At 62.7% G+C, this 56,876-nt stretch carries 53 protein-coding genes and 1 pseudogene (1 of these 54 running past the window's edge); 27 read left to right on the top strand and 27 right to left on the bottom strand.

What is annotated here, in order from left to right; translation table 11 throughout:
- Positions 1-450, top strand: partial view of a hypothetical protein gene (locus ACSVIE_RS12690; protein ID WP_442424070.1) — the 3' portion only. The gene continues 201 nt to the left of window position 1, outside the view; 450 of the gene's 651 nt are visible here — the last part of the coding sequence; the start codon falls outside the window, past its left edge; it ends in the stop codon at positions 448-450.
- Between the two features lie 595 nt (positions 451-1,045).
- Entirely contained in the window at positions 1,046-1,993 is a 948-nt protein-coding gene (locus ACSVIE_RS12685; protein ID WP_442424069.1) for a hypothetical protein, read from the top strand.
- A 231-nt stretch (positions 1,994-2,224) separates the two neighbouring features.
- Here ACSVIE_RS12685 and ACSVIE_RS12680 read toward each other — a convergent pair whose 3' ends face one another.
- Positions 2,225-2,824 carry a class I SAM-dependent methyltransferase gene (locus ACSVIE_RS12680; RefSeq protein WP_442424068.1) on the bottom strand — a complete coding sequence of 200 codons (600 nt, stop codon included), beginning with the start codon at positions 2,822-2,824 and terminating at the stop codon, positions 2,225-2,227.
- Positions 2,825-3,017: 193 nt separating this feature from the next.
- On the opposite strand from ACSVIE_RS12680, the gene ACSVIE_RS12675 reads away from it, so the two are divergent.
- On the top strand, positions 3,018-3,602 hold the full coding sequence (locus ACSVIE_RS12675; RefSeq protein WP_442424067.1) for a recombinase family protein: 585 nt from the start codon (positions 3,018-3,020) through the stop codon (positions 3,600-3,602).
- A gap of 423 nt (positions 3,603-4,025) precedes the next feature.
- Here ACSVIE_RS12675 and ACSVIE_RS12670 read toward each other — a convergent pair whose 3' ends face one another.
- From ACSVIE_RS12670 to ACSVIE_RS12655, 4 genes are all read right to left on the bottom strand, one after another.
- Positions 4,026-5,270 (bottom strand): low temperature requirement protein A, encoded by a 1,245-nt coding sequence (locus tag ACSVIE_RS12670; protein ID WP_442424066.1) that lies wholly within the window; start codon positions 5,268-5,270, stop codon positions 4,026-4,028.
- Between the two features lie 160 nt (positions 5,271-5,430).
- Complete coding sequence (locus tag ACSVIE_RS12665; RefSeq protein ID WP_442424065.1) at positions 5,431-6,750, bottom strand: ATP-binding protein; 1,320 nt, start codon at positions 6,748-6,750, stop codon at positions 5,431-5,433.
- Between the two features lie 109 nt (positions 6,751-6,859).
- Positions 6,860-7,621: an SDR family NAD(P)-dependent oxidoreductase gene (locus ACSVIE_RS12660; RefSeq protein ID WP_426004542.1), complete on the bottom strand. Its 762-nt coding sequence runs from the start codon at positions 7,619-7,621 to the stop codon at positions 6,860-6,862.
- Between the two features lie 3 nt (positions 7,622-7,624).
- Positions 7,625-8,536, bottom strand: coding sequence for a fumarylacetoacetate hydrolase family protein (locus ACSVIE_RS12655; RefSeq protein WP_426004540.1), 912 nt, complete (start codon positions 8,534-8,536; stop codon positions 7,625-7,627).
- Positions 8,537-8,682: 146 nt separating this feature from the next.
- On the opposite strand from ACSVIE_RS12655, the gene ACSVIE_RS12650 reads away from it, so the two are divergent.
- The 5 genes from ACSVIE_RS12650 to ACSVIE_RS12630 are packed head-to-tail and all read left to right on the top strand — an operon-like array spanning position 8,683 to position 13,389.
- Positions 8,683-9,987 carry an L-fuconate dehydratase gene (locus ACSVIE_RS12650; protein WP_426004539.1) on the top strand — a complete coding sequence of 435 codons (1,305 nt, stop codon included), beginning with the start codon at positions 8,683-8,685 and terminating at the stop codon, positions 9,985-9,987.
- Complete coding sequence (locus tag ACSVIE_RS12645) at positions 9,984-11,270, top strand: alpha-L-fucosidase (RefSeq protein WP_442424064.1); 1,287 nt, start codon at positions 9,984-9,986, stop codon at positions 11,268-11,270. Before ACSVIE_RS12650 ends, ACSVIE_RS12645 begins: the two co-directional genes overlap by 4 nt.
- Positions 11,263-11,577, top strand: coding sequence for an L-rhamnose mutarotase (locus tag ACSVIE_RS12640; RefSeq protein WP_426004536.1), 315 nt, complete (start codon positions 11,263-11,265; stop codon positions 11,575-11,577). The genes ACSVIE_RS12645 and ACSVIE_RS12640 overlap by 8 nt, the downstream gene beginning before the upstream one ends.
- On the top strand, positions 11,574-12,539 hold the full coding sequence (locus tag ACSVIE_RS12635) for an aldo/keto reductase (RefSeq protein ID WP_442424063.1): 966 nt from the start codon (positions 11,574-11,576) through the stop codon (positions 12,537-12,539). Before ACSVIE_RS12640 ends, ACSVIE_RS12635 begins: the two co-directional genes overlap by 4 nt.
- Positions 12,532-13,389, top strand: coding sequence for an amidohydrolase family protein (locus tag ACSVIE_RS12630; protein ID WP_442424062.1), 858 nt, complete (start codon positions 12,532-12,534; stop codon positions 13,387-13,389). Before ACSVIE_RS12635 ends, ACSVIE_RS12630 begins: the two co-directional genes overlap by 8 nt.
- On the opposite strand, the gene ACSVIE_RS12625 is transcribed toward ACSVIE_RS12630, so the two are convergent.
- The 12 genes from ACSVIE_RS12625 to ACSVIE_RS12570 form a co-directional block, all read right to left on the bottom strand.
- Complete coding sequence (locus ACSVIE_RS12625) at positions 13,386-14,057, bottom strand: FadR/GntR family transcriptional regulator (protein WP_442424061.1); 672 nt, start codon at positions 14,055-14,057, stop codon at positions 13,386-13,388. The two genes, ACSVIE_RS12630 and ACSVIE_RS12625, sit on opposite strands and share 4 nt — an antisense overlap.
- A 196-nt stretch (positions 14,058-14,253) precedes the next feature.
- Positions 14,254-15,765, bottom strand: a complete 1,512-nt coding sequence (locus ACSVIE_RS12620; RefSeq protein ID WP_426004532.1) for an amino acid permease — start codon at positions 15,763-15,765, stop codon at positions 14,254-14,256.
- Between the two features lie 142 nt (positions 15,766-15,907).
- Positions 15,908-17,323, bottom strand: a complete 1,416-nt coding sequence (gene aspA, locus ACSVIE_RS12615; protein WP_442424060.1) for an aspartate ammonia-lyase — start codon at positions 17,321-17,323, stop codon at positions 15,908-15,910.
- Between the two features lie 9 nt (positions 17,324-17,332).
- The gene (locus ACSVIE_RS12610; protein WP_442424059.1) at positions 17,333-18,382 is read right to left on the bottom strand and encodes an asparaginase; all 1,050 of its coding nucleotides are present in this window, start codon (positions 18,380-18,382) and stop codon (positions 17,333-17,335) included.
- Positions 18,379-19,107, bottom strand: a complete 729-nt coding sequence (locus tag ACSVIE_RS12605) for a FadR/GntR family transcriptional regulator (RefSeq protein ID WP_426004527.1) — start codon at positions 19,105-19,107, stop codon at positions 18,379-18,381. Before ACSVIE_RS12605 ends, ACSVIE_RS12610 begins: the two co-directional genes overlap by 4 nt.
- A gap of 81 nt (positions 19,108-19,188) precedes the next feature.
- Complete coding sequence (locus ACSVIE_RS12600; RefSeq protein ID WP_442424058.1) at positions 19,189-20,115, bottom strand: GIY-YIG nuclease family protein; 927 nt, start codon at positions 20,113-20,115, stop codon at positions 19,189-19,191.
- Positions 20,116-20,118: 3 nt separating this feature from the next.
- Positions 20,119-23,508 carry a DEAD/DEAH box helicase family protein gene (locus ACSVIE_RS12595; protein ID WP_442424057.1) on the bottom strand — a complete coding sequence of 1,130 codons (3,390 nt, stop codon included), beginning with the start codon at positions 23,506-23,508 and terminating at the stop codon, positions 20,119-20,121.
- Positions 23,509-23,598: 90 nt separating this feature from the next.
- Positions 23,599-24,852, bottom strand: coding sequence for a type II toxin-antitoxin system HipA family toxin (locus tag ACSVIE_RS12590; protein ID WP_442424056.1), 1,254 nt, complete (start codon positions 24,850-24,852; stop codon positions 23,599-23,601).
- Positions 24,853-24,875: 23 nt separating this feature from the next.
- A complete protein-coding gene (locus ACSVIE_RS12585) occupies positions 24,876-25,100 on the bottom strand; it encodes a helix-turn-helix domain-containing protein (protein WP_442424055.1) in 225 nt (74 codons plus the stop codon).
- A 122-nt stretch (positions 25,101-25,222) separates the two neighbouring features.
- Positions 25,223-26,326 (bottom strand): restriction endonuclease subunit S, encoded by a 1,104-nt coding sequence (locus ACSVIE_RS12580; RefSeq protein ID WP_442424054.1) that lies wholly within the window; start codon positions 26,324-26,326, stop codon positions 25,223-25,225.
- A gap of 68 nt (positions 26,327-26,394) precedes the next feature.
- Entirely contained in the window at positions 26,395-27,891 is a 1,497-nt protein-coding gene (locus tag ACSVIE_RS12575) for a type I restriction-modification system subunit M (RefSeq protein WP_442424053.1), read from the bottom strand.
- Between the two features lie 94 nt (positions 27,892-27,985).
- Complete coding sequence (locus ACSVIE_RS12570; RefSeq protein ID WP_442424131.1) at positions 27,986-29,242, bottom strand: thermonuclease family protein; 1,257 nt, start codon at positions 29,240-29,242, stop codon at positions 27,986-27,988.
- 63 nt (positions 29,243-29,305) lie between these two features.
- On the opposite strand from ACSVIE_RS12570, the gene ACSVIE_RS12565 reads away from it, so the two are divergent.
- Positions 29,306-29,914 carry a hypothetical protein gene (locus ACSVIE_RS12565; RefSeq protein WP_426004525.1) on the top strand — a complete coding sequence of 203 codons (609 nt, stop codon included), beginning with the start codon at positions 29,306-29,308 and terminating at the stop codon, positions 29,912-29,914.
- Positions 29,915-29,975: 61 nt separating this feature from the next.
- Positions 29,976-30,437 (top strand): DUF3817 domain-containing protein, encoded by a 462-nt coding sequence (locus ACSVIE_RS12560; protein WP_426007613.1) that lies wholly within the window; start codon positions 29,976-29,978, stop codon positions 30,435-30,437.
- Positions 30,438-30,705: 268 nt separating this feature from the next.
- Here ACSVIE_RS12560 and ACSVIE_RS12555 read toward each other — a convergent pair whose 3' ends face one another.
- The 5 genes from ACSVIE_RS12555 to ACSVIE_RS12535 form a co-directional block, all read right to left on the bottom strand.
- Complete coding sequence (locus ACSVIE_RS12555) at positions 30,706-31,599, bottom strand: hypothetical protein (RefSeq protein ID WP_442424052.1); 894 nt, start codon at positions 31,597-31,599, stop codon at positions 30,706-30,708.
- 49 nt (positions 31,600-31,648) lie between these two features.
- Positions 31,649-32,305 (bottom strand): DUF6318 family protein, encoded by a 657-nt coding sequence (locus tag ACSVIE_RS12550; RefSeq protein ID WP_442424051.1) that lies wholly within the window; start codon positions 32,303-32,305, stop codon positions 31,649-31,651.
- 101 nt (positions 32,306-32,406) lie between these two features.
- Entirely contained in the window at positions 32,407-32,772 is a 366-nt protein-coding gene (locus ACSVIE_RS12545; RefSeq protein ID WP_426004520.1) for an RNA-binding S4 domain-containing protein, read from the bottom strand.
- Positions 32,773-32,798: 26 nt separating this feature from the next.
- A complete protein-coding gene (locus tag ACSVIE_RS12540) occupies positions 32,799-33,902 on the bottom strand; it encodes a sulfite oxidase (protein WP_442424050.1) in 1,104 nt (367 codons plus the stop codon).
- 108 nt (positions 33,903-34,010) lie between these two features.
- Positions 34,011-35,045: an aldo/keto reductase gene (locus ACSVIE_RS12535; protein WP_426004517.1), complete on the bottom strand. Its 1,035-nt coding sequence runs from the start codon at positions 35,043-35,045 to the stop codon at positions 34,011-34,013.
- A 243-nt stretch (positions 35,046-35,288) separates the two neighbouring features.
- Here ACSVIE_RS12535 and ACSVIE_RS12530 point away from each other — a divergent pair, with 243 nt between their 5' ends.
- A complete protein-coding gene (locus ACSVIE_RS12530) occupies positions 35,289-35,780 on the top strand; it encodes a flavin reductase family protein (RefSeq protein WP_442424049.1) in 492 nt (163 codons plus the stop codon).
- A 20-nt stretch (positions 35,781-35,800) separates the two neighbouring features.
- Here the strand turns inward: ACSVIE_RS12530 and ACSVIE_RS12525 are convergent, their stop codons facing one another.
- Entirely contained in the window at positions 35,801-36,892 is a 1,092-nt protein-coding gene (locus ACSVIE_RS12525) for a hypothetical protein (protein ID WP_442424048.1), read from the bottom strand.
- A gap of 186 nt (positions 36,893-37,078) precedes the next feature.
- Between ACSVIE_RS12525 and ACSVIE_RS12520 the strand changes: the two genes are divergently transcribed.
- Entirely contained in the window at positions 37,079-37,483 is a 405-nt protein-coding gene (locus tag ACSVIE_RS12520; protein WP_442424047.1) for a YchJ family protein, read from the top strand.
- A gap of 17 nt (positions 37,484-37,500) precedes the next feature.
- Here ACSVIE_RS12520 and ACSVIE_RS12515 read toward each other — a convergent pair whose 3' ends face one another.
- Together ACSVIE_RS12515 and ACSVIE_RS12510 are read right to left on the bottom strand one after the other, a co-directional pair.
- Complete coding sequence (locus ACSVIE_RS12515) at positions 37,501-39,465, bottom strand: acyl-CoA dehydrogenase family protein (protein WP_442424046.1); 1,965 nt, start codon at positions 39,463-39,465, stop codon at positions 37,501-37,503.
- Between the two features lie 62 nt (positions 39,466-39,527).
- Complete coding sequence (locus tag ACSVIE_RS12510) at positions 39,528-39,830, bottom strand: hypothetical protein (RefSeq protein ID WP_426004510.1); 303 nt, start codon at positions 39,828-39,830, stop codon at positions 39,528-39,530.
- Between the two features lie 335 nt (positions 39,831-40,165).
- Between ACSVIE_RS12510 and ACSVIE_RS12505 the strand changes: the two genes are divergently transcribed.
- From ACSVIE_RS12505 to ACSVIE_RS12495, 3 genes are read left to right on the top strand one after another with little or no spacing between them, the layout of a single operon-like run.
- On the top strand, positions 40,166-41,623 hold the full coding sequence (locus tag ACSVIE_RS12505; RefSeq protein ID WP_426004509.1) for a DUF3375 family protein: 1,458 nt from the start codon (positions 40,166-40,168) through the stop codon (positions 41,621-41,623).
- Positions 41,616-42,452 carry a DUF4194 domain-containing protein gene (locus tag ACSVIE_RS12500; RefSeq protein ID WP_442424045.1) on the top strand — a complete coding sequence of 279 codons (837 nt, stop codon included), beginning with the start codon at positions 41,616-41,618 and terminating at the stop codon, positions 42,450-42,452. The genes ACSVIE_RS12505 and ACSVIE_RS12500 overlap by 8 nt, the downstream gene beginning before the upstream one ends.
- On the top strand, positions 42,449-45,895 hold the full coding sequence (locus ACSVIE_RS12495; protein ID WP_442424044.1) for an ATP-binding protein: 3,447 nt from the start codon (positions 42,449-42,451) through the stop codon (positions 45,893-45,895). Before ACSVIE_RS12500 ends, ACSVIE_RS12495 begins: the two co-directional genes overlap by 4 nt.
- Before the next feature lie 79 nt (positions 45,896-45,974).
- Here ACSVIE_RS12495 and ACSVIE_RS12490 read toward each other — a convergent pair whose 3' ends face one another.
- Positions 45,975-46,478 carry an FBP domain-containing protein gene (locus ACSVIE_RS12490; protein ID WP_426004505.1) on the bottom strand — a complete coding sequence of 168 codons (504 nt, stop codon included), beginning with the start codon at positions 46,476-46,478 and terminating at the stop codon, positions 45,975-45,977.
- A 482-nt stretch (positions 46,479-46,960) separates the two neighbouring features.
- On the opposite strand from ACSVIE_RS12490, the gene ACSVIE_RS12485 reads away from it, so the two are divergent.
- The 7 genes from ACSVIE_RS12485 (at position 46,961) to ACSVIE_RS12455 (ending at position 53,984) form a co-directional block, all read left to right on the top strand.
- Positions 46,961-48,034, top strand: coding sequence for an iron-siderophore ABC transporter substrate-binding protein (locus tag ACSVIE_RS12485; protein WP_426004504.1), 1,074 nt, complete (start codon positions 46,961-46,963; stop codon positions 48,032-48,034).
- A 5-nt stretch (positions 48,035-48,039) separates the two neighbouring features.
- Positions 48,040-49,155, top strand: coding sequence for a FecCD family ABC transporter permease (locus ACSVIE_RS12480; protein WP_426004503.1), 1,116 nt, complete (start codon positions 48,040-48,042; stop codon positions 49,153-49,155).
- A 65-nt stretch (positions 49,156-49,220) separates the two neighbouring features.
- Complete coding sequence (locus ACSVIE_RS12475) at positions 49,221-50,261, top strand: FecCD family ABC transporter permease (protein WP_442424043.1); 1,041 nt, start codon at positions 49,221-49,223, stop codon at positions 50,259-50,261.
- 1 nt (position 50,262) lies between these two features.
- Positions 50,263-51,111: an ABC transporter ATP-binding protein gene (locus ACSVIE_RS12470; RefSeq protein ID WP_426004501.1), complete on the top strand. Its 849-nt coding sequence runs from the start codon at positions 50,263-50,265 to the stop codon at positions 51,109-51,111.
- A complete protein-coding gene (locus ACSVIE_RS12465; protein ID WP_442424042.1) occupies positions 51,108-52,163 on the top strand; it encodes a siderophore-interacting protein in 1,056 nt (351 codons plus the stop codon). Before ACSVIE_RS12470 ends, ACSVIE_RS12465 begins: the two co-directional genes overlap by 4 nt.
- 169 nt (positions 52,164-52,332) lie before the next feature.
- Complete coding sequence (locus tag ACSVIE_RS12460) at positions 52,333-53,163, top strand: SGNH/GDSL hydrolase family protein (protein WP_442424041.1); 831 nt, start codon at positions 52,333-52,335, stop codon at positions 53,161-53,163.
- On the top strand, positions 53,160-53,984 hold the full coding sequence (locus ACSVIE_RS12455) for an SGNH/GDSL hydrolase family protein (protein WP_426004498.1): 825 nt from the start codon (positions 53,160-53,162) through the stop codon (positions 53,982-53,984). The genes ACSVIE_RS12460 and ACSVIE_RS12455 overlap by 4 nt, the downstream gene beginning before the upstream one ends.
- On the opposite strand, the pseudogene ACSVIE_RS12450 reads toward ACSVIE_RS12455, so the two are convergent.
- A pseudogene (locus tag ACSVIE_RS12450) lies at positions 53,960-54,246 on the bottom strand (YciI family protein). The gene ACSVIE_RS12455 and the pseudogene ACSVIE_RS12450 overlap by 25 nt on opposite strands.
- A gap of 73 nt (positions 54,247-54,319) precedes the next feature.
- On the opposite strand from ACSVIE_RS12450, the gene ACSVIE_RS12445 reads away from it, so the two are divergent.
- From ACSVIE_RS12445 to rpsN, 5 genes are all read left to right on the top strand, one after another.
- Positions 54,320-54,799, top strand: coding sequence for a MarR family winged helix-turn-helix transcriptional regulator (locus tag ACSVIE_RS12445; RefSeq protein WP_426004496.1), 480 nt, complete (start codon positions 54,320-54,322; stop codon positions 54,797-54,799).
- 51 nt (positions 54,800-54,850) lie between these two features.
- Positions 54,851-55,615 carry an SGNH/GDSL hydrolase family protein gene (locus ACSVIE_RS12440; RefSeq protein WP_426004495.1) on the top strand — a complete coding sequence of 255 codons (765 nt, stop codon included), beginning with the start codon at positions 54,851-54,853 and terminating at the stop codon, positions 55,613-55,615.
- Between the two features lie 365 nt (positions 55,616-55,980).
- Positions 55,981-56,217 carry a 50S ribosomal protein L28 gene (gene rpmB / locus ACSVIE_RS12435; protein WP_021474712.1) on the top strand — a complete coding sequence of 79 codons (237 nt, stop codon included), beginning with the start codon at positions 55,981-55,983 and terminating at the stop codon, positions 56,215-56,217.
- Positions 56,217-56,384 carry a 50S ribosomal protein L33 gene (gene rpmG / locus ACSVIE_RS12430; RefSeq protein WP_003798558.1) on the top strand — a complete coding sequence of 56 codons (168 nt, stop codon included), beginning with the start codon at positions 56,217-56,219 and terminating at the stop codon, positions 56,382-56,384. Before rpmB ends, rpmG begins: the two co-directional genes overlap by 1 nt.
- 4 nt (positions 56,385-56,388) lie before the next feature.
- Positions 56,389-56,694: a 30S ribosomal protein S14 gene (gene rpsN / locus ACSVIE_RS12425; RefSeq protein ID WP_021474711.1), complete on the top strand. Its 306-nt coding sequence runs from the start codon at positions 56,389-56,391 to the stop codon at positions 56,692-56,694.
- Positions 56,695-56,876: the final 182 nt, after the last annotated feature.

Genomic DNA, 56,876 nt, shown 5'->3' with positions numbered 1-56,876 from the left:
AGAGGCAACGTCTTAAAGACCATCGGAGAGACCGCTGCATTCGGCAGCGACACCGTCGAGAGCTCTGCAGTGAGATTCAAAGTAATGGAGATTAGGCCCTTCGAATGCACGAGGGAGCCCGACTTCGGCCCAGGCAACGGTCAAATGATCGCGGTAACTATCGACGTGGAGACCGGAAAAAATCTATCTGAGCAGACCGGAAGCGACCTCATATCCTTCAATGCAGGACTATGGAAGGGCTTTTCAAAGGACGGGAAACGTATGAACACCGTCTCCTCCGACAAGGTCTACAACTGCGTGAATGATCGTGCAGTGCTCCTGCCCGATCTCGGCCCGTCAGAGAAAGCCACCGGAATCGTGTTGCTCGATTGCCCTTCAGTTCCCACAAGCCTCGCCTTCAGCTTTCCGCAGCAGGGAAATGGATGGGAGTGGGAGTATCCTGCCCAATGATTGCTAGGGCAGGTGGGCCAGATAGGTTTCCGTTAAATTGCACCCTGATCCAAAGGCTCGGCCACGATCGGCACACTCTGGGGCGGCGCCACGTTCCAGCTCGGCGGCAGCGGGCTTCCCTCGACCAGCGAACAGCCGATAGCGCCCCTGAGGCCTTCGACGTTTCGAAGCAGAGCTGGCAAGCGACATCATCGCCGCGGAACGAGAACGCCTCTTCAGCCAAAATGCGACAGTCTCAAGCGAGATTTCGAACTGACAGTCACGATCCGATCCGTTCCTATAACTCATGTTCGGAGCGGGAGTAGTCAGCTTGCTAGCGACCCGACGCCGTATCCTTTGTAGCGCCGATAGACAGCTCCCCTAGTTCGGCGTTCGAGTGCAGCGGCCCTCTCCGGCAGAGTGGCCCCCTTGGTGGAGGACCGTACGGTCACTGACGTCACCGAGATCCTTATGTCCTGATCTAATCTTGAGCTTCCAGCTCTTCACACGGTAAATATCCGAAGCTAGCCTGTGAGTTCTTAGACTTCGGTTAGAAGCATTTCGGACTTTTTCATTCTGAGTCGTAATGCAAAGCTGGCATAGGGAAGAGGACCGTTTGGAAACGCATGTATCGGTGATCGCCGTAGCTGGAGTTCTGTTCCTGACTGGATGTAACGATAGCCAGCAAACGCAATCGGTTACACCAGAAGCATCAGCAACGACTACTGCGGGGTCGGCACCTGCCGTGAAATCTCTGGAGACTACCTGCGGTGAACTATTTTCGGAGGCCGAAGGCAGCCGACTCAGTAAGGCAGAAGCGTTCCTTGCAAACATCGACGGCAAAATCACTGGCGATGCACTGATGGAGGCTAGATCCATCGCAGAGGATCTTGACTCTGTGGCTAATAAGGCCAACAGGGAATTGGAAGTTCAGATCCAGGAACTCCGGAAGCCATTCAAATCTATACTCTCTGCGCCTAACGTGGCCATGGCATTAGACACCCGTGATTTCACAACGGCGAGCAGGAAACTTCTGGACCTCTGCTCGAGCTCATCCTCCCAACAGCCATCAGCTGGCGCGCCTCCTTCACATGACTCGATTCCCTCGTCCCCGGGCACAGCAATGAGCACCCGGGGCAATCATGTCGTAGACATTGGAACAGAACTTGAAGTTCGTCGCAACGCGGTCAGCCTTGTCGACATTACGGTGACGGGAATAACACCGAAGGCCGAGTGCAATTCGCAGTATTTCGCACCGCAGCGCGGACAAACTGTGATCCTGGACATGGAGATTACAACTTCTGCGTTGCTTGCACAAGAAAGATTCCCAGAATTCACAACCATCACTGGCTGGAAAGCGGTCGCTTCCAATGGTGTGACAATAAATGGCCGAATCGACAACATTAACTGCATCGCGCCAGCAGAACAGGTTCCTGCTCAGATCGGTCCAAACGAAAGGATCATCGGTAAAATGGCCTTCGACTTACCCCCCGGCGGGGGAACGCTCATCTGGCAGCCCTCCGGTGAATCACCCGGCTGGGAGTGGAACTACCCGCCTAAATAGTGGCGTCGGGATGGGCTGAAGGTGAAACCTCGTGCTATGTCGGGCCTCCAACTGGCTACGCCATCACTTGGGCCATAACAGTTGCCTCCTTCGCGCTTGTGGCTGCTTTCACCACGGGCTTGGTGAGAACCGTATGGCGAAGTCGCCGAGGGTACAGGAGGGAGATTCAAAGACTTCAACAAGGGCGCCCAAGGACTCAATTCCAGTGAGGACTGTCCGTATGGGAATCCTTCAGCGGACAGTGGCGGTTATGGCAGCATGGGCACGCTTGCCGGCGTCTTGGCGCGTGTCAACCTCCAGCACGTCAAAACCAGCTTTAGTCAGCAGGTGCCCCATGCGCTCGGTGGACCAGTAGTAGGCGGTTGTTACTGCGTGTTGGAAAGGTGCGCATGGCGGGCCGTCGAAGAATCCGAGGAGTAGTTTTCCTCTCGGGCCAAGGACCCGAGCGAATTCCTTTAGTGCCACGGGCATTTCATTTGGGGGAATGTGAATGAGGGAGTACCAAGCCAGCACGCCCTGCAGGGTCTTGTCTGGGAAGTACAGCTCGTGGAAAGAACCTACGCGAAAGGGCACGTCGGGGAAGCGGGTGCGGGCGCTCTCGATAAATTCGGGGACAAGGTCGATCCCTTCAATCGTCGAATCTTGTTGGTGCAGGTAGTTAGTCCAGTGGCCTGGACCGCACCCGGCATCGATCATTTGACCGTCGATTCCCGCTGCCCAACGCCTGATGAGTTGCTGATCAAGCTCGTGCATGTCCTCAACAGAGCCAAGAATCCGGGTGTACTCGGCGGCGCGGGCACGGTACGCGGCCCGGATAGATTCATTCCCCATCTTTACGAGCCTAGTTCACCCAGAATCCTCACACGGGACCAATCGGGATGTCCGTAAGCCGGTCCTCCACCGGCCGCCAGTCCGTCCCGAACAGCGCCCACCAATTTCGCGGCATTCCCCAGAACGAGGATTGCCGTAAGACCCGCCCGCAGAACTGCCCGATAAGAGTACACCAAACGCTACACTCAGCGTCATGCTTATTGGCTACGCCCGCGTCTCCACCAACACCCAAGATCTGACCGCCCAGCGCGATGCTCTCACGGCCGCTGGGGTGGAGCCCGAGGCGATCTACGTCGATCAAGGATTCACTGGAACCCAGCGCGAACGGCCCGGCCTTGGCAAAGCCCTGGCCGCATGCCGCAACGGAGACACTCTCGTGGTAACCAAGCTCGATCGCCTCGCCCGGTCATTGCCCGACGCCAGGGACATCGCGGACGAGCTCACGCGCAAAGGAGTTGTCCTCAATCTTGGTGGCAGCGTATACGACCCGCACGATCCAGTGGGCAAGCTGCTCTTCAACGTCTTGGGTATGGTGGCCGAATTCGAAGCCGACGTCATCCGTGCCAGAACCCGGGAAGGAATGGCAGTAGCCAGGTCGAAAGGCCGGCTCCGAGGGAAGCAACCGAAGCTATCCAAAGCCCAAGAGGCGCACCTAGTCAGTCTCCACCAAGGCGGTGAGCACACCACCACCGAGATTGCCGAATTATTCGGCGTCGCTCGCTCTACGGTCTACCGCGCCATCCAAAGAGCAACACCGACTGATTCTCAGAATCATTGATATTGGTCCTTTGACAAGGGGGAGAAGACCAAGGACCAGCGGGACGTCTTTGTATCGGCTAGCTTTTCAACGTTCATAGCAGCCATTGTCTCTACTGACGCCTGCGCCGAGTCGCACGGCGTTCGTGTGCGCGAAGCCCTGAGGTCAGTTCGCGCCGAAGTAGGCCACCTGGGAGCGGCAGCCAGATCACTACCGGCACCTGCGTCTACGAGGATGTCAGCGGCCGTGGCGGTTATGACCATCGCGGCAATCTATGGGCTTCCAACTCCGGATCAATGTTCGGGGGCTCGCCCCACCCATCGTGGTGTCATCGTTGTTGGGGGCGTAGCTGCCAGCCAAGAAGCCAGTGGCGTGTGACCGATCCGGTGACCTACGACGACGGCACCACCCAGGCGCGGACACTGTCCTTCTGAGGGTGGTGCTTTAGCCCGCCGCGGCCTCCAGCCGCCGGAGTGCTGCCGCCCGGCCTTTGTGGCCCGACCGTTCGTCCAAGGCAATGGAGACACCCAAGGCGGCGACCATGACCAGCATGCACACCGGAACCGAGGCTCCCGCCGCAGCCAAGCCAACGCTTCCCGCGAGTACCGCCACCACCATGACGGAGCTCCAGAGCACGTGCTTGTCCGCGCCGAGCATGGCCGTGTAGATCAAGGTCAGTGAGATCTTGAAGATTGCTATGGGGGCCGCGATCCAGGCGATAGCCGTGGCCGCGCTGATGTGTGCTTCGTGGTCGATGAAGTAGGCCGCGACGTGGAGCCCTGCACCCGTGGCGGCGATCGCGGCGAAGACGATCATGTGGCCGTAACCAAAGAGGAACGAGCGGTGCCGCTGGAGATGCAGTGACTTGCCCGAGGGAAGGATGAAATAGATCCACCACATACCGAAAGCCAGGCCTGTACCGCCGATTCCCACCACGGCTGCCTCGAGGGACCAGCCGTGCAGGGCAACAATTGCACGGAGGGTTTCGATGGCCCCGATAAGGCATTCGCCGAGCGCGATGATGGCCAGCAGTCCGTAGCGCTCCGCAATGTGGTGCGCGTGCCATGGCGTACGCATTTTCCGTTCCGCGAGGCTCGGCACAGACATTTCCAGGACAAACAGGGGTGCCGCCAGGAGGAAGGTGGTGAGGACGTCGGTCTCGATCACCAAAGCAGCCACCCAGCCCAGCTGCACCAGGGCAAGGTATTTGGCGTACCTCAAGCAGGTCTCGCGCCGTTCGGGATCCTGCTTTGCGGCCCGGAGCCATTGGAAGACCAAGGCAAGGCGCATCACGATGTACCCGATGAGGATGGCTACGTTGTTCACATGGTCGCCCTCAAGGATTGAATGGAACATCGGTTCGATCCCCATCGCCAGGATGAGCACGCCGAGCATCTGGACCATGGTGACTACTCTGAACACCCAGTCGTCGGTGTCGTAGGCGCTGGCAAACCACGTGAAGTTAACCCAGGCCCAGATCACGGCGAACATGGCGTAGCAGAAGCCAAGCAGACCTGCCCCGAAATGCGCTTCGGCAACATTGTGGGCCAATTGGTTGGCGGCCACACTGAAGGCGATGACAAATGTCAGGTCGAAGAACAGTTCAAGGGGCGTGGCAGTGCGGTGCTTCTCATGCGGATCGCGGCCGCCCATGCGTGAAAAGGCATGGCGAAGGGGGTTCGTGGACATAGCTCACAGATTACCCACTGCCGCGCAGCTCCGCCGAGATCGCGGGAATGCTGCGAAATAGACGTTCTTTAGCGCACGAAATCGCAGGTTTCCCACGAAGTCGGCGCGGAGCCCCCACGGAGCCCGCGCGGAGCCCGCACGGAGCCCGCATGGACGAGCCCTACACCCGCCCCAAGACGTCGATGTCTTCGAGGAATTCCTGGTACACCTCGTCGCTGACGGTGGTACGGGTTTCTGAGATCGCATCCAGGTAGTCCTGGGTAACCGGGCCCTTCCGTCCGTTGGAGCCGTTGGCGCCGTTCGGTGCGGAGCCGGCGGCAGCACCGTCGTCGTACACGGCCTTTTCCAGAGCTCGCTGTGAGGCGCTGCGCGCGGCGAACTCGATGTCTGCCGGCGAGAAGCCTTCGGTGCGGGAGACCAGCAGGGAGACGTCCACGGTGTCTATCACGGTTGCCGGGATGAAGCGCTGCCACATCGCTTCGCGTGCGTGGACGTCCGGCAGGCCGATGGGGATGACGTAGTCGAATCGGCCGTGGCGCAGGAACGCAGTGTCCAGGGCGCGGATGAAGTTGGTGGCGCACACCAGCAGACGCCCGGGCTGTTCGCGGAAGGCCGGGATGATCTTGAGGAGTTCGTTCGTGACACCCTGCAAGGGTGAAGGCGGGTCACCGGCGCGTTGGGAGGCAATTTCCTCGACCTCGTCGATGAACACCACAGCATGTTCCAGTTCGGCGATTTCCAGGAACGTCTCACGGAGGGCACCGGCCAAGCCCTTGGGATCGGAGGCCAGCCGGGAGGGGAAGACTTCCACGAACGGCCACTCCAGCCGGGACGCAATTGCTTTGGCGAACGTGGTCTTGCCCGTGCCGGGAGGGCCGAACAGCACCACAGCACGCGGCGGGACTACACCATATTCGTCGGCGAGGTCGGCTTCAGCCAGGGGCAGCACGAGGCGCCGTTCCAGGAGTTCCTTCTCGCGCTTCATGCCGGCGACGTTTTCCCACAGGTCCCGGGCCAGGATGCGTCCGCCGAGCAGGCTGAGCGGTTCGAGTTCCTGGCGTTGGACGGGGATGGTCCGTTCAAAATAGCGCAGGTTCTTCTTGACCACGAACCCGCGCCCCAGGAAGGCTTCCACCCGGGTTTCGGTTTCCGGCATGAGCGCGGAGAGTTTGTTCAGGCCGTGCGGGGCCATGCGGTTTTCGACGGCGGACAGCAGCGAGGTGCCGATCCCTCGCCCACGGAACTCGGTCAGCGTGGCAAGGAAGACTACCCAGCCCTGATCGTGCGCGGCGCGTCCGACGGCGGCTCCGACCACTTGGTCGCCCTGGACCGCCACCACGGCGTGGTCCTTCTCGCAGGAAGCCAACACCTCGGACAGGGCGTACACCGGCTCCACGCCATCGGCCTTGAGCGACTCCCACAGGTGCAGGATGCCGTCCAGATCGGACGAGTGGAAGTCCCTGATACGCCAATTCGTCATGGCTGTGTCTCCTGGGTCTGCTAGGTGAATCGCCGTTGATGCCTTGGAGTTGAGCATAGGCGAACCCCGGCGAACAGGAGGTTGCGGGACCGTTGCGTTACGTGGGTCCCTATTGAACCGGACGCAGCCGCAGACCCTGCATGCCGCCGTCGACCGCCAGCGAGGTTCCCGACGTCGAGCCTGACAGCGGGCTCGCGAGGTAGGCGACCGCGCCTGCAACCTCCGCTGGATCCACCAGGCGACCATGCGGCTGGCGCGCGTTGAGGGCTGCGCGCTCGGCAGCCGGATCGACGGCGGCGTCCAGCAGCCGGCCGACCCAAGGCGTGTCCACGGTTCCGGGGTTTACGCAATTGACGCGGATGCCCTCGCGGACATGGTCCGCCGCCATGGCGAGCGTCAGCGACAGGACAGCGCCCTTCGACGCCGAATACAGCGCACGCTGCGGCAGCCCCGCAGTCGCAGCGATTGAGCAGGTGTTGACGATCGCTGCGGCGGGTGACTCACGGAGGTAGGGCAGGGCCGCGCGGCTGACGCGCGCGATGCCCACCACATTGACGTTGAGGACACGCAGCCACTCGTCGTCGTCGTTTGCGGCGATGTCGCCCTGGGCGCCGATGCCGGCGTTGTTGACCACGACGTCCAGGCGGCCGAACTCTTGCGCCACGCGTTCGACGGCGGCGCGCACCGAGGCGTCGTCGCCCACGTTGCATTCAACGCCGTAGTGGGGACTGCCTGCCGGGGAGAGGTCCAGGACGGCCACTTGGGCTCCTCCGGCGGCGAGGCGGTCCGCAATGGCCGCCCCGATCCCGGAGGCACCCCCGGTGACGAGTGCTGCAAGGCCTTCGAAGTCGTTGCCCACCGTGGTCCCCATGTCTCAGGCGTGGGTGCTGGCGAACGTAGCCGGGCGGGCTGATCCGGCCGCCGCGCGGTAGTACTCCTGACGTTGGCGTCCGAGTCCCTCGATCTCCAGTTCCACCACATCGCCGGGTTGGATGAACGGGAAGCGTCCGGACAGTGCGACGCCTTCCGGAGTGCCCGTGATGATCACGTCTCCCGGTTCAAGGACCATGTATTGGCTGAGGTGGTGCACGATCGTGGCCGGATCGAAGATCATGTCCGACGTGCTGGAGTCCTGACGGGATTCACCGTTGACGGTGGTGCGCAGGCGCAGATTTCCGGCGTCGATGTCGCTCGCCGGAACCAGCCACGGACCCAGGGGAGTGGAACCCGGCAGGGATTTGCCCTTGGTCCACTGTCCGGCCGCGCCCGGAATCTGGTAATCGCGCTCGGAGAGGTCGTTGGCCACGGCGTAGCCGGCGATGCACGCTTCCGCTTCAGGGACAGAGGAAAGGTATGACGCTTCCTTGCCGATCACGATCGCAAGTTCCACTTCCCAGTCGTACTTCTCCGACGACGGCGGGATGGGCGCGGCGTCGAACGGGCCACTGATGGTGTTGCCCGGCTTGAGGAACACCACGGGAACCTCGGGCGGCGTGGCACCGGACTCGGCAGCGTGGGCTGTGTAGTTGAGCCCGATCGCAATGACGTTGCCGGGGCGCGCGACGGGTGCTCCGATGCGGACGCCGTCCACGGAAATTTCCTTGAGTTCGCCGGACTCCAGAGCTTCACGGGTGCGGGCGATGCCGTCCGCGGCAAGGAAGGCGCCGTCGATGTCTTTGGTCAGAGACGAGAGACTGTAGTACTTCTCGGTGCCGCTGGCGTCCTTGGAAATGACGGCCGGTTGTTCGTTTCCGGCCGTACCCAGCCTGGCGAATTTCAAGGTCATGGCTTCCTCCGTGCGTTCGGGACTAACATCCGAGCTCTAGTGTGCTGTTTTCCTCCACAATACAGAAATGTGACCCGTTGACAAGGCAGACATCGGATGTTTAGGCTCGTGGCAATTCGTGAAGCCCGTCGACGCGCAGGAGCCGCATGAGCACCGTTACCGCTGTGGATACTTTCGATATCCGCTTTCCCACCTCCCTTGAACTCGACGGCTCGGATGCCATGAACCCGGACCCCGACTATTCGGCCGCCTACCTGGTCATCCGCACCGACGCCGGCGACGGCTTTGAGGGTCACGGTTTCGTGTTCACCATCGGCCGCGGCAACGACGTCGAGACTGCAGCGATCGGCGCCCTAAAAGACCATTTGCTGGGCCGCAACGTTGAGGAACTCCTCGGCGACATGGGTGCTGCCTGGAAACTGCTGGCCCACGATTCCCAGTTGCGCTGGCTGGGGCCCGAGAAGGGCGTCATGCACATGGCGATCGGTGCCGTGGTCAACGCCCTCTGGGATCTGAAGGCCAAACGGGCAGGTCTTCCGCTGTGGGAATTGTTGAGCGGGATGAGTCCGGAAGAGCTCGTTTCCCTCGTGGACTTCCGGTACCTCACCGATGCCCTCACTCCGGACGAGGCACTCACCTTGCTCCGTGCCGCCGAACCCGGGAGGGAAGCGCGCAAAGCCGCACTTCGCGCCGAGGGTTACCCCGCGTACACCACGACGCCGGGCTGGCTGGGATACAGCGACCAGAAACTTTCGCGGCTGGCCAAGGAAGCCGTGGCCGACGGATTCACCCAAATCAAGCTGAAGGTCGGGGCTTCCCTGGAGGACGACATCCGGCGGGTGCGGGCAGCCCGGGCTGCGGTGGGGCCGGACATCCGGATCGCCGTGGACGCCAACCAGCGTTGGGACGTGCAGCAGGCCATTGACTGGATGGCACATCTGGCCCCGTATGACATCGCGTGGATCGAGGAACCCACCAGCCCGGACGACATCCTGGGGCATGCCGCCATCGCCCGCGGGGTAGCGCCCATCCCCGTGGCCACGGGAGAACACGTCCAGAACCGGGTGGTCTTCAAGCAGATGCTCCAAGCACGTGCCTTGGATGTGCTGCAGATTGACGCTGCCCGCGTGGCCGGAGTCAACGAGAACATCGCCATCCTGCTGCTCGCGGCCAAGTTCGGCGTCCGGGTGTGCCCGCACGCCGGTGGAGTCGGTCTCTGCGAGGCTGTGCAGCACCTGTCCATGTTCGACTACGTCGCCGTGTCCGGAAGCAAGGAAGACCGGATGATCGAGTTCGTCGACCATCTGCACCAACATTTCGTTGATCCGGTGGACGTGCATGCAGGTGTTTACTGGCCGCCGTCGTCGCCTGGAGCCGGCACCGAAATGCTTCGTGAAACACTGGCTGAGTACAGCTTCCCCGACGGTCCCGTCTGGAAGGACAAGCATTGATCAAGCACGCACCCTGGTTCGAAGAAGCCCGTTTCGGCATGTTTGTGCACTGGGGCCTATACGCGCTCCCCGCCCGCCACGAGTGGGTGATGAATCGGGAAGAGATCACTGTGAAGGACTACGAACAGTACTTCCGCCGCTTCGATCCCGACCTCTACGACCCCCGGGACTGGGCACGCACCGCCCGCAACGCCGGGATGAAGTACGTGGTCCTCACCACCAAGCACCACGACGGCTTCTGCCTCTGGGACTCGGCCTTGACTGACTACAAAGCCACCAACACTCCCGCGGGCCGGGACCTGATCGGGCCCTATGTCGAGGCGCTACGGGCGGAGGGGCTCAAAGTGGGCTTTTACCATTCGCTGATCGACTGGCACCATCCGGATTTCACCATCGACGGCGTCCACCCGCAACGCAACGCCGCCGACGTCGAACGCCTCAACAGCGGCCGCGACATGGCCCGCTACCGCGAGTACCTGCACGGCCAAGTGCGTGAGCTCCTGAGCAACTACGGCACCATCGACTACCTGTTCTTCGACTTCTCTTACGCCGACCACGGCGATTTCCGGGACGGCAAGGGCCGGAAAGACTGGGACTCGGAGGCGCTGCTGGCCATGGTCCGGGAACTTCAGCCGGGGATTGTGGTCAATGACCGGTTGGATATCCCGGGTGACTTTGTCACGCCGGAACAGTACCAGCCGGCCGCTCCCATGATGCTCGACGGCGTGCCGGTCACCTGGGAAGCCTGCCAGACCCTGAACGGCAGTTGGGGCTATGACAGGGACAATCTGGACTACAAGTCCGTCGACCTGCTCATCCGCATGCTTGTGGACGGAGTGTCGAAGGGCGGTAACCTGCTTCTCAATGTGGGACCCACGGGGCGGGGAGACATTGATCCTCGCGCGCTCGCATCCTTGGCGGGGATCGGGGAGTGGATGAGGCTGCATGCCCGCTCCATCTACGGCGCCGGTCCATCCCGGTTTACGGCGCCACCTGATGCCCGCTACACCCAGTGCGGAGACCGGCTGTATGTTCACCTCTTTGCGTGGCCTTTCGAGTACGTTCACCTTCCGGAGCTGGCCGGCAAAGTGGAATACGCCCAACTCCTCAACGATGCCTCGGAGGTCTTCCTTCGCGCAGTGGATCCGGGACAGCAGGCCATGAACATGACACCCGGCGGCCAGCCTCCGGGAACCCTGACCATCAAGCTTCCCGTCCAGCGACCCGACGTCGCCGTGCCGGTGCTGGAACTTTTCCTGAAACCGGAGGCCGCACATGGCTGAGTCGATCGCACTCCACACCCGGCTCAAGCCAGGCGTCGAGGCTGCCTACGCGGAGGCGCATGCGAACATCCCGCCGGAACTGGTGGCCGCCCTGAAGGAAGCCGGCGTTCGTAACTGGCGGATTTGGCGCAGCGGCCAGGACCTCTTCCACGTGGTGGACGTGGACGACTACCAGGCCATGCGCCGGGCGCTCGCCGACCATCCGGCCAACGTGCCCTGGCAAGCACGGATGGCCGAACTTCTTGAGGTCCAGGACGATTACTCCGGCAACGATTCGGGTATCCAAAAGGTATGGGAATTGCCATGACTTCACCTGATCGGGGCAAGGCGTGGGGACCGGGCAAACTTGGCAAGCTTGGCTTCGGCGGGGCCGGTATCGGAAACCTGTACCGGGCCATGCCGGACGGGGAGGCGCTTGCCACGGTCCTCGCTGCATGGGACGCGGGCATCCGATACTTCGATACGGCACCGCACTACGGCCTGGGCCTGTCTGAACAACGCCTTGGTGCAGTACTCCGGGACAAGCCCCGCGACGACTTTGTCATTTCCACCAAAGTGGGCCGCGTCCTGGAACCGTCCTCGCGCGGTGGCCGGGACCCCGAGGGCTTCGACGTTCCCGCGGACAAGGAACGCGTTTGGGATTTTTCGGAGGCCGGCATCCGGCGGAGCCTGGAAGACTCCCTGGAGCGGCTGGGCCTTGACCATGTAGACATCGCCTATCTCCACGACGCCGACGTCCATGACCTCCAGGCGGGTATCTCGCATGGACTACCGGCCCTGGAAAAGCTGCGCGCCGAGGGCATTGTCAAAGCCATTGGCGTAGGCCTTAACTCGGCCGAAGCCGCCCTCGAATGCGTCGAAGCCGCCGATCTCGACCTCGTCATGCTCGCCGGACGGTACACCCTGCTGGAGCAGCCCAGCGTCCCCTTGCTCGAACGATGTCTGGAGCGCCGCACCGGCGTCGTAAATGTTGGCGTCTATAACTCCGGGCTGCTGGCCCGGCCGGACGTCCCGGACGACGCTCACTACAACTATGAACAAGCCCCGCCGGCCGTCGTCGAACGCGCAAGGGCGCTCGCGGCCGTCTGCCGGGACTTTGGCGTGGAACTTCCGACGGCGGCCCTCCAGTTTCCGTTGCGGCACCCCGCCGTGGTCAACGTGACTGTCGGCGCCAGTGCTCCTGAACAGGTAGCCGCCAATGCGGCCCGCATGGCGGAGTCCGTGCCGGAGGAGCTGTGGGCCGCGCTGGAGGCCGCCGGGCGTGATTGACGCGCATCTGCATTTGTGGAGCCTGGAAACCTTCGTTACCGGCGGTGTCCGTCCCTACGCGTGGCTTGGCCCGCAGCACGGTCCGCTGTTCCGTAGCTTCCAGGAGGACGAGGCGCGGGAAGTCCTTGAGGCTGCCGGGATGCGCGGCGCGGTGCTGGTCCAGGCTGACGACACCATGGCCGACACAGAGAGCATGCTTGCCGTGGCCGCGCGGCAACCGTGGGTGCTGGGAGTGGTGGGCTGGGTGCGGCTTGATGCGCCGTTTGAGGCTGCCGGCCAGCTGGACCGGTTCGCCGCGAACCCGCTGTTCCGTGGCGTGCGGCATTTGGTCCACGATGACCCGCGGGATGATTTCCTGGAGCTGCCCGCTGTCCGGGAATCCTTGGCGTTCGTGGCGCGCCGCGGGCTGGTGTTCGACGTTCCCGACGCCTTTCCCCGGCATCTGGGCGCCACCATCCGGCTTGTCCGCGAACTGCCCGAGCTGACCGTTGTCCTGGACCACCTGGGCAAGCCGCCGCTCGCTGATCCTTCGGGGATGGACGTGTGGCGGACCGGCATCGCGTCTTTGGCCCGGCAGGAGAATGCCGTGGCCAAACTGTCCGGACTGCACGTCTCCGGGGTTGACTACTCGGCGGATTCGTTGCGGGAGGTCTTTTCCCTCGCGGTCGATGCCTTTGGGCCGGAGCGCCTCATGCTGGGAAGCGACTGGCCGGTGAGCACCCTCGGGGCACCTTACGGGCGGACCGTGGAAGTGTTGCTGGAACTCGTTGCCACGCTCAGCCCCGCCGAGCAGGACGCCGTGCTGGAAGGAACAGCGACCCGCGTGTACGGGTTGACCGCAAAGGGCTAGAGGGCCTGCCGAAGCCAGCTCTCCACGCCGCTGATGTGCACGGTCACCAAGGCTCTGACGAGCTCCGCATCTCCCCGTTCCAGGGCGTCGGCGATGGCGCGGTGCTCGGACAATGTGTGCGCCACGGCCTTTTCCTGCGTGAGGCCGCGCCAGATCCTTGCCCGCACGGTGCTGCTGGACAGGGCTTCCAGCAGGCTTCCCAGGTAGTCGTTTCCCGCGGCGTCGGTGATGATGCTGTGGAACTCGAGGTCGTGTGCCACGAGCTCTTCCACGGGGGTGTTCTCGTCAATGCCGTCCATCGTGCCCCGCAGTTTGTCGATGGCTTCAGGCGTGATCTTGCCGGCGGCCAGATAGGCGGTGGCCGGTTCCAGGATTCGTCGGACCTCAAAGAGTTCAAGGATGGACCGGTCCTGGTGCAGGTCGACCACGAACGCCACGGCCTCGTTCAGCAGCTTGGCATCGAGGCTGGTCACGTACGTTCCATCGCCGCGCCGGACATCCAGGACACGGATGAGTTCCAGTGCTTTGACGGCTTCCCGGAGCGAACTGCGGGACAGCCCGAGCCGTTCGCTCAGCTCCTTCTCCGGCGGGAGCCTGTCGCCGGCTTTGAGTTCCCCGCGGATCAGCATGTCCTTGATCTTGCCGATCGCCTCATCTGTGACAGCCATGGACCAATACTAATCACCAATGATCGGATGTCTGGGTTCGCCGCGTCCTCACCCAACTGGGGCGCATTAGTGCGCGTTATGAGCCGTCAAAACGCGCACAAATGCGACCCAGTTGGGGGCGTTAACCAACGACGGCGGCACTCGCGTTCCGCTGGTACGGAACCCGGGTGCCGCCGTCGGGCGCTAACGGGTAGTGCTACGAGTCGCCGCCGCGCAGGGGGCGGTTGGCAACCACGGGCGCACTGCCGGTGTAGCCGTCACGGGCTGCAGCAATCTCGTGGATCTGCTTGCGGCACATGAACCAGCCAACCACCATCAGCACGCACGCAATGGCGGTAACCAGCATGGTCAGCGGGGAGTCAATGAAGACCATCACCAGCACGCCCACCAGGAACAGCAGGGAGAGATAGCCCGTGTAAGGGGCGCCGAACATCCGGAACGACGGCCGCTTCAGCCAGCCCTTGTCCGCCCAGCGCTTCAACTGCATCTGGCACAGGACGATCGTGGCCCACGTGACGATGATGCCCACGGAAGCTACGTTCAGCACGATCTCGAAAGCCTGGGCGGGGACGAGGTAGTTCAGCGGGACACCCAGAAGGGAGACTCCGGCCGTGATGGCGATACCACCATAGGGAACACCGGCCTTGTTCATTCGCTGGGCGAACTTGGGCGCGGAACCGGCCACGGACATGGAGCGGAGGATGCGGCCGGTGGAGTACAGGCCGGCGTTCAGGGAGGACAGTGCGGCGGTGAGGACCACCAGGTTCATGATGACGTCCACGCCCTGGACGCCGATGGAACCGAAGAAGGTCACGAACGGGCTGACACCCTTCTCGTAGGAGGTGTACGGCAGGAGCAAGGCCAGCAGGATGACGGAGCCAACGTAGAAGACCGCGATACGGAAGACCACGGAGTTGATGGCCTTGGGCATGATCTTCTCCGGGTTCGCGGTCTCGCCGGCGGCGGTACCCACGAGCTCGATCGAGGCGTAGGCGAACAACACACCCTGCATCAGGATGATCATGGGCAGCAGGCCGTTCGGGAAGATGCCGCCGTTGTCGGTGATCAGGCTGAAGCCGACTTCCTGGCCGTCCACGGGGGTGCCGAAGATGACGAAGTAGGTGCCCACCAGCAGGAACGCCACCAGGGCGGCGACCTTGATCAGGGCGAACCAGAACTCGAGTTCACCGAAGACCTTCACCGAAACGAGGTTCAGGCTCAGGACCACCACCAGGGCGATCAGCGCCCAGGCCCACTGCGGGACCGCGCCCATCCAAGGGACATACTTGCCGAAAAAGTTCATGTAGAGAGCAGCCGCCGTGATGTCCACGATCGTTGTGGTGGCCCAGTTGATCCAGTAGAACCAGCCGGACACGAATGCTGCCTTCTCGCCGAAGAACTCACGGGCGTAGGAGACGAAAGAACCCGACGACGGGCGGTGCAGTACCAGCTCGCCCAGCGCACGCAGGATCAGGAACGCGAAGAAGCCGCAAACGGCGTAGGCGATGACCAGCGAAGGGCCCGCCGCGTTGAGCCGGCCGCCGGCGCCAAGGAACAAGCCCGTGCCGATGGCGCCGCCGATGGCGATCATCTGGATCTGACGGGGTTTCAGGTCCTTGTGGTAGCCCTTGTCCTCCGTGTGGAGGGCTTTCTCGCTGGCGTGCGCTTGGGCCGGAACCGTGTGGTCCGTGATGGGTTGGTTGGTCATGGGAATCCTTAGGGGTGTCCTGTTGGGGTGTCCTGTGTGCCGGCGGTCGGGGTCCGGGCACGCAGGACAGGGCCTCTTTGGGTGTTTGCCTTGCAGGCGACACGGCTCACACGAGCCGCGCTGGGAATCTGGCCTTGGCGGCCTACTTGCTGAGGTTTGCCAGACGTTCCGGGCTGAGCAGTTCTTCCAGCTGGGCTGCGGTCAACAGACCGTGCTCCAGGACGAGTTCCGCAACACCCTTACCGCTGGCCAGCGCTTCCTGGGCGATGGCAGTGGCTGAGGCATAACCGATATGGGGGTTCAATGCCGTGACGAGACCGATCGACTGCTCCACGGTAAGCCGTAGCCGCTCGGTATTAGCTGTGATTCCCCGGACGCAGCGTGCCGTAAGGGTTCGGCACGCCGCTTCCAGGTGGGAGATGCTCTTGTGCAGGCTGTGCACAATGATCGGTTCGAAGGCATTGAGCTGAAGCTGGCCTGCCTCCGCGGCCATGGTGACGGTGACATCGTTGCCGATGACTTCATAAGCCACCTGGCTGACCACTTCCGGGATCACCGGATTGATCTTGCCGGGCATGATCGACGAGCCGGACTGTACTGCCGGCAGGTTGATCTCACCCAATCCCGCGCGCGGCCCGGAGGACAGCAGGCGGAGGTCGTTGCAAATCTTGGAAAGCTTCACGGCCACGCGCTTCAGGACACCGGACAGGTGCACGAATGCCCCAACGTCCTGGGTGGCCTCAATCAGGTCGGCAGCCGTGATAAGCGGAAGACCCGTGACATCGGCCAAGTGGCGGCATGCAGCCTCCGCATAGCCTGACGGCGCATTCAGGCCGGTGCCGATCGCGGTGGCTCCGAGGTTGATCTCGTGGATGAGCATGTGCGATTCGTCCAGGCGAGCCCGGTCCTCGCCGATGGTGACGGCGTAGCCACCGAATTCCTGGCCAAGGGTCATGGGGACGGCGTCCTGGAGTTGGGTGCGGCCCATCTTCACTACGGTGCGGAACTCGCGGCCCTTCTCAGCGAAGGCTGCTTCGAGTTCTTCCAGGGCTTCAAGGAGTTCCTTGACGGAGAAGATCGTGGCCAGGTTCACCGCTGTCGGGTAGACATCGTTGGTGGACTGGCTCAGGTTGACGTGGTCGTTCGGGTGCAGCTTGGAGTAGTCGCCCTTAGGGTGGCCAAGGATTTCCAGCGCGCGGTTGGCGATGACCTCGTTGGCGTTCATGTTGGAGCTGGTGCCCGCGCCGCCCTGGATCACATCCACCATGAACTGGTCCTGGAGTTTGCCGTCCAGGATGTCCTGGCAGGCCCGCTCAATGGCATCGGCCCGTTCCGCGTCCAGGAGTCCGAGCTCATGATTGGTGCGTGCGGCTGCCTGCTTCACCGCTGCCAGGCCCCTCACCAGGTGCTTGTTGGTGGAAAGAGGCTGCCCAGTAATGGGGAAGTTTTCGATGGCCCTGAGCGTGTGAACACCCCAGTACGCGTCTGCGGGAACATCGCGGTCTCCCAGGAGGTCGTGTTCTGAACGGACGGGGATCGCCTGATCGACGGTGGTCATAGCTGTCCTTTAGTTCGTGGTGAAAATCTGTGCAGCACGCAGTTCGCCGACCGGAAGGCCGCCGCCCAGCACGGGTGGGCTCTGAAGCGGGTCCAAAGTGCCGCCGTCGAACCCCAACCGGCGAAGCACCTCAACGGTGACCGGCATGCGCGCGCGGTCCCCGCCGTCGGAAATTTTGACGGCAACGCCACGGCCGTCCGGCAGGCCCACCAGCTGGAGGCCCTCGAAGCCGTCCTTCGCCAGCAGCCCCGGGACGGCCCGCATGAGAGCGGTGACATCGCGGCCCTCGCCGGCCACCATCTCCGGGTAGCGGCGCATGGCGTGGGCAACCTTGCCCTCGGTGGTGCTTTCATCCGCCGCAGCCAGCCGGCCATACGCCCGGGCCATGCCGTGCAGCGAGTGTGCGAAAAGCGGCGTGCCGCAACCATCCGTGCTGACCGCGGCGGCTTCCTCGCCGGTCAGGTCCGTGATGGTGTCCCGGACCAGGACCTGGAGCGGGTGCTCCGGGTGGAGGTAGCTGTCAACCGGCCAGCCGTTGATGACACACACGGCGGTCATGGAGGCGTGCTTGCCGGAGCAGTTCTGTGCCAGCTGCGTGGGACCGTTGCCGTCGCGGAGCCATTCTTCCCGCTCTTTCACGCCGTACGGGAGGTCCGTGCTGTTGCCTAGATTCGCTGGTGTCAGGCCGTAAAGGCGAAGGATTTCAGCGGCTCCATCGCGGTGCATCCTGCCGCCCGAATGGCTGGCCGCGGTCAGGGCCAGCAGTTCTTCCGGGATGTCCAGGCCTGCCTTCAGGAGCGCCACGGCCTGCAGCGGCTTGAGGCTCGACCGTGGGTACATCGGCGCTTCCGGCTGTCCGGCAGCCAGTGCTGTGCTGCCGTCTGCGTTCAGTGCGATCAGGGAGCCGTAATGGATGCTTTCCACCAGGCCGTCGCGGGTCTGCTCCACCAGAGGGACGTGGTTGGGGGTTGACGCAGGAGTGTGCTGGTGATGGGGCGCTTGCTGGGCCGTGGTCTGGTGTGCCGTTGCTGCGGGCATGCTGTCCTTTGGGTGGTTCATTTGCTGAGGATCGTGTCCAGTGCCACGCTGACGGCCCGGAGGTGGTCGGCCATCGCTTTACTGGCGGCGTCGGCATCTCCGGCTTCGATCGCCTCGAGCACTGCGACGTGTTCCTCGTCCGAGCGGTGCTGGCGGTCGGCCACCAGGTTGAGGGTCTCGGACTGGTGGGCCAAGGCATCGCGGATGTCCTGCACGACGCTCGCGAAGACGCGGTTGCCGCTGGCGCGCGCGACGGCGGAATGGAAGCTTGCGTCCAGGTTCACCCAGGCTTCGGGGTCGGTTTCGTTGAGCATCTCCTGGACGATCTCTTTGAGATGCTCAAGCTCTTCTTCGGTTCGCCGCTGGGCGGCCAGGCCGGCGGCGGGGATCTCGATATGGGGTCGCGCTTCGTTAAGATCGCGGGCGCTGTACTGGCCCAAGGTAAGGTCATTAGCGACCTTGTTTGCCACGACGAACGTGCCCTTGCCCGTTTTTGTGGTGGTGAGTCCCAGCGTGTTGCAGGACCGGAGGGCTTCCCTGATGACGGATCGGCTCACGCCGTACTGCGCCGCGAGCGTGGCTTCGGAGCTGAGCTTGGTGCCGATGTCGAACTGGCCACCCTCGATTGCCCTCCTCAGCGCTGCAAAGACCGCCTCAGCTGCGGAGATGCGCGAGATGGGGGTAGGCGTCGCTCGGCTCTGATCCGCGCCTTGCTGTCCGGCTGTCCGGCTGTCTGACAGGTTCACGCTTCGAATATGGCACGGGTCACAAGACCCTGTCAACGCTGAAAGGACTGCTTCACGCTTTGGGCGTTGGCGCTGCCTCCCTCAGTTCCTGTTGAGGCCGAATTTTCGGGTCATCAGAGCAGCCTTATAGTGGGATTCCGCCGCGTTGACTTCAGACGGAGGCGTGCTGGGCCCGAAGACACGCAGAAGGCTGAAGAGGAAATGGCGGGCGTGGTCCGTCTTGATGCCCTGCGTACCACCGACGCTCTCGAAGGCCAACTGCCGAAGTGCCACATTGCCTCCGTGGCCGTCTCGGGCGTACGTTACCCACCGCCCAAGAATTCGCTCAGAGCCGTCCGCTTTGCCTACATACTGTTTGCCGTTGCTGGTATCGGTGATGAGGTAGATGCCTTGAACTTCCGCCAATGCTGTACGCCAGTCCGTATACCGGGAATCGTTCACGAGTTCCTGTAGCTGGTGAAAGGTGAGCAGCACGCCGTCGAAGCCAGGGAACGGGACTTTGTCCCGGTCGGCGATCTCCAGCACCTGCATACGCGCAGTGCTAACCGCGCCCCCGCTCCGGTGCCAGCTCCGCGGATTGTCCCAGTCGATGACCAGGCGATCTCTGAGCGTGGCCAGGAAATCGCTCGGCCGTAGGTCGAAGTAACGGCATGACTCTGTTCGCTCATCTACCTGTTCACCATGGTTTTCGAATGCGCCCCACAGCCGCGAGCGGTTCTTGCCGTCGGCAATAAAGATGACCCACAATCGGCCGGGTTGTGCAGGGAAGCGGCGGGGAGAGATGTCCTGCTCGCGGGTATAAGCCAGTACCTTTTCAGTGGTCAGGTCCTCTGGCCCGCGAAGTGCAGCTTTATCATTCGGCCGGAAGGAGTGGCGGATGACGTGTATGTCGTTTAGTTCGATCGATGGTTCATGCCCAGCGCCGATGCCAGCCAAGACGTGGGCAAGCGTGAGTGACATGGAAGGTCCTGCTGCGGGGCGGGCGGCGATGCTGACGAGATGATCCATGGCTCAACTGACCCTTGCATGACTTTCGATGGATCGGAGGATGCTGATCAGCTGTCCGATTTTCTCGTCGCCGAACAACACATCGGGGCCGGATGGCGCCAGCTCGTTGTATGGCGAGTCGAACAGGGCCTTCGGGTTGACCTTTCCGTTTTCCACGAGGTGGTTCGTCAGTACCTGGAGGAAATGTAACTGCTGAGCTGTGAGGGTGGTTTCGGCCACAAACTCTGACAACGCCTCCTCGACCGCTTCGCGATCCAGACCAACAAGGGAACGCACGAAGAGGCCGAGCCCATCGTTTGCGGCCCGATTCAAATCTTCAGGCGTACCCAAGCCGCTTTCGAGAAGAATCCGCTCAAGCTCCACGAGGTCCAAGGTTGTGAGCTGCTTGTTGCGCCGGAGCCGCTGGATGGTTGCGTGCTCCTGATACTGCGCCAGGTAGGAACGGATCTTTTCCCTGTATCGGGGCAGGTCCACGAATCCATTTGCGGCCCCCACCAGCTCAACTTCTTCAAGCTCACCGAGCTCGTCCTGGAAGTTCGTGTACACCACCTTGCGTTTCCGCTTCTCAATGAGGTGAACCAATCCGCGGAGCCTGTTGCGAACTTCTTCCAGCCACTCCAAGGAGACGGACTCCCATTCCTCGTCGTTGAGGATGGTTTCGATCAGAGGCAATTGAGCAGCAATGGCGGGGATGTTCTGTTGATCCTGAAGGGCGGCTGCGACTGCTTGGATCTTCGTCTTGAGCGGACCAAACGACGACTTCTGCAAGGATGCCAACTCTGCCTGGAGCAAAAGATAGTCGAAGCGTTTCGCCTCTTCTGTATCAGGGGGTGCCCCAATGGAAGCAAGTCTGGCGATCTCGGTTTTCAAGGCTTCGAAGTCCTCTGCCTTCAGGGAAGTCCACACCCCTTCCTCGGCGAACCTGTCCACCCATTTGCGGGCTGGCTTTACGAGGAAGTTGTCGCTGGGGAGGCGATCAACCGTGTGTTTCAACGTCTGCCGGAGATCGGCTACGACAGGCGCCTGTGGATCCCACTGAAGGTCAGTGAATGTCTGCAGGAGCTGCGTGCGCGCCGCAAAGGTAATTTCCGCGAGTGACTTCCCCAAGGACCCTTCGTTGCTGGGCATTCCCGCATTGAAAAACTCGGCATTCCTGCAGAGATCGAAGATGAAGAAGTCCTTCTTATCCTCGCCTGGTCCGTACAGTTCCGGACGGAGACGCGTACCGCGGCCCACCATCTGCCAGAACTTGGTCTTGGACCTGACCATCTTGAAGAAGACCAGGTTGACGACGTCCGGCACATCCACACCGGTGTCGAGCATGTCCACCGATATGGCAATGTGCGGGTTGCTGTCTGTGCGCGAAAAATCATCGATGAGATTCTGGGCGTAGTTGACTTGGTACGTGATGACCCGGGCGAAGTGGCCCTTGTAAGCCGGATAGTTCTTATCGAAGCGTTCAGCGATGAAATCCGCGTGCCGGTTGTTCTTGGCAAAGATGATCGTTTTCCCCAAACGATCTCCGCCAGCCACCTTATGGCCGCGGGTCATGAGGACTTCCAGAGCTTTGTCCACCGTGTCCGTGTTGAACAGCCACGTATTGATGACGGTCGAATCCACGTAGTCCGGAATCTCGCCGTCCTCGTCCCATTCGAGCTCGTCCCACTGCTCCTTCTCGGCCTCGGGAAGGTCTTCATAGGTGATGCCCTGCTCAGGAAACTTCAGCGGTACGGGTACCACACGCGGTGGCACCAAATATCCGGCGTCGATGGCCTCGTTGAGTTCGTAGGCGAAGGTGGGGACGTTGTCCTCGATGCCGAAGAGACTGTACGTGTTCCGGTCTACCTCTGACTGGGGTGTTGCTGTCAGCCCGATCAGTAAGGAGTCGAAGTACTGGAAAATTGCCCGGTACTTTTGGTAAACGGACCGGTGAGCCTCATCGACAATGATGAGATCGTAGTGGCCGACGCCGAAGGCCCGCTGCCCTAGCTTCCCTTCGGTTCTGTTGATGAGGTTCATCATGGTGGGGTATGTGGCAACGTGGATGCGGCTGTCCGCCTCGTCCCCGGAACCCAGGATGACGGGACCGGATCCCGGCAAGTGGGTCTTGAAAGCATTGGCTGCCTGCTTTACCAGGGCGACTCGGTCGGCAAGGAAAAGCACACGTTTGGCCCAATTGGCTTCCTGCAGCAGTTTGGCAAGAGCGACGACGGTACGGGTCTTGCCGGTGCCCGTAGCCATGACTACCAGCGCTTTCCGCTCGCAGTCCTGCTCGTAGGCCTCAGTGACGGCTCTGATGGCGTTGTGCTGATAGGGGCGTTCAACGATCGAGTTGTCGATCTGCTGTTCTGCAAGTGGCTTTCGCGTCTGCCGGCGGTTTATGAGCAGTTGCAATTGGTCCCGGGTGTGGAAACCCTGCACCGCACGCTCTGGATACGTGCTGTCATCCCATATCCAGGTCTCGTACCCGGAGGTGTAGTAAATGATTGGTCGGCGACCGAACCGCCGTTCCAGGCAATCGGCGTACAGCTTGGCTTGCTGCTTGCCGACGTGCGGATCCTTCGTGGTCCGTTTTGCTTCGACGACGGCAAGCGGCACTCCGTCTGCACCCCACAGCACGTAGTCGACGTACCCAATGCCAGTGAGCGTGCCGCCGGCGGTTGGCATGGTGTCCACCTTGAACTCGCGGTCCTCGCTGCTACTGAGGGGCCAGCCTGCCTCATTGAGTTCCAGATCGATAAGGTGCCTGCGGGTGAGGGCCTCGTCATAGTCATGGTGGTCCGGGACTGCCTGGTTCTGCTTCTTGGCCGCTGCAACCTCGGCTTGCAAGGCTTCAAGCTTGGCCTTTAGCTCCGCTGAGTCCACTGCTGCCTGTGCAAGGGCCTCGTCTTTGGCCTTGAGTTTGCCCTCCAGCTCTTGAAGCGCTTCGGGCGACTGCTGCGGGACCGGCGTCTTCGGCGCCGGGGCGAGGAGGCTCGCATCGAACGCCAACGACGGCGGCAGTTGGCTTCCGGTTTTGGCGTAGTTCCTTGCCAGCCAATAACAGACATGGTGCAGCTCACGGAGCACCAATTCCGCTCCTTGGGCAGTTGGCGCAACGGAGTTGTGGACCGCGTTGTTGCCTGCTTTTCGGATGATGGTGAGTTTGTTGGCTATGGCGGCGCCCACCAGATTCTTGAACGTTGGCGCGTTCAAAAGCGCATTGAGGTCGTCCTTGTAGGGGAGGACCAGCCCCGGCTCCACCTGGTACAGCCACTCAACGATGCGCTCGATGGTGTAGCGGGAGTAGAACACCGACGCGCGGGGATCGATCCGGGCGAACTGCTCGGCTCGACGGGCTTGCTGCGCCAGCTCCGGCCATCCGCCCAGCATGAAGCCAAAATTGCTGGTCACTGCCCCCATGCAGCCGTCTCCGATCCCTGAATTCGATGGTCTGGAATTAGTCAACCATGGGGGAGTGACAGTTTGCCGCTATTTCAAGCCTCATGACTGGACCAATGGGATCCTGCGTATCTTTTCAGTTACGTGGTCTGCGATGCCCGGAAGAGGTCCCATGTGCTTTTGTAGTTCTTCTTTGGCGGCATCGAAGGCTTCAACCATCTGCCCGCAGTAATGCTCAACGATGCTCTCGGCAGCATCTCTTGCCACCCCGAATTGCGTGCCAGTAGAGATAAGCGCTTGCCTGCTTATTTTCTGCAGCCGGTACTCTCCCCTCACGCTCATGGCCAGGTCGATTCCCGATTCCCCATCCCAGTACGGTGCATATGTGGCAAGGTCATACAGGGGTGCCAGATGCACGGAGCTGCTCTTCAGGAGCACCGAGTAGTTCTTGGCGTGGGCGTCAGTGCAACCAGCTACCGTGTTGAAGACGAAGGCCCGGTACAGGGCTTCCCCTCCCGCTCTACGATCTGCTTCAAAGGGAAACGACCGAATGAGCGCAGCCATATCGCTGACGCCGGGGCCGCCGTCGCGATGCTGATACTTCTTTGCTGGTGAAACGCTTAGCGCCTGGCAGAGGTCTTCTTGATGAACACGCCGCCAGGTTCCGTCCAGCAAGTAACGGTCATACCGTCGTGTCACGAACACGTCCCAGTCACCAATGCGTATGAGTTCAGAGCTCGCCACCTCCAGGCCCAGTAAAGCTGCTGCCCGCATGGTCAGTTGTTCTACGACGTCCAGGCGACTGAAACTCCCTGCTGCCGGCTTTAGTATGTGCGTCGTTGGCGTCGCATCTTCGGGGACACCCCATGTTCCGTCCGGAAGTTGGTGAAGGGCGATTTTTGGCTGCGCTCCCGCGAGGCTGAAGCGTCCTGCAGCATCGTCGTACGGGGTGCCGTCCTCGTACTCTGTCACCACGTGGTCCAACATGTCGGCTACATCGGATTCCGAGACGGGCGCTACCGATCTCCTCAAGCGCGCGCCGTCAGGTGATGTCGTGCCCGACGGCAGAAATTGCAGCGCGCCAGCCACGTCCGCACCGATATGTTCAAGGATCGCGAAGGGGTTCGATGGCGAAACCCGAAACCGTCTGGCGATGGTCTGCAGGGCTCCTTCGCTGTCAGGAAGCAGGCCCTGCAGGAAGGGAAGGACAGTCCGCTTCTTGTGTGTAGCTGCCGCCAGCGGCATGGACAGCGATAGCGGCGTTGAGTGTGGGGCCGCGCGGTACTCGGAATCGTAGTGAAATGTCAGGTTCCCTGTTGAAGACTGCTCGACACGACCACAAAGAGTTCCATCCATGAACACATCGAGAGCGCGGCCATTCACCACCGGACATCGCCCGTCTCGCTGTCACGGATGGCAAGTTCGAATCCCAAAGCCTGAAAGACGTCCATGAACTTGGACGTCTCCACTGTTGCCTTGCCGGACTCGAGGTCGATCACGAAGGTTCTCGAGACATTCGCTCGCTGTGCCAGCTCAACCTGCGACCAGCCCCGTTCTTCCCTGAGTTCCCGGATCAGGGGTCCGGCCTCGCGGACTGTCCTCACTGGATGCTCCTGTCGCCGTACGGCAACTTCCCATAATGTCGCCGTACGCCGACTTTAGCATTTGTTGCCGTACGGCAACAGGGGTTATCCGTTCGGCAAATTCCTGTGAGTCCCTGCGGCGACTAAAGCTCACCCTTGAACGCGCGGCTTTGCAGGGATGCAAAGAGCGCATCAAGTTTGGCCAGGTGCTTCTGGTGGGTTTCCTTCAAACGCTCGACGGCGGCAACGCGGGTTGCGAAGACACGCTGCAGTTCGATCGGGGGGACCCGGACAGGCATTTTCTTCACAATGCCCATATTTAGCCCGCCCATAATGGCGCCCTTAGTTGTCTGCCGCAGATACATGCGGGCCTCGTTTGATTGAAGAAAGTGGGCGTGCAACCATTCCGAAACGATCAGTTTTTCGTTCACGGTGACGCAGCACAGATGCTTGGTGTTGATTGCCCGCGGTATGTCTGACGGCACGACGGCACACCTGCCGAGAGTTCCCATGATTGTGATAAGCAAGTCACCCGGCCAGACACGGTAACGCTCGAGTTTTCGGTATTTCTCTTCAGAGATGTAGCGTCTCTGACCCCAAGCAAATCTATTGGTGACGGCGTTGTCGATGCCTAGTACGGCGACTCCGTGTTCGGTGAATTCGCTTGTGAGGAGCTGGCTGCCGAAGGGACCAGTTCGGATGGCTCCCTTTTGTGGGTCCGCCACCTCTTCGACTGTCATTTGCGGCCAGGAATCGGCGGGCTGGCCGAACATGGAGTGGAAGATCGACTGGGTGAGGGCGTCGAGGTGGGCGATGGCTTGGCGGCGCTTGGCGCTGAGCTCGTCGGCCCTGTCCAAAATCGCCGCAATCCGTTCCTGTTCACGCAACGTAGGCGGCGTGGGCACCTCGAGATTGAGAAAGTCCTTGACTGAAGATCTCCGACGCCTCGGCACTGAGCCATAAGCAATTTTGTCGTAGGCGCTTATCAACGTTTCACTCAAGACGAGCCGCTCCACGTACCCGGGGCAGTGCCCTGGCGAGGCACGAAATGTTGGGTAAAGGGGTGAAATGACGCCACTGTCGAAGCTCCGATTCCGGGCTATAGCACCGGCCCAAAGGAGATAGGGGTTGAAGGCGAAGTCATCGCGTTTGATGTGCTTGTAGCTACTGACGTCGTCTGTTGCCAACCGCTTGTTGAAGCGATCAGCCTGCCTCACGAAGCCATTGCGCTCTGTGAGCGTCAACACTTCCGGATTGGAACCCGGAGGTGGAACCGCCTTGAACTCGCTTAGTATGTTGCTCAGCCTTGTAGTCCTCACTTCAGCAGCTCCCGAAGCTCGTTCATGCCCTGGGTGATTTCAGCCTCAAGCCCGTCGAGTGCAGCCATGATTTCCTCGGGCGCTGAGTGCTCGACCTCTTCGTACTCGATCTCCTTGTAGCGGTTCAGCGAAAGGTCGTAGTCGTTCGCTGCAATTTCCGAAAGCGGGACGCAGAATGACTGGTCCGTGCGCGCCCGCTCGAGTTCCGCCGTCGTGCGCTGATTCCAACGCGAGAGGACGTCCTCCAGGTCGGAAGAACCGAGGGGCGTGCGCTTGTCGTCGAGGCTGAAGCCGTCGGACTTTACGTCGTAGAACCAGACGTTGTCCGTGCCTCCTGAGTTGGTCTTCGTGAAGAAGAGGATGGCGGTGGAAACACCGGCGTACGGCTTGAACACGCCGGACGGGAGTTTAACGACGGCGTCGAGCTTGTGGCCTTCGACCAATGTCTTGCGGAGGGACTTGTGTGCGCCCGTCGAGCCGAATAGGACGCCGTCGGGAACGATGACAGCTGCCCGCCCGCCTGGCTTAAGGAGCTTGATGAAGAGCGCCAAGAACAGGAGTTCCGTTTTCTTTGTCTTGACGACGTTGAGGAGGTCCTTGGCCACATTCTCGTAATCCAAGCTGCCTGCAAACGGCGGGTTGGCGAGGATGACGTTGTACTTTTCTTCCTCAGTTGAATGCAGGTCGGCGAGCGAGTCGCGGTAGGAGACATCGGGGTTCTCAACACCGTGCAGGAGCATGTTCATGGAACCGATGCGGAGCATGGTGGAGTCGAAGTCGAAGCCGTGGAACTGGTCGTGGTGGAAGAACTTGCTGGTCTCGTCGTTGGTGAGGAGATTGGCGTTGTTATTGCGGAGGTATTCGCCTGCCTGGACGAGGAAGCCACAGGTGCCGGCCGCAGGGTCGCAGATAGCCTCGAGCGGTTGAGGAGCCGTCATCGCGACCATGAGATCGATGATGTGACGGGGAGTCCTGAACTGGCCGTTGGTTCCGGCCGAGGCCAGCTTGGAAAGCATGTACTCGTAGAGGTCGCCCTTGGTGTCGCGGCCGTCCATCTTGATGCCGTCGATGATGTCCACAACCTGCTTCAAAACTCCTGCGTTCGGAATCTTGAACTGGGCATCCTTCATGTGATGGCTGTAGGTGGAGTCTTCACCGTTCGACTGTTTGGTCAGTTCGGTGCGGAGAAACGGGAAGATGTTCTGCTGGAAGACGGTGAACATCTCCGTTTGTCCGAAGTCCTTGAACTTGGACCATCGGAGGTCCGAGTAAGGACGGCCGAGGGGATCCAGGCCTTCGGGGAAGACAGCGTTCTCTATGGGCTCGCCGAAGAGGTTGGCTTTCTTCTCCGCGCGAGTGTGATTTTCGTCGAGTCGCTTGAGAAACAGGAGATATGTGATCTGTTCGATGACCTCCAGCGGATTCGAGATGCCACCGCTCCAGAACGTATTCCAGACCTTGTCTACTTGGGACTTGATTTCACCTGTGATCACTCATGCGAGTTTAGTGCGTTCGCGGTGAAGCTGACTCCACTTGCAAGGCCTGGCACCGCGGCGTTCGCGGTGCCAGGCCTACCTGCCGCAGGTATCAGCAGGGTCGCCAAGTCTTGCCACCCGGGGCGTAGCAACGCGGACCGTTATACCCGGCGTAGGGGTTAGCCGGAACGGCAGGCGCAGGAGCGGGCGCTACATATTGCTGGGCGGGAGGTACATACGGGGCCGGTGCTGGCAGGTTTCTGACACGTTCTGCCTCGGCGGCCGCTGCAGCAGCGCGGGCTTGTTCAGCGGCAGCAGCATCATCTGCAGCCTTCTTTGCGGCGGCAGCAGCCTCTTCGGCCGCCTTCCTCTCCGCCTCAGCCCGAGCAGCCGCCGCCTGTCGTTCCTCTTCAGCCTTCTTCTCCGCCGCTGCCAGTGTCTTTTGTTGTTCCTTTACCTGGATCAGCTTGTTGTCGCTGGTCGTAATCCGCGTGGAGAGAGCCGAAAGTCTGGACGCGGCCTCACTTGAAGAATAGGCGGCCCAAACAATCGTGTTTTCCGCGTCCCGTGCCGCCGAGAGCAGATCCCGGACGGCCTTAGCCGTTACCAATGCAGCGCCAATCGCAACTGCAGATGTCTCTGCTGCGGCGGATGTTGTTGCTGGCGCGGCGTTTTCCACCGCGGTTAGAGCCTCTTCGGCCGCGGCCAATTGAGCTGGTAGCGTGCATTCGATGGACTCGGCGAACAGCCCGTTCTTCGAATTTTGTGCCTCCTGGTGTGCCGCTTCCACTGGAGGTAGGAATTTCCGATTCTCGCCAACCACCATAGGGACGCCAAGCCCCCTTCTTGCAATCTCGGCATTTACCAGCTGATTGCTCGAATTGAACACACCCGCGAGCGTGCGACCGTACCTGTCGTGGCGTTCTACATCGAACTCCAGACGAACCTTGCTGCCTGCCGGAAGCGCTTCCTTTAGATAGTCAGTAGCTTCCGGGCCAAGGCATTCCGTTGGCTTGTTGGGGTCTTTGGTCTCAGGAGTGTTTACGTTAAGCAGGCGGATTGTTTGGTCGATGTTGTTGATGGAGACCACAACCGTGTCTCCATCAACGACTCGGACTACTGTGCCTGAGTCAGCATTGGCCGCGGCGGCCGTAACCAAGGACACAGCGACAACAGCAGCCGCAGTGCTGGCGCCAATAATCAATTTTTTCACGAGCTGCGACTCCCGTTTTTCAGGGAGGGCAAAGAGCTCCACAGTCTTGTGGCCGCCGGTGGGTAAGTACGCAAATAGTCCCCCTATTTTGCGATCGGTTCGAGTGATGAATGCCCAGAGTACTTGAAACTGCAAGTTTTGGGTGGATTTCTTCATTTGTTTCAAGCCCTACGCCAACACGCATTCACGCACCCCTGCAGCCCGGCGCATAATGCAACCATGACAGGTCATGACCCGGTCGAAGGTACGGCTCACGCGTCCCGGATCACGGTGGAGGTGCCGGTTCTGCGTGTGGGAAGCGGGACGGAGGACTTCGAAAGGCTCGGAATGTACGTCGAATCGCTTCGGAAACCGGCAGGCCTCCACATGACGCTGCTCCATGTAGGGATACTGGACGATCTGGTAGGCGACATCGTTTCCTGGACCAGCGGCAGGGCGAAGGCCGAAGAGGTCAGGGCGGAAATCGTGGCGTGGCTTCATGCGCTGCCGGTTCTGGAAGGGTTCCTTGGCAAGTCGAGCATGCTCGTCTCTCTTGGCGGCGGACGCGTGGCTGCCTTGGAAGTGGGAGTGCCCCAGGCCGTCCACGATTATCAGTCCCTTCTGGTTCAAGGCCTCCATGTGCTGCTGGACCAACTTGGCTTGGACAACATCGACGACTTCATCCTCAGCTCCCGGGCCTTGGGTTACCGTTCGCCGCGTTGGATTCCCCATGTGGCCATCGGCAAAACGCGGACCCGCCACGAACCGTCCGTGGAAATCGCTCCCTTGCCCCTCGAATTTGGTGATTCACGCATCAGGAACGCCCAGTCGCTGCCCACCGTTAAATGAGCGACCCTTCACGTCCACGGTAACTTTGGACGTGACAATCAATTCCCAGACGAGGATTTCCATGCAGCCGCGCGCCCTGTTCCGTACCGTAGCCTTCGCCGAAGCCGTGACCTGGACGTTGCTGCTGATCGGGCTGTTCCTTAAGTACGTCACCAGGACCACCGATATCGGTGTCAGCATCGCCGGCGGCATTCATGGCTTCGTCTTCCTGTGCTACGCCGCCACGGCCGTCTTCACCTGGATCAACCAAAAATGGTCTGCCCCGGTTGGTGTCCTCGCGGTTGTGTCCGCGGTTATTCCGTACGCAACCATTCCGGTCGAGAAGTCACTGGACCGCCGTGGAATGCTCGACGGCGGGTGGCGGCTCGCTGCTGGTGGCGAAAAGCCCCAGGGAGCCCTGGAAAAGGCGCAGGCCTGGGTGCTCGGTAATCCGATTCTTGCTGTGGTTGTTGTGCTGGCCGGCGTCGCTGCCGTCTTCAGTTTCCTGCTGTTCATGGGCCCGCCGGACACCTGGTTCTCCTAAATCACTGTTTTCCGGGCCGAAGCGCGGATCTTGTCTTGTTAGTGTCGCCCTGTTGAGGTTCCTGACGGAAAACTTGCTCAGGGGGAGAAACCACGTCCAGAGAATCTGCCGAAGCTGCTGACACGCCACTCTGCCCGATGGTCTGATGCGTCCTTTTGACGGAGGGAGGTATCACAGAACCACAGTATGTGCGGTCATTCGTCCGTTGAACCGATCAGTAGGTTTATGTGGAAAACCAGTGCTCTGCTGCGCCCTTGTCAGCGGTCGTCTATCGGTTTTGGGGGCAGCCCCATGAGGTGGGGTTTTCTTCGCAGGTGTCGGCGACGAGGGCTCGTTCTGTTTTCCAGGCGTGGATGGTTTTGGGTGGGGTGGTGAGGTTGAGGGTGCCGTTGATGGGTAGGGGTGGGCCGTTGTTGACGGAGTAGGTTCCGGTGAAGGTGGTGGTCACGGTGATGGGGTAGTTCCCGGTGGTGGTGTAGGTGTGGCTGGTGCGGGTTTTGTCCTGGAGCCAGTGTTTTTCGGGCAGTGGGGCGCCGGGGTCGGGGGTGGGTCCGAGGGTGGTGCCGTCGCCGTAGGTGTAGGTGTGGCTGGTGGGGGTGGCGGTCAGGTGGACGTTTTGGCCGAGGATGGTGGTGTTGAAGGTCTGGGTTGTGGCGGTGGTGTAGGTGTTGGTGGGTGCGCCGATGAGGGTGTGGGGGAAGGGTTGGATTTCCACGGTGCCGGGGTTGATGGGCAGGTGTTGGAAGTCGGTGAGGATCCGTGCGGCGATCTCGGCCAGGACGTCTGCGGGTTCTTCGGTGTAGAGGCAGGTGGGGCCGCTGACGGGGATCCAGTCGGTCCAGCCGGGATTGGTGATGGCTTTGGGTGCTTGTTTCCAGATCACCGGGGTGCCTTCCGCGCCTCCGGTGGCCGATGGTGGGCAGGACAGGGCCAAACAGCCCGGGTCCACGGTGTCCGGACCATCAGCCCGGCAGTGAGTGTCCGCCATGTACTGATTCGGATCCTCGGTGGTGGCTGTTCCGGGTCCTCCAAGGACGGACTTCGAGGCGCCGGTGACAGGATCTACCCTGTAGATCGCCCCGAAGTCGACGTTGCCTGTCGACTGGTTGAGGCTGCCCCAAGTTTCGTGATTGTCTCCCGCGACTGCTGTGGCCGGAAACACCAGTAGCAAGATAACCAGCCCGGCAATGCTGGTAAGAAGGCGATACCGCTCAACGTAGGACACCGGACTGCGTCACCTTCCACTCCCCTTCGAAAGCTGCGATCACCAGGAAAACGTCATTGGTCGCCGCGTCTGAAGGCCGTCCTTCACTTCCATTTGCGTTGTAGTAGTGAATTTCGTCCTGCATCACTTGAATTCGGGCGTGAGAATGGGGGACGAGGGATTCGCCTTCGATCAGAAATGCGCCGGTACTTAACTTGCCGCCGGATATCCAACGCCCCGACTCGTAGCTCTCAAGGGTTAGCTCGACCATATGAGTGCAGACACCGCACTCTGATGTGTGCAGACTCCTGAGAGTCTGCACGTCTCCCGTCTCGTTCGCGTAGCTCTTCACCGCGTACCAATACCGAATAAACGCCTCCAACCCCTCCTTCGTGTTCTCCCGCGCCGCCGCCGGCATCACCGGCACCGGCACATTCTCGGCCCGGCCCTTTGCATCCGCAGGCTTGTACGCGCCCGTGGTCGAGCCGACAGGCGATGGGCTTTCCGAAGGACTGGCCGGCGCACTCACGGTGGGGGTCGCCGTCGTCGTGGTTGTGCCGGAGGGAGCGCCGCCGGATGAGCAGCCGGCCAGAAGCAGAGCTCCCGCCACGGCGGCAGCCAGGAGGTAGGAAGGCACAGAAAAGGAAGGACAACGGCGTGGCATGACAGACTCCCCAAGGACTGCTGAGACGTGATGTCCGCCAGTCTAGGCAGGGGGAATCACAAGAATCACGCGGGAACCGGCCCCATGTGAATAACCGGCCGCTACCCCCGCAGCTTCTCCATGTCCCGCCGGTCCTTCTTGGTGGGCCGGCCGGCACCGCGGTCCCGCTGGGGGAGGCCAAGCTGGGGCATCACGGGCCGCGGGGGAGTGTGGTCGGTGAAGCAGTGGGAGGCGGCCTCGGCACCCACGCGTTTCGCGATCAGCTGCCTGACCTCGTAGATGCGTTCCCAGCCGGATTCGCGGATGCGAACAGTGTCGCCGATGATCACTGTTTGCGAGGCCTTCACAGGGTTCCCATTGATGCGGATGTGCCCGGCACGGCACGCGGCAGTGGCGAGGGACCTGGTTTTGTAGGCCCGGACAGCCCACAACCAGGCGTCGATGCGGACGCTTGAAGAACTACTCATGATTCAGATGAGTCTAGCCGTGGCTTTTACCGCACCGTCACCTCAACCCGCTGCGCCATGTTGTTCCCAATGCCCTGGTAGTTCCACACCTGCTCAGTGGACTGCAGGGCGCCCGACGAATCCATGGCCCTGCACCGCACTACGTGATCGCCCGGCGTGGCCACCCACACCACGGACCAGGACCGCCAGGCGAAGTCGCCCAAGGGGTCGTCAAGTTGGGCGGGCATCCACTCGCCGTCGATCCCCACCTCGACCCGCTCGATTTCGCCGTGGCCGGACCACGCCTTGCCGTGCAACATGACGGGACCGGCTTCAACCACACGCCGGCGGGTGAAGAAGTCCGGGATTCCCGGGGGCACCATGAGCGACCGGACGCGGATGTGCGATACAGGCAGGCCGGGCCCATCCGGACCTTGCAGGTAGTGATACGCCACAGCCTGTTGGAATCCCATGAACCGCGAGGTCACGGCCTCGATGGACGTCAACCACTTCACGCTCGCCATGCCGTACCACCCCGGGACCAGCAACCGCAGTGGAAAACCGTGCTGCGGGGGCAGCGGTTGCCCGTTCATGGCATATACCAGCATGACCTCGGGGTGCATGGCTTCGTCGATGCTCAGGCTTCGCGCGTACGGCTCTTCGGCGCCACCTTGGATGCCGCTGTCGGCACCGGTAAAAACAAGTTCGACGGCGTCACTCGCCAATCCGGCTTCCTCGAGCAGGGGTGCCAGCGGCGTTCCGGTCCATTCCGCCGTGCCCACGGCGCCCTGAAGCCAAGGCTGGCTGAGTGGACGGGGCTGCAGAAGTGCCCGGCCGTTTCCGGCGCACTCCAGGGTGACGGGCATGGTCACGGACGGGCGTGCCTTGATGTCGGCGAGGCTCAACTCAAGAGAGTGGGAAACTGCCCCGCCCAGGCGCAACCGCCACTGGTCAACAGGTACCTGCGGGATGTCGAAGTGGATCAGCAGGTAGTGGAGTCCCGCGGGTGTGATGTCGTGCGCCAGGGCTTCCAGCGGCATCGAGTGGTTTCTGCCGGCCAGGAGGAGTTCTTCCTGGGTCAGCGGACCATCCGTGGGCTGACCGGCGGCGGGTTCTTTGGCGGTGCTCTGTGAAACACGTGGCTTGACCATGGCGGCGGCGTTCTACTTGACCTGAAGCTGCGGTGTCCCTGCAGCTGTTAGGTCAAGGATCACGCCGGGGTCCGTGGTCGTCAATACCTCATTGCGGCGGCCAGGCGACTACCGGCGTCGAAGCTCCGGGTACTCCAGGTGCGGGGCCACGGTACCGGCGTCGCGCTCAAGGAAGTTGATGGCCGGCGCCACGATGTCGTCGATCTCATCCAGGACAGCATCGCTCAGCGCTACGTCCGCGGCCTTGAGATAGTCGGTCAGGTGGTCTTCGGTCCGCGGGCCAATGATCACACTGGTGACGGCCGGGTGGTTCATGGCAAACGCCACCGCCAACTGAATGAGCGTGAGGCCGTGGCGGGACGCGAGCTGCGCGAGTGCGTCAGCCGCGTGCAGCTTGGCCTGGTTGAAGGGCGCCGTGACATCGAACCGCCCCGGAACAGCTGCCGCACGGGAGCTTTCGGGCTGACCCGCACCCAGGCGGTAACCGCCGGCGAGCCAGCCGCCGTCGAGCGGTCCGTAGCTCAAAACCCCGACGCCGTATTGCTGGGTGATGGGGAAAACGTCACGTTCGTTGGCGCGCACCAGCAGGGAGTAGGGAACCTGGTCAACCACAGGCGGTGTGAGGTGGTTGGTGTTGGCGATCCACTGCGCCTCCACCAGCTGGGCCGGGCTGAAGACGGAGGTGCCGTAATAGAGGATCTTGCCTTGGCGGATCAGGTCGTTCAGGGCCGTGATGGTTTCGAGGAGGTCGGTGTTGTAATCGGGCCGGTGCGCTTGGTACAAGTCGATCCGGTCCGTGTTCAGTCGACGCAGGCTGTCCTCCACGGCGCGGACGATCCAGCGTCGTGAATTTCCTGCATGCGCGGGGTTGGAACCCATCTGGCCGTGGAACTTGGTGGCCAGGAAGACGTCGTCGCGCCTGCTGTGGATTGCTTGTCCCACCACGGTTTCTGCTTCGCCCTGTGAGTAGATGTCCGCGGTGTCGACGCTGGTGATCCCCGCGTCGAGGGCGGCCTTGATGATGCGGATACTTTCGGCCGGTCCCGTGGGAGCTGTCCCGGTGCCGAAGTTCAGCGTGCCCAGGGTAAGCGGGCTGATCAGGGCGCCAGTGCGTCCAAGCGTTCGTAGCTCGTTGAGGCTCATGTCGGCTTCCTGTGGTGGGGCTGGATGTCCAACCGAGGCTACACAGGACCGTGGCGGGCAGAAACGCAAGCGGTAGAACTTCTTCGCTTTTCGTCTTGCGGAGTAACGCAAGGCGCCTTAGTTCGCGATATTTCTTGACATGCGGCAACACAAATGTCTTCCGGATCAACAAATATTGAGCTTCCCCGGAACGCGTGAATCATGGGAAAGGAGTTCACAGACACGCACAAAGGGGACACCGGAATGACACAGACTGCAGCGGAAGAAACAGCGGCGATCAAGACTGCCTTTGCCCAGTTCCCGTCCGGAGTGGCTGCCTTCAGTGCAATGGTGGATTTCACGCCGGAGGCCCTGGTGGCGTCATCCTTTACCGTCGGCGTTTCACTGGAGCCGCCGCTGGTGATGTTCGCCGTCCAGAATTCCTCCACAACATGGCCCAAGCTGCGGCAGGCCAACCGCCTGGGTGTATCCGTGCTCGCCGAGGGCCAGGAGGCAGCGTGCCTTCAGTTGTCGTCGAAGAACCGCGACCGCTTTGCCGGGATCGCAACGAGCGTCAGCGACTCAGGTGCAGTGCTGATCGACGGCGCAGTGCTGGGTTTCGAATGCGAGATCGTGTCCGAGACGCCCGCCGGGGACCACGCGATTGTGGTCCTCGAGGTCAAGGCCACCACCATCAACCGCGAGTCCAACCCTTTGATCTACCACGGGGCGTCCTTCCGGCAGCTGGCCGCTTAGGGGTTACCCGCCCCATCCAGCTAGTTGTTGCGGCTGGCGCCGCTGAGGGAACCTTTTCGAATCGGGCTCGGTGTCTTTCCATTCCTGGAAGGCGCCGGGCCCGGTTTCTTTGCGCCCTGGGCGCCGGTGCTTGCGCCCTGGGTGCCGGTGCTTGCGCCCTGGGTGCCGGTGCTCTGTCCGGCCCCTTGGGTGCCGGCGCCCTGTCCGGTTGCGGGCGCAGCAGGTTCGCGGGCCGGCTTGGGCTCCCCGGCCGGCTTGGAGGTGTTGCCTTGGGAGGCGCCGGCGGGCTGCTTGGCTCCGCTTGGCTTTTTCGCCGGGGTACCCGTGCCGGCAGCTGTGCCCTGCTTTCCGTTGCCGCCGGGCTTGGCGCTGTTGGAAGACGGAGTGTCAGGGGCCTTGGGGCCGGACGGAGTGCCGTTGGTGGAACCGGGCTCGTCGAAATCGCGGACAGTGACCTTGATGGCCGGGGGCTGCTCCGCTTTGGCCCGTGCGGCTGCGCGTTCATCCGCCCGGGCAACGGCGTCGGCCCAATCCTTGGAGAGCACAGGAGGCTCCTTGCTGGCCGCAACAATCAAGGGGTGGTGTTGGGTTTGGGTCTCCACCACAGTCTTGGAGGTGTTGGTGGCCCAGTCTTTGACCTGCGCCGGCTTGGGAAGGTTGCGGGGGTCCACCTTGGCTTTCCACCCGCCGCCCTTGACGGCCGCAGACGCCCCGGAGAGCCGGCGTCGAACATCCCCCAGGAGGTCCCGCTTTGGCGGGGCAACGGCTGCCGGGACGGTTTCAGGGGCAGGGGAGGGGGCGGGTGTGGAGCCGGCGGGTTCGTAGGCCAGGTCTTCCAGCGGGGACTCAACGGTTTGTTCGGAGTCCACAACGCCGGCACCCGCCGGAGCGGGAACGTGCTGTGGGCGCGGGGGCAAGTGGACGATCGCAACGGTGTCCTTTTTGGGGAAGATGCCCACCATGGCCAGGAGTACCACTGACAACAGTCGCCCGATTCCGGCTATCACCAGAGTGATGATGATGATCAACCCGAGACCCAGGAACATGAGGACGGCCATCCCCAGTGTGCCCAAGTACGTCAGGTTGATGGCGAGTGTTGTCGGATCCTCCACGTAGCCTCCCCTGGCCGTCGTTTTGTGATGCGCGCATTGCCCACCCAGCTTGCATCTCTAGCCTACGGGCCAGCACCGACGGAATCACGCGCGTCCCCACCCTCAGGCGGGGTTGTTTCGAAGCTGTTATAACGCGTGGGAAAATATGTTGCCCAGCTCTCATTTACTGCCCCGGAAAGGTATACATTGACGCCTGACCTCAGCCGACTCCGCAACGGCGCCTGCCCCTGCCTTTCCGACGAGCAGTACGACCACTGCTGCGGCCGCTTCCACCGTGGCCAGGCCGACGCCCCCACCGCCGGGCAACTCATGCGTTCCCGGTACTCAGCCTTTGTGGTCCTGGATCCGGAGTACCTCCTCCGGACCTGGCACACCAGCACCCGCCCGGCCGCGATGGACCTGGATGCGCAGATGGAGTGGCGTCGCCTGGACGTTGTGTCCACGCAGGGCGGCGGACCCCTCGACGCAACGGGAACGGTGGAGTTCGCTGCGCACTACCGGGCGGACGGGGAGCGCGGCGTGCAGCGCGAACTGAGCCGGTTCGTGCGGGAGAACAAACGGTGGTTCTATGTGGATGGCGATGTCCGCTGACTTTCCCCGGCCACGGTCTACCGGTATTTCCGGTGCAGTGTCTCCTTGGTGGACGGGCCATGCGACGCGTCGCTGATCCACGGCCCGGTTCCTTCGGACTGGTCCAGCACCCCAGCCTCAAGCCAGGCGTAATCCCCGGCGAGGACTTTGCGCGAAAGGTGCCGGTCGGCGTCGTCGGTATTGCGCCATAGCTGGTCAAAGTATTCGTCCACCCGGACGCGGGCCTGTTCACAGTACGCCTCGGCCAGCTCGAACGCAGCGGCGCCGTGCGCGGGCTGCGTGCGGAGGATGTGTTCTGCCCGCGTGCAGCAGGCCGCCATGGCAAACAGCTCAGCGCCGATGTCCACGATCCTGCCCAGGAATGCCTGCTTGTGCTCCAGTTTGGCCTGCCACCGGCCCATGGCGTAGAAGGTCTGGCGGGCCAGGCGGCGCGAGGACCTCTCCACGAACCTCAACTGCTTGCCCAACCGTCCGAAGTCCGCGTAGGAACGCGGGTCCATCCCCGCGCCGGCAACCAGTTTCGGCAGCCAGCGGGCATAGAAGCCGGAGGCCCCGACGGCGGCCCTCGCCTTGTCCTGCAGGCTCGCTTCGGCTGAGGCCAGGTCGCCCGCGGCTGCAAGGTGCGCGTCCACGGCCTCGCGGGCAATGAGGAGCTTCATGATTTCGCTGGAGCCCTCGAAAATCCGGTTGATGCGGAGATCGCGGAGAAGTTGCTCGGCAGCAACAGCACGCTCGCCCCTGGCCTCCAGGGAGTCAGCGGTCTCAAACCCGCGCCCACCCCGGATCTGCACCAGCTCGTCGGCGATCCGGCAACTCAGCTCAGTGGACCACAGCTTGGCCAGGGCAGCTTCAATACGGATGTCCTTGGCTCCGGCGTCCGCCATCTCGGCGGACAACTCAAAGACCGCCTCCAAAGCGAAAGCAGTGGCCGCGATGAAAGCGATCTTCTTGCCCACGGCTTCGTGCTGGCCAACGGGCCTGCCCCACTGTGTCCGTGCATTCGACCATTCGCGGGCGATCTTCAGGCTCCACTTGCCGGCGGCAACACAAAGCCCGGGGATGGAGAGCCGGCCGGTGTTGAGGGTGGTCAACGCGATCTTGAGCCCCTGGCCTTCACGTCCCAGGCGGTTGGCAACGGGCACCCGCACCTGATGGAAACGTGTCACGCCGTTCTCAATGCCGCGAAGGCCCATGAACGTATTCCTGTTTTCCACGGTCACACCCGGGGAGTCCATTTCCACGACGAAGGCGGTAATGCCTCCCTTGTGCTCCGTGCCGTCCGGGTCTGTATAGGCGGGAACCCGCGCCATCACCACCACGAGTTCCGCAATGACACCGTTGGTGGTCCAAAGCTTCACGCCGTCCAAAAGGTAAGACCCGCCGTCGTCCGACAGTACGGCAGTGGCGCCCATCCGCGCGGGGTCGCTGCCGACGTCGGGCTCCGTCAGGAGGAACGCCGTCACGGCACCGGCGGCGCAACGCGGCAGGTACGCCTGTTTCTGCTCCGGCGTGCCGAACACCTTGACGGGCTCGGGGACGCCGATGGACTGGTGCGCCGAGATCAGGGCACCGAGGCTCGGGTGCACCGAACCCAGCAGCGCGAGGGCGCGGCCGTAGTACACCAGGGACAGGCCCAAACCGCCGTACTCGCGCGGAATCTTCATGCCGAACACGCCAAGATCGGCCAGGCCGGCCATGTACTCGTCCGGCACTTTGGCATCGCGCTCAATCACGCGGCCGGACATGGTCCTGCAGTAGGCCTCGAGCTTGGCCATGAAGTCCTCGCCGCGCGGGACGTCCTCGGCTTTGGCCTGGGGCCATGGGTGGATCAGGCCGATGTCGAAGCTGCCCAGGTACAGGCCTTTGGCAAAACTGGGCCGGTTCCATTCGGTCTCCCGGGCGGCTTCGGCGACGGCCCGGGCTTCCTCTGCTGTGGCGTTGACGCTTGCGGCGGTGAGGCTGCTGTCTGTAGCGGACGTCATTTCATAACTCCTCTAGCCGGGGATACCGGATGGAGCCAGGGTCCGCCTTGGGTGGGAACCCTTCAGCTGTCCCTCAATGCTACCCGCGGGTAGCTACCGGTGCCAGAGGATACCTGGGGCTGGAATTCGGCGGGAATTTCCACCTGGCCGGCGTGGTGGACCACCCGGTCCCAAGCGAAGTTAATGCCGTCCACCATGGCACCCAGGACAGCTTTGGCGGCGTACCAAAACAGTCCGAAGACTCCAATGAGGACAATCGTTGCCATTGCTGCTGCTGCAATAAAGGCCACCAAAAGTGCAGCGAAGACCAGCGTTCCAATGAATACGTAGGTGGCAGTTTCCAGCGCCGTGAGATCGAAATTCATGGTTCCCCCTGAGCGACAATGCATGGGTGAACGCGGCGTCGCCGCGTCGATGATCTGACATTAGGGGTGGCAGCGCTTCCCGGCCAGCATGGAATGGCCTTGCAGGGGCGTTGATATGGGATCGAAACCATACTCGGGGGTAGGTAACGGAACGGGCACAGCGGTGGGTGGTTGCGTGGGGTGCCCGGCCTGCCCAAGTGGGTCGCAGTAGTGCGCGTTTTGAGCCGTGTAAACGCGCACAACTGCGACTTAGTTGGGTTCCGGCGCTCTGCGTTAACCTTGTACGGGGCAGTTTTCGCTGCCGGCAGGGTTTCGCAGCAGCTGAAGGAGAGTAATTGTCCCGTTCAGCCATGTCCTCCGCCGACGCCATCAGCGCCAGGTTGCGGGACCTCGAACACCTCACCAAGGGCCCCGCCTGGGCGTTGACCCGCTCGGCCCCCTGGGTCATCGCGGTCCTCCAGGCCTCCTTCACCCGCACCCGTCCGCAGCTTCCGCTCGAAGAGTTCCACGCCGACGTCGACGCTTTCCTTGAGCAGCTCCGTCGCCAGGAGCCCGGGCTCGGTGGCCAACTGAATGGCAAGGGCTTCGGCGACGAATGGACGCGCAAGCAATTCCTGACCCGGCGTAACCAGTCCGGGCAGATCGTTTACGAAGTCACCGAACCCGCGGCCCGTGTCCTCGCGTTCCTGGACAGTCTCTCCAGCGAGCGGTCCACCCTCAACGGTTCCCGCCTGGGCACGCTCCTGGGCGACGTGGAAAAACTCGCCAACGAGACCAACCCGGACCAGAGCGCCCGGCTCGAAGCCCTGGAGGAAGAAATCCAGGAACGCCGGCAATTGGTACAGGACATCAGCTCGGGCGATTTCGACGGGCTCCTCGATGACGAAGAAGCCGTGGAAGCGGCCGGCAACATCCTCGACCTCGCCGCCAGCCTTCCGGCCGACTACAAGAAAATGCGTGACCGGATCGAAGAACTGGTGGGCGAACTGCGCAACCAGATCATCGAGGAATCGCTCAGCAAGGGGGCCACCATGGCCCAGGTGCTGGAAGCGGACAAACGGCTGCGGCAGAGCCCGGAAGGCCGGACGTTCCGTTCCTTCACCGCTTTCCTCGAAGACCCGCAGCAGCAGTTGCGCTTCCGCTCGGCGATCGGGGAGGTCCTGAGCCGGCAATTCGCCGACGACCTCTCCCACGAAGACCGGGAAACCCTCAAGAACCTCGTCGCGGAACTGCGCTCGCAGCACAGCCAGATCCAGCGGATCTACGGCAAGCTCTCCGAGAGCCTCAACACGTACATCCAAAGCGACGATGTCCGGCAGTCGGTCAGCCTCCGCAAGGTCCTGGCCGAGGCCGAGCAGGCGATCCGTTCCCTGCCGTACGAACGGGACCGCCCGGGCCTGGTTCCGGGGCCTGCCCTGTACAACGCGGGATTCGAGTCGCTGTCCATGGTCAAACTTTTCGATCCTGACGAATTCGCTGCCCCGCCGCGCCTGGCCGATCCCATCGCCTTCAGCGACTCGGACCGGGTCAAGTCCGCCCGCACCGGCAAGGCGAGGCCCGACGTCGTCCGCGCAGCCATGGCGGGCTCCGCCACCCTGGGCGAGGCATGGGACAACCTGCCCGAAGGGGAGCGGCACATCAACACCGTCCGCTCCCTCCTTTCCATGGCACTGCAAACCGGCGCGGCCTTTGACCGCGCAGCCTGGGAACACATCGACTTCGAACAAATCGACGGCAGCATCCGCACCGCGTACCTGCCGGTCGTCTCGCTGAGCAAGGATTCTGATGACTGAGGAAATCACGACGACGGACCCCACCTCTGAGGAGGATGTCGCCGTCGAAGCTGGTCACGTTGGTACAGGGCCGGCCGAGCACCCGGCGGACCCGTTCCGGGTAACTCCGCGCGATACGTTCGTGGACGGCGCGGCGTTGTTCCCCGGTGACACGGGCGTGCTCCCCATGAAGGTCCGCCATGCGCTCGTGAAGCTTCTTAAGGGCCCCTACATTGATGGCGGCAGGGACGAGAAACTCTGGACCACGCTCCTGGACAACCAGCTGATTCTCCGCAGCCGCCTCTCCGAGCTGTTCCTCGCCTTGCAGCTGGACCACGACCGCAAGATTGCGGTCCTCAGGCCAGTCGACCCGGACATCATCGGCGCCAGCGCACGGTCAAGCATCCTCCGCCAGCAGCGCGCCCTCAGCCGCGTGGAGACCATTGTCCTGCTGCGCCTCCGCCTCCTCCTGGACCGCCACGTCACAGCCCAGACGGACCCGACCATCACCCGCGAGGAAATCTCGGATCTGGTGGCCAACTACACACCGGCCGGCCAGCAGGATGCGCTGCGCGACTCGGACGTGGTCACCCGCACCATCACCAAACTCCTGGCCCGCCAACTCCTCCTCCCCACCCCGCTGGACGACACCTACACCATCAGCAACGCACTCCCGCTTGCTCTCCCCTTTGAGAACATCGGCGACATCCCGGCCCACATCGAGGCACTCGTAGCGGCAGCGGCGGACGAATCGGGAACGGAGCCTCTCTTGGAGGTCACCGATAGCGATGCGGGTGGGAACGAAGACGCCGAGGGTGGCGCTGACGCAACCGAAGGAGCAGCCAAATGACGATTGCCAGCATGCTCCCGCTCGGAGAACTCACCAACCCGGGCCAGATGCGTCTGGCCCTGGTGCAGGTCGTCAACTGGGGTACGTTCCATGGCGCCCACACCATGCACGTGGACCGCAACGGCACTCTTTTGACAGGCAACTCAGGGGTTGGCAAGTCGACGCTCTTTGACGCGATGCTCCGTGTTTTCGATGCCCGTCCACGCTCGAATGAAGCTGCTGCCCAACGCGCCGGCGGGGCTGTGGAGGACAAGAGGACCACGTTCACCTACATGCGCGGCAAAGTTGGTGATAAGGCCGTTGGTGACAGCTCGGCCAGTGCCTTCCAGCGCCCCGGGGCGACCTGGTCCGCCGTCGCCCTGACGTTTGACAACGCTGCCGGGACCAAGGTGACGGTTTCGGCCCTCTTCGACCTGCCCAAGAACGGCACGGAATCCAGTGTTGGCCGGTTCTACGTGATTGACAGCAAGCCGTTGGACCTGGAAGCAATTGAGGGGATCGCGCAGAAGCGGTTCACCAAAGGAGCTTTGGAGGGAATCTTCCCCGAGGGCCAGGTCTTTGACGTCCACAAAGCGTTCGCCGAGCGATTCCGCCGGCTCCTGGGCATCAATTCCGACCAGGCGCTCCCTCTGCTTCGCGTGATCCAAGCCGGCAAGGGCCTGGGTGGCAGTGTCAACACGTTCTTCCGCGACCAGGTCCTTGATGCGCCGGCCACGTTGGCTGCCGCCGATGACGTGGTGGAAGAGTTCAGCAACCTCATGTCCATCCGGCAGCGCTTGGAGGATGTGCGTCAGCAACGGGACCAGTTGGCCCCCGTTCCCGGGCTGAACAAGGAGTACGCCCAGGCTCTCCTGGATGCGAACCGGCTCCGCGAACTTGCCGGTGAGGAGTTCGAGGCCTACAAGCAGCAACTGGCCGTGTCGGTCCATGCCAGGACCTTGGCCCGCTTCAAGGAGTTGGCCCAGACCAAGGCCCAGGAATTGGCTGCCGAGCGCACCGTTCGCGATGCCCTGGCCAAGGAGTTGCGCGGGCTGGAGTCGGATTACAACAACCGCGGCGGCAACGCGATTTCCGCGATCGAGCAGTCGCTGGAGAATGCCCGGGTCAGCCTTAAGCTGCGCCAGCAGGTGGAGGAATCAGCCCGGCAGGCATTGACGGATGCAGGGCTGAACCTCGAATGGTCCGCGGAGGGGTGGGATCAGGCCCACGAACAGGCCGCTGCCCGGTCCGCAGAGTTGAAAGACGATTCCGAGGCCCTCAAGGAACTCCGTTTTGAGGCTTTCGATGCCCACGCCACCATGAAGCGTGAACTGGCCGCTGCTGAGCAGGAACTGCTCTCGCTGCGGTCGCGCAAGTCCCTGTTGCCGCCGTCGAGTATTGACAACAGGGCAGCCATTGCCGCTGCGACGGGCGTGCCTGAGGAACGGATGCCGTTCGGTGGCGAGCTGATCGACTTGGCCGAAGGGCAGGAGCAGTGGCGCCCCGCCGCGGAACGCGCCTTGCGGAGCCTTGCCACCACCTTGCTGGTCCCCGGCGAGCACTTCGCCGCCGTGACGCGCTACCTCAATGACAACACGGTCAGGGGTGCCCTGCGGGCAGTGGACGTTTCCAAGCCCCTTGCCGGTGGAGCGCTGGCTGTGGAGGATGTGTCCGACGGCGAGCTGTTGACCAAGTTGAGCATCCTCACCCTGGGAGCCAATGCGGAGGCGGGCGAATGGATCCGTGAGCGGATAGCACTGGATTTCGCCTATCCGTGCGTGGAGGATCCAGACGAGTTGGCCTCGCTGGAGAAAGGCCTCAGCCTGGGCGGCGTGGTCAAGCGCAACCGGCACACCGTGGAGAAGGACGACCGCTTCACCAGCCGGCAGGATTACGTGCTGGGCTTCGACAACGCCTCAAAACTCGAACTGGTTGCGGCGAGGGTCGGTGAGCTTCAGAACGGGCTGGCCAAGGCCGCGGAACTCGCCCAAAGCCGCGAGGATTCGCACCAGGGCATGGCCCGGCAATTGGAAGCCCTGCGCAGGGTTGCGGAGGACGAGCGCTCCTGGGAACAGGTCTCCGCATCGGTCGCGGCCGAGGAATTGACCCGGATCGAGCAGCGCCTGGCAGATGCCCTGGCGGCGCAGGCCGACCTCGAACCGCTGCGCACCACCATCGAGGCGGTGCGCGAAAAGCACCAGTCCTCCACAGGAGCGGCGGCTGTCCTGCAGAGCGAATACAAGGCGCTCGACCAGCAGATGACCACAGCTGACGGCCTGCTCGATGCCGCGAGGCTCAAGCTCGAGCAAGCACCGCCGTCGAGCTCCACCGTGGCGGCACTGGAGCCGTACTTTGCCGGCGCCTCCGACGTTGCCGAGTTGTACCAGCTGGACAACCTCGCCAACGGCGTCCGCAACAAGCTGCTGGACGAGCTGCACGCAGCGGAATCGCGCGGCCAGGCCACAGCCGAGCGCCTGACCCGGATCTTCGAGGCGTTCGTGCGCGAGTGGGGCAGCGCCATCAGCGCCGACCATGGCACATCGATCGGTGCCGCCGGTGATTTCGAGTCCCGGTACCACGCAATCGTGAGCGACGGGTTGCCCGCGCAGGAAGCGGAATTCCGGCTGTTCTTCAACCAGCGCACGCATGAATCGTTCAGCACCCTTCTGCACCTGCTGGACGAGGAACGGCGCAGCATTACCAGCCGGATCCTCCCGCTGAACGGCATCTTGTCCGAAGTGAACTTCCACGAGGGCAGCTACCTGGAACTGGACATCAAGCAGACGCTCCCTGCTACGGCAAAGCAGTTCAAGGACGCGATCCAGAGCGCACTGAAGGCCAAACACACGCGACCCTCCAGGGGAGCCGCCGCTGCGGTTGAGGCGGATGAGGACGCTGAGCTGACGGCCCGTTACAAGTCCCTGGAAACCTTGGTCAAGAGGCTCGGTTCGCAGACGCCCGAGGACCGGCGCTGGCGTGCAGAGGTCCTGGATGTCCGTGGGCACCTGTTCATCCAGTGCAAGGAACACCGTGAGGTGACCGGAAAATCAGGCCGGAAGAAGACCGAAGTCTTCATGCACGCCGACACCGGTTCCATGTCCGGCGGCGAGCGTCAGCGTTTCACCGCCTTCATCATGGCCGCCGCGCTGAGCTACCAGCTGGGTATCGCAGAGCAGGGCTTCACCACCTACGGCACCGTGATGATGGACGAGGCTTTCGTGCTTGCCTCCGAGGAATTCGCCGGGGCGGGCATCAAGGCGCTCCATGAGTTCGGCTTCCAGCTGCTCCTGGCGGCCCCGGAGAACGTGATCGACCTTTCACGGCACCTTGGTTCGGTCACGGAAATCCTCCGCGACAAGCGCACCAACCGTTCGGGCGTGCTCACGGCTCCGGTCATCTCGGGCCAGGCCGAGCCGGGAGCGTGGCGTTCGGAAGCCAACCCGGTGGACATCGTGCTCCGCTGACCCCCCGTGCTTACCCAACTGGGTCGCAGTTAAGCGCGTTTAGAGCCGTCTAAACGCGCTTAACTGCTACTTACTTGGGTCAGCGCGTGGAGCCTTGGCGCACCCTGTCCACGAACCGGGCTGTCCGGAACTCCAGGCCGGCGATCTGTTTCCGGACCACGGCCGCGGGATCCGGGTTGATCTCGTTGACCGGAGGTTCTTTGCGGACGTTGTCGCTGCAGTCAAACCCGGCGCAAATCAACGTTCCTACGGTGTTGCCGTCCTTGCCGGACTGCCCGGCCCGCTTCGCGACCCACAGATAAACGTCGGCCTTGGAGAACACGTCCCGGCACAGCTCACAGAGGACTGCGCGGTTCTTGGCCGAGCCACCCTCTGGTGCACGGAGCATTATGCCTGTCAGTTTCCCGTCAATCGGGAGTACGAGGTACCCGCGCTGCGGCATTTTCTCGTCCCGCCAGCCCAGGAACTCCAGCGAATCCCAGTCGATGGACTCGAAATTCCGGGGCAGGTTGAGCTTGGCGGCTTCTGAACGGCTTGCGTTGATGAAGGACGACCGGATTTGTTGGGCAGTAACTTTCTGCATGGCAAAGCTGCTTTCGGAAGATAACGACGGCGGCAGCGCACCTCGCGCTGCTTAATGGCACTTAGGCGTCGGTCACCTGAAGGCACTTGCGCACGCGCAAGAACCAACGGTGCGTTGGTTCTTTGCTGCCTATGGTGCTACTTGGAGGATCCCGACGCGAAGGGGTGTGCCAAGCAGGCCAAAGCGGCCACCTCGCCAACCATGGCTGCAGCAACTGGAACAGTGCGCACGCTCATCTCCTTCGTCATTTCCTGTACCGGACCTAAATGGGAGTCCGCTGCCAATCCTGCCAAAGCTTCGCCGACGGTGTCCACCGGAAGGTGGGCGAGGAAGTGGGCGGATGGGGGTGCTTTGCGAGTGAGAAAGCGGCTATTTTTCGTCAAACTCGCGTCATGCAAGGATTACGTGATGCAAACGTTTCGTAATTGACCGGAGGGTAGGCTAGCCTTACTTAGGTTCGCATCACTTACTTAAGGAGTCCCGTGGCTACCCTTCTCCCACGCCGCGCCCTGCTGAAGACCGCAGGAACCGCGACGGCCGCTTTGGCCGCCGTCGCCCTTACCCTCACTGGCTGCTCCACCGGCCCCGCAGCCTCCACCTCGGCCACGTCCGAGGCCACCTCCTCCGCTTTCCCGGTCACCATCAAGCACGCCTTTGGTGAGACCACCATCAAGGAACAGCCCAAGCGCGTCGTCACCATTTCGTGGGTCAACGATGACATCGCGATCGCACTCGGTGTGGTTCCGGTAGGCGTTCCCAAGAACGAGTGGGGCAACAACGACAAGGGCTCCACCCCCTGGAAGGACGCTGCACTGGAGAAGCTGGGCGCCGGCTTCGGCACCGACAAGGCTCCGGTCCAGTTCTCCGAGGCAGACGGCATCAACTTCACCGAGATCGCCAAGCTCAGCCCGGACGTCATCCTCGGCGCGTACTCCGGCCTTGAGGAAGCGGACTACAAGAAGCTGTCCGAAATCGCCCCCGTGGTCGCCTACCCGGAGCTCGCGTACGGTACGCCGTGGCAGGAAAGCACCGAAATGATCGGCAAGGCGCTGGGCAAGGAAGCCGAAGCCAAGAAGCTGGTCGAGGACACCGAGGCCACCATCAATGACAAGGTCTCCAAGTTCCCGCAGATCAAGGACAAGACCTTCATCTACGGCAACCTCGAGCCCGCCAAGGGTGACGGCGTGAACGTCTACACCGCTATCGACAACCGCCCCCGTTTCCTCTCCGACATTGGAATGAAGCTCGCCCCGGTTGTCTCGGAAAACACCAAGACCGACCAGGAGTTCTTCATTCCCTGGTCCGCTGAAAAGGCCAACGAGCTCGCTTCCGACGTCTTCGTGACCTGGGTTCCCGACGCCACCACGGCCGAGGCCATCAAGGCTGATCCGCTGCTGAGCCAGATCCCGGCCATCAAGAGCGGGGCCCTGGTTGCCGACTCGGACAACACCCTGACGTTGTCCATCTCCGCGTCCTCGCCGCTGAGCCTGCCGTGGGCGCTTGACACCTTCCTCCCGCAGCTGGGTGCCGCGGCCGAAAAGGTAGCGGGCAAGTAACCGCAATGAAGCAGGGTACGACGACGGCACTTCAGGGACGGGGCCACAGCACCAATGTGCTGGCGGGCCCGGGGGGCATATCTCCTGAGGCTGCGGGAACCGGAGGGGGAACCGGTTCCCGCAGGTCGGCAGGCAAGCGATCAGCCTGGTTGCTGGCCGCCGTCGTCGTACTCGGCATTGCGTGCGTGGCATCCCTGGCTATCGGCGCGCGCGGGCTTCCCCTCCAGACGGTCTGGGAAGCCCTCACCAACTTCAATGCCCAGGACGGCAACCACGCCGTGGTCATTGCGCGTATCCCGCGGACCATCCTTGGCCTCCTGGCCGGCGCCGCCCTCGGCCTGGCCGGTGCGGCCATGCAGGGGGTAGCCCGCAACCCGTTGGCGGACCCGGGCATCCTGGGCCTCAACGCCGGCGCTGCACTCGCCGTTGTCACAGGCATCTACGTCTTTGGCGTCAGCTCCCTGACCGGCTACATCTGGTTCGCTTTCGTCGGGGCCGCAGCGGCCGCCGTCGTGGTTTATGCCATCGCTTCCCGGGGCCGCGACGGTGCGACCCCCGTCAAACTGGCCCTCGCAGGCGCGGCCCTGAGCGCCGGCCTTTTCTCCCTGATGAACGTCATCCTGGTATCGAGCCAGGACACGCTGGACCGGTTCCGGTTCTGGCAGGTAGGCAGCATCGGTGGCCGTGACTGGTCCGTGTTGCTTACGGCACTGCCGTTCCTTGCGATCGGCGCAGTGATTGTCCTTGCCGGCGGCCGCATTCTCAACAGTCTTGCCCTGGGTGACGACATCGCCCGTGGCCTGGGCCAGAACGTTGGACTGTCCCGGGCAGTGATCGGCATGGGCATCGTGCTGCTGTGCGGGTCCGCCACGGCACTGGCCGGGCCCATCGGCTTCCTTGGGCTGGTCATCCCGCACGCGATCCGGTCCCTGACAGGTCCGGACTACCGGTGGATCCTGCCGTTCTCAGCAGTGGCGGCGCCTGTGCTGTTGATCTTTGCCGATGTTGCTGGCCGCGTGATCCTGCTCCCCGGAGAAGTCCCGGCCGGCATCATGACGGCCATGGTTGGCGCGCCGGTCTTTGTCTGGCTCATCCGCCGCGGAAAGAAGGCCGGACTGTGAGCACCCTCAAGCCCACCCCCGAGTTGGCACTTAATGACAATGTTGACCCCAAACACTCTCATCAAATGCCATCTCGCCGCGCGTTCAGCCCCACGATCTTCCTTGCAGCGGCACTCGTGGTGATGTTCGCCGTGTACGTCCTCCTGGGCAGCTACACCGTGACCATCCCCGATTTCTTCACCATTGTCATCAACCACCTGACCGGCGGCGAGAAGATTCCAGGCGCCAGCTTCATCGTCATGGAGCACAAGCTGCCCCGGGCCGTGGTGGGAACCTTGATCGGGTTGGCTTTTGGCCTGGCAGGTGCCCTGTTCCAGACCATGCTCCGGAACCCGTTGGCCAGCCCGGACATCATCGGCATCAGCTACGGCGCAAGTGCCGCTGCCGTCACGGCGATCGTAGTCTTCGGCGCTTCCGGTGCGGTGGTGTCGGGATCCGCGCTGGCCGGCGCCCTGGGCGTCGCAGCGATCATCTATGCCATCTCCCGCGGCACCGGATCCGGTGCGGGTGGCGGAAGCCGCGGCAATGCTGCCGGAAACCGCCTGATCCTGGCCGGCGTCGGCATCGCTGCGGCCCTCCACGCCGTGGTGAACTTCCTGATGACCCGTGCCGATATCCGCACCGCAGCCGACGCCCTGGTGTGGCTCAACGGCTCCCTCAATGCCGCCACCTGGGAGCGCGCAGGAGTGCTGTCCGTATCCTTGGTGATCCTGGTTCCCGCTGTCATAGCACTCGCCGGTCCGTTGCGGATCCTCGAATTGGGTGATGACGCCGCCGCCGGGCTTGGCATCAAGGTCAACGGCGTCCGGCTGGGACTTGTGCTGACCGCCGTCGGACTCGCCGCCGTCGCCACCGCCGCAGCCGGTCCCGTGGCGTTCGTAGCTTTCCTGGCCGGGCCGATCGCCCGCCGTATCGTCCGCAAACCGAGCCTTCCGGCGTCGGCCCTTACCGGTGCACTGATCGTGCTGGCAGCCGACTTCTTCGCCTCCAACCTCGCTCCCGTCATCCTGGACGGAACCGTCCTTCCGGTCGGCGTCATCACCGGCGCTCTCGGTGCACCCTTCCTGTTGTGGCTCCTGCTCACGTCAAACCGAAAGGAGGCCTGACATGGCCATCCTTAATGCCAAAGACCTGACGCTCCAATATGAGCAGCGCAAAGTGGTGGAAGGGCTGTCCACCCAGATCCCCGAGGGCAAGGTGACCATGATCGTGGGGGCCAATGCCTGCGGCAAGTCCACTCTGCTCCGGGGGCTGTCCCGGTTGTTGAAACCCGCCGGCGGTGCGGTCACGCTCGATGGCAAGGACATCCACTCCCGGCCCGCCCGTGAACTTGCGCGGACCCTCGGCCTGCTCCCGCAGCACCCCACCGCGCCGGACGGCATTACCGTGCGCGACCTCGTGGGCCGCGGCCGGTACCCGCACCAGGGTTTCTTCCGCAGTTGGAGCGCCAACGACGACGCCGCGGTGCAGCGTGCGCTCGACGCCACGGGAACGCTGGAACTGGCGGAGCGGAGCATCGACGAGCTGTCCGGCGGACAGCGCCAGCGCGTCTGGATCGCCATGGCCCTTGCCCAGGAAACCGAAGTCCTCCTCCTGGACGAGCCCACCACGTACCTTGACCTCGCCCATCAGGTGGAAGTCCTGGACCTGGTCACCGACCTGAACCGCACCCGCGGAACCACCGTTGCGATCGTGTTGCACGACCTCAACCTCGCTGCACGCTATGCGGACCACGTGATCGCCATGAAGGGCGGATGCATCGTGGCCGAGGGTCCTGCACCCGTGGTGGTCACTGAGGAACTGGTCCACACCGTTTTCGGCCTGGAATCCCGGGTTGTTCCGGATCCCATTTCCGGGACGCCGCTGATCGTTCCCATCGGACGCCACCACGCCGTGGCCCCGCAACCCACTGAACACCACGCCCGCCACGCCAACGAACTGGAGATTGCCTCATGAGCACACAACCCGCCCATACCCAGGCCGGTGCAGCAGTGGAACCCATGACCCTGGCGTTCGATGTCACGGTGACCGCGGTCCAGGAACTGAGCCCCAACTTCCGGCGCATCACGTTCGGCGGCTACTCCCTGCGTGACTTCGGCGTGGCCGGCGACACCTTGGACCTGCGCGTGAAGCTCATGATCCCCTCCTTCGATGAGGAGGGCCGCATCGTCCCGTTGCCGGAGTTCAAGATGGAGGAGGCCGGCTGGTACCAGGAGTGGCTCGCCATGGATCCCTCAGTCCGTGGGGCAATGCGGACCTACACCGTCCGGTCCGAGCGCCTGGACGCCGTGTACCCGGAGATCGACATCGACTTCGTGATGCACTTTGACGACGAAGGCCACGGCGGTCCGGCGGCCAACTGGGCTGTCGCCGCCAAGCCGGGCGACTCGCTCACCATCATCGGACCCAACAACCGTGCCGCCCAATGCACCACCGCCGGGGCCTACGGCGGCATCGAATGGCGTCCGGGCCTGGCGCAGCGCGTTCTCCTCGCCGGCGACGAAACGGCTGTACCCGCCATCAGCGCCATCCTCGAAAGCCTCCCCGCCGACATCACCGGCCACGCCTTCCTGGAAGTTCCCGAGGCCGGCGACTTCCAGGACATCACCACGGCAGCCGACGTCGAAATCACATGGCTTGCCCGCGGCGCGGCGATCGGCCGCTCCCGCCCCCACGGCGAGCTCCTGAAAGAAGCCGTGGCCAAGGCCGTGCCGGTTCCCGGCTGGGTTGGCTTGAAGGGCTCCGATACGGCGGCCGGCCCCGAGCCGGAAGACGTCAACGTGGACCAGGACATCCTGTGGGAAACCCCGCAGCGCATGGATGCTGCAGCCATCGAAGCCACCAAGAACCCCACCCTTCCCGCCGGTGCGCTGCCGTTCTACGCCTGGATCGCCGGCGAAGCCTTTGTCATCAAGGAAATGCGCCGCTACCTGGTGCGGGATGTTGGCATCGACCGGAAGCAGGTTGCCTTCATGGGCTACTGGCGCCGGGGCAAAGCAGAAGGCTGATCTTCCTCCCAGCGGACGCTCTCTCACTTAAACCCCCTTTCGGGCAAACGCTCTCTCACTCCTTTCGGGGAAGTGAGAGAGCGTTTCCGTAAAGGGGGTGTTTTGTGAGCGAGGGTTGGTTTACCTGCGGTTGGTCCGGGCTTAACCACGGGCGGGTAGCTTCGGTGGGGTGCGGGAGGAATTCAGGCGCGGGAACAACGCTCGACGGCGGTATGTCGCCTTGGGAGACTCCTTCACCGAGGGCGTGGGGGACACCAGCACGGTCCTGCCGAACGGTGTCCGCGGATGGGCGGACCGCGTGGCCGAGAAACTGGCCAAAGCCGAACCGGGCTGGGAGTACGCCAACCTCGCCGTGCGAAGCAAGCGTCTGCGCCAGATCATCGACGAGCAACTGGAACCGGCATTGGCCATGGAACCAACCCTGGTCACGCTTTATGCGGGTGGGAACGACATCCTCGATTTCGGCACCGACATGGAAGCCCTGCTCAACGACTATGAACTCCTTGTCGCCCGGCTGGCCGGGACCGGAGCCACGGTGGTCCTGTTCACCGGGTTCGACGTCAAAGTGTCAGCCGTCCTTGAACCGTTCCGCAAACGCAACACCCTCTATAACCAGCGCGTCCGTGGCATCGCTGCCAAGTACGGCGCAGTGCTGGTGGACTACTGGTGTTTCGAGGCATACCACGACCCCCGGATGTGGTCCTCGGACCGGCTCCACATGTCCAAAGCCGGCCACAAGTACCTTGCTGCACAGGTCCTGGACCATCTGGGTGTTCCGCACAAGATCTCTCCCAAGGAGTGGGACCCTCCCGCCAGGGTGGGTATCAGGGAGTGGGAACGACGCCAGCGGCGCTGGGTAAACGACTGGGTGTTGCCGCTGTTCGGACGTAAACTCCGCGGCGTCACCTTGGGCGATACCCTGAGTGCCCGCTGGCCTGAACCCGTAAAAGTGCCGCGCAAAGGCGGGCTGAAAAAGCTCATGGAAGAGGCAACCAGATGACCGGGCCCATCCGATACGTGGCACTTGGCGATTCCTTCACGGAAGGCGTTGGCGACCACGACCTGCGTCTGCCCAACAACTGCCGCGGCTGGGCAGACCGGGTTGCCGAAGAACTCGCCCGCCAGGACCCGTCAACTACCTACGCCAACCTCGCCATCCGCGGCAGGCGCCTGCAACGGATCCTCGACGAACAAATCGAACCAGCCCTGGCCATGAAGCCCACCCTGGTCAGCTTCTACGCCGGCGGCAATGACCTCCTGATGGCACGGCTCAACATGGCCGCACTCATCAGGAACTACGAGAAAGCAGTCCGACGGCTCAAGGACAGCGGAGCGACCGTACTGCTCTTCACGGGCTACAACGTTCCATTGTCACCACTGCTGGAGCCGCTCAAACTCCGGACCGCGGTCTACAACCGGCACATCAGGCGCATCGCGGCGGAGCAGAACACCCTCCTGGTGGACTACTGGTGTTTCGAGAAGTTCCAGGATCCGCGCATGTGGTCGCCGGACCGCTTGCACATGTCGACCCCCGGGCACAGCTATATGGCCAAGAAGGTGTTGGAAGTACTCGGGGCGCGGCACACCCTGGCGTCGCCGGTGTTCGCGCCGCCGCGTCCGCGGACCCTCACCGAAAACATCGTCGACGACGTCAGCTGGCTCAGGCGCGATGTTGGACCTTGGTTCCTGCGCCGGCTCCGCGGTGTCTCCAGCGGCGACCGGCTCGGTGCACGGTGGCCGGAGCCCATGCCTGTAGTTCTTCCGGAGCGGCTGGGCACCGCGAAAGCACGGCAGGCTCAGGTGTCCAGCAGGTTTTCGTAGCCTTCTGCGACGCTCGTAGCCGTGAACTCGATGACCTCGAATTCAGCGACACCGTTGATGTAGAACGGGTCCTTGGCCAGGGACGCGTCCAGCGTGGCCCGGTCGGCCTTGGACAGCAGCACGCCTCCCACGGTGGGACGCGACGTCCGGACGCAAGGAACACGCCGGCGTCGAACGCGTCCTTAAGCCAGGCCATGTGGCCGGCGCGGTGGAAGTCCACGGTTTCGTCGGGCACTTTGTAGGTCAGGGAGACAACGAACATGCGGCCAGCCTACCGTTTGGGCGGCATGGGCGGCATGGGCGGGCCAAACCCGGGATTCTCCTAAGATGGAGCCATGACTGAACCCCGCTGGCTTAATGCCGAGGAACGCCGTGCCTGGCTTGCCCTGCTGAGCATCAACACCCTGCTTCCTTCGGCATTGGATACGCAGCTTCAGTCCGCGGGAAAGCTCTCCCTTTTCGACTACAACGTCCTGGCCATGCTGTCCGAAACCGACGGCCGCTACCTGCCCATGAGCGAACTTGCCGCCCGGACCAGCGCCTCGCTCTCCCGCCTGTCCCATGTGGTCACCAAACTGCAAAAGCGCGGGTGGGTGGAGCGGCAGGCGCACCCCGGTGATGCCAGGGTCACAGTAGCCCACCTCACCGACGCCGGCATGGCCACCATCGTGTCGCTGGCTCCCGGGCACGTGGAATCGGTGCGGACCCTCATGCTCGACTCATTGACTCCCGACGACGTGGCGGACCTTGCCCGCATCGGCGAGAAGATCGTCGCCCGCTTGGACAACAACCACTGGATCCTGCGCGATTCCTGACCGGCCGCGCCTGCTTTGTGGCCCAAAGCACCCAGGTGGCAGACTGGCGGCATGGATTTTTCTGCCCGATACGTTGCCTTGGGGGATTCGTTCACGGAGGGTGTCGGTGACGCCGACCCCACCCGCCCCAACGGCGTCAGGGGTTGGGCGGACATCGTGGCGCAGCAGCTGGCGCGCAGCAACGACGGTTTCGGCTACGCCAATCTCGCCATCCGCGGCCGAAAGCTCCGCCGGATCATGGCAGAACAGGTGGCTGCCGCCGTCGAACTTAAACCCACGTTGGTGACGCTGTACGCCGGGGCCAACGACATTCTCCGCCCGAAAGTCAGCATTGACTCGCTTTTGGAGGATTACGACGCCGGTATCGCCCGGTTAAGCGCCACCGGCGCCACCGTGGTGCTCTTCACGGGCTTCGACGCCAAGGGTTCGAAGGTATTCAGCACCATGCGGGGACGGACGGCGATCTACAACGAACTTGTCCGCGAAATCGCGGAGAACCACGGCGCCCTGCTGGTGGATTACTGGCGGTTCGACGAATACGACGACTGGCGCATGTGGGATACCGACCGGATGCACATGTCGTCGGCCGGTCACTTGAACATGGCCAAGCGCGTGCTGGACGTTCTGGAGCATGAGCACGTCATCGACGTTCCGGAACTGGCACCCCTCAAACTCCTGAGCAGGGCCGAAACCCTGCGGGCCAATGCCCAGTGGGTCCGGGAGTTCGCTGCGCCATGGGTGGTCCGCAGGGTGCGCGGCACATCGTCCGGTGACGGCCTCAGTCCCAAGTACCCGCAGCTCATCCAGCCTCGCTAGGCGCGTCGGCTTTGAGCCGGGCGATCCCGGCCTATCATGCCTGATTGGTCTTAATTTGGCGCGCCCCGTAGAATAGTTAGGCGCCAGGTAGTGCGGAGCGTGTGCAATTGCTCCGGTTGTCGGTGAATGTCGGTCTGACCGACGTCCCGGGGGCCGGTAGTTAGGGGCTCAAGTTGCGTGCATTCCTGTATTCGCCCGGTATCCCAGGATCTGATCCAGTGTCTTCCACTGCCCGGTTCTGAGGCCAGCCTTCCTCGCCGCGTTTCCCGCGGGTTCGGGGAACGCGCCGGATGCGGACACCGCCTGTCGCACGGTATCGCAGGAACATCTGCACGCCGTTTTCATTCAAACTTTGGAGGAGAGTCATGGCAGCACACTGCCAGGTGACCGGAGCCGAGCCGGGCTTTGGACACAGCATTTCGCACTCGCACCGCCGCAACAAGCGCCGGTTCGACCCCAACATCCAGAAGAAGCGCTACTGGGTTCCGTCCCTGCGCCGCAACGTCACCCTGACGCTGTCGGCCAAGGGCATCAAGGTAATTGACGCACGTGGCATCGACGCGGTCGTCGCCGACATCCTGGCACGAGGAGTGAAGCTCTAATGGCAAAGGACAAGGACGTACGTCCGATCATCAAGCTGAAGTCCACCGCGGGCACGGGCTACACCTACGTTACGCGCAAGAACCGCCGTAACGACCCCGACCGCCTGGTCCTCAAGAAGTACGACCCCAAGATCCGCCAGCACGTCGAATTCCGAGAGGAGCGCTAAACACATGGCAAAGAAGTCCAAGATTGCTCGCAACGAGCAGCGCAAGGTCATTGTTGAGCGCTACGCTGCCAAGCGCCTCGAGCTGAAGAAGACCCTGGTTGACCCCAACGCGTCTGACGAAGCCCGCGAAGCAGCACGCCTCGGCCTGCAGAAGCTGCCCCGCAACGCCTCCCCGATCCGTCTGCGTAACCGCGACCAGATCGACGGCCGTCCCCGCGGCACCTTCCAGAAGTTCGGTATCTCCCGCGTTCGCTTCCGCGACATGGCTCACAAGGGTGAGCTGCCGGGTATCACCAAGTCTTCCTGGTAAGCACCAAGCTCTGAAAGGGCCGGTAACCGTTATGGTTGCCGGCCCTTTCGGCGTTTAAGCCACCCCCGCGGACGCTCTCTCACCTATGTTGGCTTTTAGGGCGATCCTCGTTACCTTTTTCGTAGCCCGTTTCCTGGTGCAGGATGTGGGTGTGCTGGCCTGCTGGTCCCGGCATGATTTCA

Source organism: Paenarthrobacter sp. NCHU4564 (assembly GCF_052156435.1).
In the GTDB taxonomy this organism is placed as follows: domain Bacteria; phylum Actinomycetota; class Actinomycetes; order Actinomycetales; family Micrococcaceae; genus Arthrobacter.
The sequence above is the reverse complement of the archived record's forward strand: the minus strand, read 5'-3'. Positions and strand labels throughout refer to the sequence as shown.

Excerpts from the sequence above, each read along its gene's own strand:
- ACSVIE_RS12680 (WP_442424068.1), bottom strand. The coding sequence starts at position 2,824 with ATGGGGAATGAATCTATCCGGGCCGCGTACCGTGCCCGCGCCGCCGAG.
- ACSVIE_RS12675 (WP_442424067.1), top strand. The coding sequence starts at position 3,018 with ATGCTTATTGGCTACGCCCGCGTCTCCACCAACACCCAAGATCTGACC.
- ACSVIE_RS12670 (WP_442424066.1), bottom strand. The coding sequence starts at position 5,270 with ATGTCCACGAACCCCCTTCGCCATGCCTTTTCACGCATGGGCGGCCGC.
- ACSVIE_RS12665 (WP_442424065.1), bottom strand. The coding sequence starts at position 6,750 with ATGACGAATTGGCGTATCAGGGACTTCCACTCGTCCGATCTGGACGGC.
- ACSVIE_RS12660 (WP_426004542.1), bottom strand. The coding sequence starts at position 7,621 with ATGGGGACCACGGTGGGCAACGACTTCGAAGGCCTTGCAGCACTCGTC.
- ACSVIE_RS12655 (WP_426004540.1), bottom strand. The coding sequence starts at position 8,536 with ATGACCTTGAAATTCGCCAGGCTGGGTACGGCCGGAAACGAACAACCG.
- ACSVIE_RS12650 (WP_426004539.1), top strand. The coding sequence starts at position 8,683 with ATGAGCACCGTTACCGCTGTGGATACTTTCGATATCCGCTTTCCCACC.
- ACSVIE_RS12640 (WP_426004536.1), top strand. The coding sequence starts at position 11,263 with ATGGCTGAGTCGATCGCACTCCACACCCGGCTCAAGCCAGGCGTCGAG.
- ACSVIE_RS12635 (WP_442424063.1), top strand. The coding sequence starts at position 11,574 with ATGACTTCACCTGATCGGGGCAAGGCGTGGGGACCGGGCAAACTTGGC.
- ACSVIE_RS12625 (WP_442424061.1), bottom strand. The coding sequence starts at position 14,057 with ATGGCTGTCACAGATGAGGCGATCGGCAAGATCAAGGACATGCTGATC.
- ACSVIE_RS12620 (WP_426004532.1), bottom strand. The coding sequence starts at position 15,765 with ATGACCAACCAACCCATCACGGACCACACGGTTCCGGCCCAAGCGCAC.
- aspA (WP_442424060.1), bottom strand. The coding sequence starts at position 17,323 with ATGACCACCGTCGATCAGGCGATCCCCGTCCGTTCAGAACACGACCTC.
- ACSVIE_RS12610 (WP_442424059.1), bottom strand. The coding sequence starts at position 18,382 with ATGAACCACCCAAAGGACAGCATGCCCGCAGCAACGGCACACCAGACC.
- ACSVIE_RS12600 (WP_442424058.1), bottom strand. The coding sequence starts at position 20,115 with ATGGATCATCTCGTCAGCATCGCCGCCCGCCCCGCAGCAGGACCTTCC.
- ACSVIE_RS12590 (WP_442424056.1), bottom strand. The coding sequence starts at position 24,852 with ATGGATGGAACTCTTTGTGGTCGTGTCGAGCAGTCTTCAACAGGGAAC.
- ACSVIE_RS12570 (WP_442424131.1), bottom strand. The coding sequence starts at position 29,242 with ATGAAGAAATCCACCCAAAACTTGCAGTTTCAAGTACTCTGGGCATTC.
- ACSVIE_RS12565 (WP_426004525.1), top strand. The coding sequence starts at position 29,306 with ATGACAGGTCATGACCCGGTCGAAGGTACGGCTCACGCGTCCCGGATC.
- ACSVIE_RS12560 (WP_426007613.1), top strand. The coding sequence starts at position 29,976 with ATGCAGCCGCGCGCCCTGTTCCGTACCGTAGCCTTCGCCGAAGCCGTG.
- ACSVIE_RS12550 (WP_442424051.1), bottom strand. The coding sequence starts at position 32,305 with ATGCCACGCCGTTGTCCTTCCTTTTCTGTGCCTTCCTACCTCCTGGCT.
- ACSVIE_RS12545 (WP_426004520.1), bottom strand. The coding sequence starts at position 32,772 with ATGAGTAGTTCTTCAAGCGTCCGCATCGACGCCTGGTTGTGGGCTGTC.
- ACSVIE_RS12540 (WP_442424050.1), bottom strand. The coding sequence starts at position 33,902 with ATGGTCAAGCCACGTGTTTCACAGAGCACCGCCAAAGAACCCGCCGCC.
- ACSVIE_RS12535 (WP_426004517.1), bottom strand. The coding sequence starts at position 35,045 with ATGAGCCTCAACGAGCTACGAACGCTTGGACGCACTGGCGCCCTGATC.
- ACSVIE_RS12530 (WP_442424049.1), top strand. The coding sequence starts at position 35,289 with ATGACACAGACTGCAGCGGAAGAAACAGCGGCGATCAAGACTGCCTTT.
- ACSVIE_RS12515 (WP_442424046.1), bottom strand. The coding sequence starts at position 39,465 with ATGACGTCCGCTACAGACAGCAGCCTCACCGCCGCAAGCGTCAACGCC.
- ACSVIE_RS12510 (WP_426004510.1), bottom strand. The coding sequence starts at position 39,830 with ATGAATTTCGATCTCACGGCGCTGGAAACTGCCACCTACGTATTCATT.
- ACSVIE_RS12500 (WP_442424045.1), top strand. The coding sequence starts at position 41,616 with ATGACTGAGGAAATCACGACGACGGACCCCACCTCTGAGGAGGATGTC.
- ACSVIE_RS12495 (WP_442424044.1), top strand. The coding sequence starts at position 42,449 with ATGACGATTGCCAGCATGCTCCCGCTCGGAGAACTCACCAACCCGGGC.
- ACSVIE_RS12490 (WP_426004505.1), bottom strand. The coding sequence starts at position 46,478 with ATGCAGAAAGTTACTGCCCAACAAATCCGGTCGTCCTTCATCAACGCA.
- ACSVIE_RS12480 (WP_426004503.1), top strand. The coding sequence starts at position 48,040 with ATGAAGCAGGGTACGACGACGGCACTTCAGGGACGGGGCCACAGCACC.
- ACSVIE_RS12475 (WP_442424043.1), top strand. The coding sequence starts at position 49,221 with ATGCCATCTCGCCGCGCGTTCAGCCCCACGATCTTCCTTGCAGCGGCA.
- ACSVIE_RS12470 (WP_426004501.1), top strand. The coding sequence starts at position 50,263 with ATGGCCATCCTTAATGCCAAAGACCTGACGCTCCAATATGAGCAGCGC.
- ACSVIE_RS12465 (WP_442424042.1), top strand. The coding sequence starts at position 51,108 with ATGAGCACACAACCCGCCCATACCCAGGCCGGTGCAGCAGTGGAACCC.
- ACSVIE_RS12455 (WP_426004498.1), top strand. The coding sequence starts at position 53,160 with ATGACCGGGCCCATCCGATACGTGGCACTTGGCGATTCCTTCACGGAA.
- ACSVIE_RS12445 (WP_426004496.1), top strand. The coding sequence starts at position 54,320 with ATGACTGAACCCCGCTGGCTTAATGCCGAGGAACGCCGTGCCTGGCTT.
- ACSVIE_RS12440 (WP_426004495.1), top strand. The coding sequence starts at position 54,851 with ATGGATTTTTCTGCCCGATACGTTGCCTTGGGGGATTCGTTCACGGAG.
- rpmB (WP_021474712.1), top strand. The coding sequence starts at position 55,981 with ATGGCAGCACACTGCCAGGTGACCGGAGCCGAGCCGGGCTTTGGACAC.
- rpmG (WP_003798558.1), top strand. The coding sequence starts at position 56,217 with ATGGCAAAGGACAAGGACGTACGTCCGATCATCAAGCTGAAGTCCACC.
- rpsN (WP_021474711.1), top strand. The coding sequence starts at position 56,389 with ATGGCAAAGAAGTCCAAGATTGCTCGCAACGAGCAGCGCAAGGTCATT.